Source organism: Vibrio eleionomae, from assembly GCF_009874545.1.
Taxonomy (GTDB): domain Bacteria; phylum Pseudomonadota; class Gammaproteobacteria; order Enterobacterales; family Vibrionaceae; genus Vibrio; species Vibrio nitrifigilis.
In genome coordinates, this window is the sequence record NZ_WEKT01000042.1 from 1 (window position 1) to 46,995 (window position 46,995).

Sequence of the window (46,995 nt, forward strand, 5' to 3'; positions counted from 1 at the left end):
GTGAAATAATACCAACAAAACAAAACCATTAATAAAATATCGTAAATACAATAAGATATATTGATTAATGAGGTAATTAAAAACCAAGAGTTATAAAATACCCCATTTAATGTCGGTCTTACTGGCAGATAACGTCTTAAAAAACATGACAAATAAAATATTAGTTCAAAAATTATAAATATCATTTCCTAATTTAGCAACATGAAAATAAATACATTATTAAATTACAATAAAACCAAATAAACATCTGAAATATGTTAATTCGAATTCTTTGAACATCTCATCATCTGCTCTTTTAAGGAATAGTCTCAACATAACCCCGAACTAAACAATAATTTAGTTAATAATTTCATTCATATTTGGGAACAATAATCCACAAACTGTTTTTACCAGTTACCCGTTTTTTCCCCATTCTATATGCTGTTCATCTTCAGTTGGCTAAATAAAGATAACAACCACATGAGTTTATTTTCTCGTATCAATCCATTTAAGAGCGCAATGTACAATCCGCGCGATCCCCATGTCCGTTGGTGGATGTCACTTACAGCACCACACATTTTCGATGTACCCGATTATTTTGATATTTGGTTACCCGGAATGAAACGTAAAGGCACTCCCGATACAAAAGCAGAATGGAAGCAAGACATTCAAGAAGGCCTAACCAAAGACTTTTATAATTTTTATGAGCCAGAGATTATTTATTCTTTAACCCAAAGTCAGTTTGAGGATCTTACTCCCACGCAAGGTATTGACCTGACACGTGGTGATAAAGAGCATCGCCGCTTTGTCTTACCCGCATACTATATGGCGTTACAACTTCGTTATGCAGTAGACATGGAAACCATGGATAAAAGTGCTACGGAGGCATTGTTATATTGGCAAGATAAAGATGAACATGATTGGCGCTCTCATGCTGCCCATATCTTGTTAGCCACATACCTTTATATGTTAATGAATTGGCGAAAAATACCTGAACATGAGATCTATGAAAATTACGTCGTAACCTCAATCAATACAGAGGCATTTGATTAAGAGAAACGCATCAAAGAGATCGTTGTTAAAGGGCAGGTGTCGAACCCTGCCCATTTCCTCATTTTGAGAGGTTTCTAGTCATACTAAATCTCTACGCAGATACTTTCATCAAGACCCAGCATAATATTCAAGTTCTGTACGGCTGCACCAGATGCGCCTTTACCTAGGTTATCAAACTTAGCCACTAAAAGGGCATTGTCAGCACCATCAATGGTAAACATCGAAATTTCAACCGAGTTTTTGCCTTCGACACCGTGAGGTGTGATGAAACCGAAATCGGTATCAGCATTTGCAACATTAAGATCATTCACAGTAATGAACGGCTCATTGGCGTAATGCTCACAGAATTTGTTATGGATTGCGGTAGCCTTGTCGGCAGTGACATGTCTTAACGGCACAAACACCAACATACCTTGCTGGTAGTTAGCTACAGAAGGAATAAACAGAGGAGCAGACTCTAGATTTGCCCATTTCATAATTTCAGGGATGTGTTTATGGCTCTTGTTAAAACTATAAACCCCGTAAGCAGGACCACCATTTTCATATTTAGCAATCAGTTGGTTACCACCACCACTCACACCAGAAATCGCATTGATGGTGATATCATCCAAGCTCACCAACCCTTCGAGTGGTTTCAACAGTAAAATAGCCCCTGTTGCGTAACAGCCTGGGTTGGCCACTTTACTCGATTGACGAATAAGATCGCGCTGATTAGCAGTTAGCTCAGGTAAACCATAGACCCATTCATCATTAATACGGTGAGCAGTACTAGCATCAAGAACGCGACAACCTGCTTGCTCAGCTAACGCAGCCGACTCTTTCGCTGCATCATCGGGTAGACATAATATTGTCACATCAGCTTCTTGCATTAGCTTAAGCTTGGCTTCTTTACTCTTTCTTAACTCGTGTGCCACCGTTAATATGTCGATCGAAGGATGAGAACTGAGCCGTTCCAGAATTTGTAATCCGGTTGTTCCTACTTGCCCATCAATAAATACTTTGTACTTGCTCATCTTCCTTCCTTAAATTGTTACAACAACAGCATGGGTAACTTATATCATAGACCGCTTAATATTTCTTCATTATTTTTACATAAATAGTCACTTTAAAGCAGGTGGTTTGAATATAAATCAGCATATATCCCGCTAGCATCATTCTAATATTGTCGAGATAAATGAGGTTACCGATTCAACGCCTCTCCTAGAGGTCGAAAATAATCCTGGAGTGCCTCGTGAATGATATATCGATGGCTCAATTCTGGATATATAGCGAGGTTTTCATTGCTCATCGTACCGGCCACTAAGTAGCTATTGTCAATCCCAGAGCAGGTCTCAATCACCGCCTCAAATGCTCTTGCCATCATCTCCGTCGGCCTAGAAAAATATCTAGAGTTGAGTGCCTTATCTGCGTTAACACTGCGCGAGACGTAATCGTGAACATCCTGCCCGCCTTTGCTTAACAAGGTCGCGTCAAATATCTTCATCAAACGTACATTTAAAGGATGAGTGTGCAACTTGGCGTTCGTTAACCAGCAATCACTGGCAAAGAGTATCGAGCGTTGTGGCGCAGAACGATCGCCAATATCGAACGCTTTATCGGCAATATAGTGATCAAAGGCATGCCAAAACTCATGAGCAAGCGCGCCTGCTCCAGCATTCTTTGCTAACGCCAATTCACGTAAATTAGGAGCATAATGTGCCTGCACACCCTTGCGCCCCCCGGTACCAAAGGCCAAGTTCAAATTACCTCTCAACCCAATGGCTTGTGGGGGCAATGCCAAAATAAACGCTAAATCCGCTAATGAATCAAAAATCACATTCGCTGCGAGTGCTTTCTCTTCAGCATTGACCCATTTTCCAACCCGAATGCTCCCTATGCCGAACGTTTGTTTTATATCGATAAACGACACAGACTCCCCGTGCCGGTAGTCCGGCCCCTTACGAGTTTTGTATTTAAAGCTGGTTAACCGCACAACATTTCTTCGTCTCTAGCCACATCCGCTAATTATATAGGAACCCTACCCCATGGGCGAAAATGAAATCTATCCCTCAATCACTATCGATAGCAAAAATAACAAAAGGCGGAGCAAACCATGGGTCTGTTCCGCCTTGATGTATTAACTTATTTCATCACAGGTATCACTAATGAGCGGCACCCGCCTGCACACTGGCTTTAATTTTAGGCGCAAGCCAAATAAGGAAAGCAGCCCCCACAAATACAGCAGCAATCACCATAAAGAGTTGGTTGGTCGCCACCATCACACTCTGTTTTTGCACCATATAATCGACCGAATTTCTTACCTGATCAATCGACATACCAGACTGCTGCATCATATGAGTGGCCACGCCCGATCTATCGGTCAATCCTGCAAGTTCGGAATGCACGTAACGACCTTCATCTTCCCATGAGGTATTGACGAGCGATGTAGCAAATGCCCCAGCAAGACTACGAATGAAGTTCATTAACCCAGCAGCAGAATCCATCTCAGATTCTTTAACACTCCCTAGTGCTAACGCTGTTAACGGCACAAAGAACAATGGCATTCCGATCCCTTGAAAGAACATCGGCCAGCTGATTTGCGAAAAAGTCATATCCAAATTGGCAAACGCACGAATAAAGGTCCAAGCCCCCAGCCAAACTACTCCAAGGAACACCAGAGGCCGTGGGTCCATCTTGGAGGAAAGATTAGCTACGACGGGGGCAAGGAAAACGGCAAGAATCCCCATTGTTGCCGTTGAGTACCCAGCGATGGTGGCGGTATACCCCATAAACTCTTGTAACCAAAGTGGCGTAATAACTTGAATCGCAAAGAATGCGCCAAACGCTAACGCCAAGGTGATCATACATGCGGTGTAACCGCGGTGGCGGAACACTTTCAAATCCACCACAGGATTACCATCCGTCAGTTCCCAGATTAAAAATGATAGGAAACCAATAACGGCAACACATGCAAGTACTGTTATTTTAGTGGAAGAGAACCAATCCCAGTCTTTACCTTTATCCAGCATGATTTGCAGCGCAGCAACCCATACGACTAATAAGCCTAAGCCGACTTTATCAATACGAGCTTTAATGCTTTTTGTTTCAAAGCGTTTGAGTAATTGCCAGCAAGCAATACTTGCGATAATGGCGAACGGTGCCTTGATAATAAATACGTATGGCCAACTGTATTGGTCACACAAAATACCACCCAGTATAGGGCCAGTAATTGGCGCAACCATCGTCGTCATACTCCAAATCCCGATAGCAGCGTGCGCTTTATTACTGGGGAAAATTCTTATCATCAAGGTTTGCGATAAGGGCATCAACGGACCACCAGAGAATCCCAAAAATACCCTAAAGGCCACCAACATCGTCATGCTTGTCGCAAGGCCACACAAAACAGAGAAAAAGCCATACATCAAGAAACACACAACAAAGACCCGAATGGATCCAAAACGTCGTGTTAACCAGCCAGTCAGCGGCACTGAAATCGCTTCCGCAACCGCATAAGAAGTAATGACATACGTCCCTTGACTGGTGGACGTGCCCAATGCTCCAGCAATATTGGCAACAGACACATTCGCAATCGTTGTATCCAGAATTGCAAGGAAGTTAGCCGTTGCTAAGCATAAGGCACCCAAGAACAGCGCCATACCAGTAAGCGGTTGAATGTCATTGTCATTTGTTTGACTCATGATTTCACCCTAGGCTCTAATCAGCCAACATTGCAGTGCGGTACTCAGCCAATGTTTTATCATCAACAATGGTATCGGTATCCACCGTGACTTCCATAGAAAGCCCGACGTGCAGTGGATGTGCCTTCAGATCATCTTGGTTAAGTTGAATACGTACGGGCAAGCGTTGAACCACTTTGATCCAGTTGCCCGTTGCATTTTGGGCAGGAATCATAGAAAACGCAGATCCTGTACCACCCGACAGGCCAGTAATCACACCGCGGTAGACAATATCATCACCATACAGATCGGAGGTAAGTTCAACAGGCTGACCAATCGTTACTTTTTCTAGCTGGACTTCTTTAAAGTTGGCATCCACATAGATATTTTGTGTCGGAACCACCGCCATCAACTGCTCACCTAAGTGAACACGTTGGCCGATTTGCACATGGCGTTGTGCAACCACACCATCGATAGGTGCACGAATGACAGTACGATCCAAGTTCACTTCTGCTTGTTCATAACGTGCTTTTGCCGCCAATACTTCAGGGTTATTCGCCACCGTTGTGTTGTCGATTAATGCCGCGTTCGCTTTTTGTTTACCAATGGTGGAATATTTATTGGCATGAGCTTGTGCTGCGGCCGCTTTCGCTGCATTTAAATTGGCTTCAGCTTGATCGTAACCATTTTGTGCATTAGTCAGTTCTTCACCAGACACAGAACCTGATTTAACGAGGTCTTGACGACGTTTCAAATCAATTTCTGCACGATGAAAATCGGCTTTCGCTGCTTCTAATTGCGCATCAGCTCGTTTAGCATTTTCTTCTTGAGCATGCACTAAGGCCGTTAAACCTTCATCGTTGGCCAGATAACTGCGCACATGACGTTTTGCTAATTCATAATCGGCTTTCGCACGATTAAGAGCAATCCGCGCGTCGGTATCATCAATGTTGACCAACACATCGCCTTTATGTACGGCTTGAGTATCAACCACATTGACTTTTTGTACGATCCCACCGATGGCAGGCGTTACGCCGGCGACATCCGCTTCGGCATAGGCGTTATCGGTATTCACATAGCGCGAACCATAGAAATACCAGTAAGATCCATAACCACCCGCAGCAACCACAATAGCGCACGCTAGTGCCAAAAAGCCTTTCTTACGTGAGCGTTGTGCATGTGCTGCTGTAACATCATTGATTTCTGTTTGAGAATTATCGTTACTCATTATTAAAACCTTTTAAGACTTTTTAGGTTGATATCCTGCGCCGAGTGCATGCACCAACGCGAGGTCAAGACTGAATGCGCGGGATTGGAGATTCACCAAAGCTCGCTGGTTATTAAGCAGTGCTTCTTCTGCGACTAACACATCTAGATAAGTCGATAACCCGCCTTTATAACGGTTATTGGCTATGTTGTAGGCCTGCTGAGCAGCATCGACCGCTTCTTGCGTTTTGTTGATTCGAGCATGTAAGGCGCGGCTGCTCGTGACAACATCAGCCACTTCATGCAGCGCATTGGTTAACGTTTGATTGTAGCTATTCACCGCTTGTTGGTAGTGAGCGCGAGCAGAGGTCAATTGTCCATCTAATCGTCCCCCCATAAAAAGAGGAAGATAAATGGCAGGCCCAATACTGCCGGCATCATTACCTGAACGAGTCAGGTTATCGAGACCAAACGCTTGATAGCCAATAAATGCCGAAATACTGACATCTGGGTAATATTGCGCTTTCGCGATGCCTACACGTTGAGCGGCGGCTTCGGCACGCCATCTCGCCGCTGTAATATCGGCACGATGACCAAGCAAACCTACCCCGACATTACTTGGCAACCCGTAACGAGTCCCTAACTGAATCTGTGGCTCGGTAATGAATTTGGCGCGGTCTGGACCTTGACCGACTAGCGCTGCGAGCGCGTTTTTCTGGAGGGCGATGGCTTCTTTAATCCCCAAGAGTTCGGCTTCAACACTGGCACGAATCGATTTCGCTTGATTGACCGAGCCAAGTGTTTCCAGTCCATTTTTGTAACGTTTTTCGAGCAATTCTACGGTTTGGCTACGTAGGCTAACGGCTTCAGCCACAGTGTGCTCATTTTTGTACAAACGTGCTAACTCAGCGTAAGCATTCGCAATAGACGTCGCTAACATCAAACGTGCAGAAATGGTTTCAGCTTTCGTGGCAGCCAGCTCATTAGTGGCAGCAATGACCGCAGCTTTGTTTTTGCCCCAAAAGTCGAAGTCATAATTGAAGTTGAGCGTTAACGTACCGTAATCATTCCAATCGGCTGGCGGCGCATAAGCTTGGTATTGATAACTAACCTTACTTTCAGACGCAGTGGCACTTAACCCAACTGTTGGCTTTTTGGTTGCACCAATCTGTTGAGCGATCCCTTGGGCATCACGCAACCTAGCTTGGGCAATTTTTAGATCCGGCGAGTCAGCAAATGCTTGTTCAATTAACTGATCAAGTTGCTTATCTTGATAACGAGTCCACCAATTCATGGTAGGCCAGTTAACCTGCTGGCTGTCGGCAAAACTTTGTTGATATTGAAGCTCACTCATTTGTGCCAATTTCGGCGTGGCTTCATCATTCGGTGCGACACATCCGCTGAGTATTGCAGTGCTTAGTGCTGTTAATGCAAAACAACCGCGGTGTTTAGTCACGAACCTTGAATATAAAGCATTGCTTTTCACGTTAGATTACCTTATAACTAAACCGTACCGTACAGTTATACTCTTGACAACGAGCAACCGTCAAGGGAAACTTACCCGGAATTTTTGATGGGATATCGAGAGACCTATGCGTGTAAAAAGCGAAGAAAAACGACAGGAAATATTGGATATAGCCAAGCGTTCATTCACTCAACAAGGGTTTGAACAAACGTCTATGTCTTATATCGCTAAAGAGCTGGGGGGATCGAAAGCCACGCTATATAACTACTTCAGTTCAAAAGAAGAAATTTTTTCGGCCGTGATGGAATCGTCTGCCACCGAACAAATAGCCAATGCGTTTCTTTCGCTCGATCATCATGATGATCTAATGGCAGCATTACCGGAATTCGGCTTTAACTTTTTACAATCGGTGTTAAAGCCGGACATCATGGCCATCTACCGCATGGCGATGAATGAAGCAGAGCGTTCGTCGGTTGGTCGCCATTTCTATGAAAATGGCCCGAAGAAAGGTTGGCTTCACCTAAGTGGTTACCTACAACACCAAATGGAAAAAGGCCACTTGCGCACCGCAGATCCGTGGTTAGCGGCGATGCAGCTTAAAGGATTGCTTTCTGCTGAATTTTTCGAACCTTACGCACTTCGAGCTATTGATATACCAGACGATAATCAAATTAAACTCGCGGTAGAAAGAGCCATTGGCGCCTTTATGGCATTGTATAAATTGTAATGGTGATATACCCAAATAACCTCAAGATACACTCTTGCTGAAACAGCATCTTGACGTTACTTGGGTATATAGCTCGGCAAATGATTTTGCCAGGCTATTTAATCAGCGAGATGCAAGTTTAATGAAGATTGCTCGACCTTCTCAGCAATATCAACCGACAAGGGTTCATCAGTGACCAAATGGTCAATTTGATTAAATGACAATACCTGAAACATCGCACTGCGATTGAATTTGGAATGGTCGGCGACCACAATGACCTGCTGAGCTTGTTCTGCCATTGTCTTAGTCAGTTCTGCTTCTTCTAACGTAAAATCTGCAGCACCATTACTGTCAATCGTCCCAATAGTTGAGATCAAATATTGCGCATTAAATAGTTTAATCTGACGCGTTGCCATCAGTCCTAATGATTGTGATGATTCAGGATGAAATTCCCCGCCAAGCAAATACACTTGATGATCGTATTGAGCAAACTCAGTGGCGATTTGCGTCGAGCTGGTAATCACGGTTAGGTGTTTTTTTGCTTGCGCAAGTTCTTGCGCCAACAATAGCGTGGTCGTCCCCGTGTCCATAAATAAGCTTGAACCATCTTCAATTAAGCCAACCGTATAATGGGCAATGCGCTTCTTCTCATCGATCGCTTCGCTTAAACGTGTAGTAAAACCGTTTTCTTTCTCCAAAATAGGGGGAAGCGAGGCTCCGCCATGAAATTTACGCACTAACCCCTTTTTCGCGAGCACATTCAGATCGCGCCTAATGGTCTCTCCTGATGTATCAAACATTTCCGTCAGTTCATCAACAAATACCCGTTCTTCTTTTTCTAGCTGTTTCAGTATTGCTTGCTGTCTTTGTAATGGACGCATCGTGCCCCCTGCTACGTAGTTATGATACAAAATTGGGCAATTGCACACATTTGATCCATTGCCAATGCCATTTTATGCCCCATTTCAATTACTCAACCGATTGAAGTGTCACTAATTACTTAATGTTGATTTGGTCTATTTTAAACTATAAACACCCACAATTACGACCATTTAGTCATTAATAAAACAAAAATAAACACAAAACCCACAATTTGGCATAAGACTTGCTCTCTTGTTCGTAAGCAAACGTTAATAGTGTCTCACGTTGAGTGTCATTCATTTTCATCTCAGACACCAACCATACCTAATAACACATATCTTATTGAACATCCTAAGGAAGGGAGTAACTGCATTATGCGTTCACCATGGATCAAAACCTTTACCAAATTGACGTTATCAATCGGACTCACTGCAATCGCAACACAAGCTTCTGCACTAACCATTAAAATCGGCCACTTTGGCAATCCAAACACACCTTTTGATGATGGAGTAAAAATCTTCGCGCAAAAAGTCGACCAATTATCCCATGGCGATATTAAAGTCGTTGATTTTCCAAGCGGTCAATTAGGCAACGAATCCCAAGAGATTGCCGCCCTACGCGGTGGTTTACAAGAGATGCTCATCACGTCTTCATCAAACTTGACCCGTTATTCCAAACCACTTCAAGTACTCGACCTACCTTTCCTATTCGCTAATGATGAACAAACTGACAAAGTCCTGTTAGGACCAACCGGCGATAAGTTATTAACAGGACTCAATGGTAGTGGACTCAAAGGGCTGACTTTTTGGGATAACGGCTTTCGCGATTTATCCAACTCAAAACACCCCATCACTAAGTTATCCGACTTTAAAGGGTTAAGTTTTCGTGTGATTGGTCAACCGGTCTACATCGATACGTTCAAAGCATTAGGCGCAAATCCGGTGCCAATGCCTTTCCCTGAAGTGTATTCAGCGCTTGAAACCAAAACGGTCAGCGGTCAAGACAACCCACTATTAACTGTACGAGACGTGAAATTCTACGAAGTGCAAAAATACCTGACACACTCTCGCCATGCTTATTCTGCAATGATCGTATTAGCTGGTAAGCCATTCTGGTCTCGCCTAACTGATGCTCAAAAAGAGATTGTACAAAAAGCAGCACGTGAAGCAGGGATTGAGCAACGCAAAATTATGCGTGACGCTGTAGAAAAAGCAGAAAACATGCTGAAAAAACATATGGAAGTGGCTGATGATTTTGCACCGGGTGAACGTGCAAAAATTGCCAAAGCAGTACAGCCCGTCATCAACAAGATGCTAACGGATGAAACTCGTCCCTTCTACAAAGAAATCAAAGCAGATTTGGCTAAGTAATCAGTATTGGATATCCCTTCATTATGCGATTGATACATAAACTTGAATCCATGCTGGAAGCGTTAGTGGCGATACAACTTCTCGCCACTATCCTAACGGTATTTTCCAATATCGTACTGCGCTTTTTCTTCAATAGCGGCATCCCCGTTACCGACGAAATATCGCGCATTATCATGGGATCATTGATATTTACTGGTGCGGTGCTCGCCTTATCTCAAGGCAGCCATATCAGTATGACGCTGGCAATCGATAACCTGTCGATAGGGAAGAAGAAAGCAGTTGCTGTCATTGTTGCAGCTGCGATGATTTTCTGTGACTACCTTCTCGCCTCTGGTGCTTGGTCTCAGGCAACGATCAACATGAATAATAACTACCCATTATCAGGCTTACCTGCCTGTATTCCTTATGTGGTGGCTTTGATCTGTGGTGGCGTTATGGCGGTGCAAACCTTCTTGATGCTGCTGTTCGTTTTGCTCGACAAAATGCCGGTTGATCGTTTTTTCTCCTGGCAAAACACGCAAGACACCGACCCCACGCTAAAGGATTAAATCAGGTCTTATTATGACAGTAATTTTATTTTTGGCCGTGTTGATTGTTTGCATTGTGCTTGGCATGCCTATCGCTTGGTCTTTGATGATTTCAGGTGTAGCACTCATGCTGCATTTAGACATGTTTAATGGTCAAGTGATTGCCCAAAACATGATTTACGGCACCGATAATTTCATTTTTCTCGCCATTCCAGGGTTTATCTTGGCTGGAGAATTGATGAACCGTGGCGGTTTATCACAACGTATTATCGAAGTTGCAATAGCGGCATTCGGCCACATTAAAGGCGGACTGGGCTATGTCGGGATCTTTGCTGCATTGATTATGGCCTCTCTTTCCGGATCCGCCATCGCGGACAGTGCTGCCCTCGCTGCTATCTTAATACCCATGATGCGTATCGCAGGCTACCCTGAAGGTCGTAGCGGAGGATTACTTGCAGCCGGTGGGGTTATCGCCCCCGTCATTCCTCCCTCCATTGCACTGGTCGTTTTTGGCGCAGTGGCTAACATCTCGATTAATGGGCTATTTATGGCCGCTATTGTTCCGGGACTTCTAATGGCTGCAGCGTTGGTCGCAATGTGGGCATGGTCTTCACGCAATGGCGATTACCAAACGCTAGAAAAGCAAAGTGGTAAACAAATTCTTACCGCCATCATTAAAGGCCTACCCGCCTTAGTTCTGCCTATTGTCGTCATAGGTGGTATGCGCGTTGGTATTTTTACCCCAACAGAAGCGGCGGTCATCGCTGTGGTTTATGCTACGGTTATTGGCGCATTTGTCTATCGAGAACTGAGTTTAAAAGCGTTCTACGAATCACTGGTTGATGCGGGTAAAACGTCCGCCGTGGTCATGTTCTTAGTCGGTACTTCCATGATCTCTGCTTGGCTGATTTCTATCGCTAATCTACCCGCTGATATTGTTAAGTTACTCACGCCATTATTAGACCAGCCAAAACTATTGCTCGGTGCCATTCTATTTTTAACATTGGCACTAGGCATGGTGCTCGACTTTACCCCATTAATGTTGATTTTAATGCCGATCATGATTCCACTTTGCCGCGCTGCTCATATCGACCTCACGTATTTTGGGGTGGTATTTACCATCGCAGGAGCGCTCGGCATGCTTACCCCACCCGTGGGTAATGTTCTAAACGTGGTCTCCGGTGTCGGAAACATTCGCACTCACAAAATCATCGTCGGTGTGATGCCCTTTCTGTTGGTTCAGTTTGCCGTGCTCGCTCTGCTCGTTATTGTTCCGCAAATCATCACCATTCCGCTCTCTATGCTCAGCGATTAATTAATAAGGACCGTATTGTTATGACACCTCGTATTCATTATTTACAAAACCTTGATACCGCTGGGGTTGGCAACATCACGCAGTGGGCACAAGCACACGGCTACCCACTAACCGGGACGCATCTATACGCAGGGGAACCTCTGCCTAGACTCGAAGACTTCGATATTTTGGTCATCTTAGGGGGAGTGCCACAAGAGTGTAGTGAGTGGCTAGAAAGTGAAATTCTCTTTATTCGCCAAGCTATTGATGCCAACAAAGGCGTGGTCGGCCTCTGTTTAGGTTCTCAACTTATCGGTTGTGCTATGGGGGGAGAGCTCGTTCCACACACTTGTGCTGAATCTGGTTGGCTTAATGTTGAATTGGCAGAGAAACCACACACGCACCCACTGCTAAGTGGTGTGGATTCACGAAAATTGTTTTTCTTTCATCGTAATACCATTGTTCTTCCACCTGTATTTGAACTGCATGCAAGCACAGAAGGCTGCAAAAATCAGATTTTTACCACTAGCGATAGAGTGATAGGCATTCAAAGCCATCCAGAAATGGTGGCCTCTTCCATTGAATATTTGGCCACGCATAAAGCCGACAATTTACCTAAAGGCCCATATACCACACTGGGGCTTATCGATGCTAGCCAAGACGAATTACTCACTCAAGCAGCGCAATTTTTAGCTACGGTATTAAATAATCTCGTCACTGTTTTGCAGCAAGACTATCAGGAATAACAGTAATTGAATTTGGCACTTCCAATAGGAAGTCCCATTCAGGACAAATAGTTATGGAACAGACTGAAGTAACACGTTCAATCAAACAACAAACGTTCGATGTCGCGATTATTGGCGGCGGACTCGTCGGCTGCGCAATGGCCAGACGATTTACCCTTGAGGGAGCACGAGTTCTCTTACTTGAACGAGGCTCAGATATATTATCGGGCGCAAGTAAAGGTAACAGTGCCATTTTACATACCGGTTTTGATGCACCGCCAGAAAGCATTGAACTGCAATGCGTACAGAATGGCTATCAAGAATATATGGCGATTCGTGAAAGCATGAATCTACCCGTGTTAAAGACCGGTGCGCATGTGGTCGCTTGGACTGAGAACGATCTTGCTCAATTTCCCAAGATTTTGGCTAAAGCCCATCAAAATGGCATCACGAATGCAGTGGAAATCGGTCAATCGGAATTATTATCCAGAGAACCAGGGCTTGCTAAACATGCCAAAGGGGCGATTTGGGTACCTGATGAATTTTTAATTGATCCATGGTCTGCCCCCCTCGCCTATCTTCAACAAGCTGTCGATAATGGCGCCAACCTACTCTTAAACTGCGAAGTAAAAGACGGAGAGTTTGATGGTCAAACATGGCAGCTCAATACCAGCAAGGGTCAACTAAAAGCCACTTCTGTTGTCAATTGTGCTGGCCTACGCGGCGACTGGTTGGAAAAAAATCTATTAGGTGACTCTGATTTTGAGATTCGTCCACGTAAAGGCCAATTTGTTGTTTTCGACAAAGCGGCACATCACCTGATCGACAGTATTATTCTGCCAGTGCCGAACGAAATCACCAAAGGCATTGTCTTAACTCGCACTATTTTCGGTAACCTATTGGTTGGCCCAACCGCTGAAGAACAAACAGACCGAGATCATGCTGCGCTCGATACCAAAACACTAGAAACTCTGCGTCAGGCCGCTATTGAACACATTCCGGCTCTTGCAAACATCCCTGTTACCGCAACCTATGCTGGATTAAGGCCCGGCAGCGATGAAAAAGAGTACCGAATTCATGAGCATTGGGATAAACACTACATCACGGTAGGCGGTATTCGTTCGACAGGATTAACTGCGGCTTTAGGTATTGCTCAATATATTTACCAAAAGTACCGCACGTATTTCTCTCATCAACCCATTGCCGAGCCAAGCACTCCGCACATGCCGATATTAGCCGAGCATCTTAAACGTGACTGGCAAACACCAGGCTATGAAGAGATGGTGTGCCATTGTGAACTGGTTACGAAAAGAGAGATCGAAGCAACGTTTAACACCTCAGTGCCACCCGGTGATTTCGGTGGGTTAAGACGCCGCACTCGCGCCTGCATGGGGCGTTGCCAAGGCTTCTACTGCAGCAGTCGCGTCGCAGAACTGGCTGGCGATAAACTGCGCATTCCGCTTACTGTTGAGGAGCACAATCATGACTGAGGTCATTCATACAGATGTCGCCATTATTGGCTCAGGTCCAGCCGGATTGTCCGCAGCAACCGAACTAAAAAAGCGAGGCATTACCAATGTGATGGTCTTAGAGCGTGAACAAGTCGCTGGTGGCATACCACGCCATTGTGCTCACCCACCCTATGGGGTGCTCGAATATCATCAATTGATGACAGGCCCTACGTTCGCAAAGCGCAATGTTCAAGAGGCTCAAAAAGCAGGTGTCGATCTTCGAATCGGTACGACGGTTGTTGCGCTAAATCCCGATGGTGAATTAGACGTGATGTCGTCATCCGGTCCATACAAAATAAAAGCACAACGCGTACTGTTATCGACCGGTGTTAGAGAGACACCTCGTTCAGCTAGATTTGTCGGTGGTGACCGCCCTATTGGTGTGTACAACACAGGGGCATTGCAAAACTTTGTTCATCTGAAAGGCAAAAAACCCTTTCTTCGACCGCTAATTGTTGGCACCGAGTTGGTCAGCTTATCGGCCATTGCAACTTGTCGAAAAGTGGGAATTAAACCGGTTGCGATGATAGATAGCCAAAGCTCAGCCACAACGTATTCGGCGTTGATGATGTACCCCAAATTAAGCGGTGTTCCTGTTTATTATGGTGCGAATCTAGAATCCATTCATGGTATTGGCCGAGTTGAAGGCGCAACATTACGTTTTGCTGATGGTTCAACACAAAATATTGCCTGTGACGGGATTCTATTTACTGGCAAATTCACCCCAGACTCTGCTTTGATTCGCCCGAGCCATTTACTGATCGATAACGGCACGGGCGGTCCACTGGTGGATCAAGATGGCCGTTGTAGCGATCCTAGCTACTTTGCAGCAGGCAATGTATTACGCCCAGTAGAAACAGCAGGCTGGTCATATCGCGAAGCTAAGCGCATTGGTCGTTTTATTGCTCAAGACTTAGCAAAACCACCCGCTTCCCCCGTTTCTAACATTACAGTAGAAGTCGAACATCCCATTCGCTTTTGTGTTCCACAAAAGCTGGTTCTTAACACCACCGCAGCCCTACCTCATTTGCAACTAAGAGTCGCTCAAGCGGTGCGTGGACATATTGAAGTTAGCTCTAACGGCAATGTGCTCTACAGTAAAAAGGTGAACACTCAACCGGAACGGCGCATTCTTATTCCACTGGATAAAATCGCGCTGGAGCATGTGTGCAACGGCAAACTTGAGATTCGAGTGACAGATAATGGGTGAGAATAATTCACAACGTTTTGCTGCGATTGATCAAGGGACAACCAGCACGCGTCTCGTCATCACAGAGGCAAATGGCGCGGCCAGTGTCCCCTTTTCGGTGCGTCATCATACCACTTACCCGCAGCAGGGATGGGTTGAACAAGATGCCAATGAGCTACTGCATAACGTTCAATTATGCCTTACACACGCCGGCGATATTGCGGCGATTGGTATGGCTAACCAAGGTGAAAGCTGTTTGGCTTGGGATGCCAAAACAGGCGAACCACTTTCGCCGGTGATTGTTTGGCAAGATAATCGCACCAGCAGCACCATTGAAAGGTTGCGTGCCCAAGGGTTAGAACAAATGACGCTCGATCGGGCAGGCTTACCGCTAGATCCTTATTTTTCAGCCAGTAAGCTGTATTGGCTTGTCGAAAATATTCCCGCGGTTAAACAAGCCTACCAAGAAAAACGCCTGCATATTGGCACCACCGACGCCTTTTTTCTAGAACGCCTAACGGGACGGTTTGTAACGGATGTGACCACTGCATCTCGCACCTCGTTAATGAACCTCAGTACCCAAACATGGGATGACACGTTATGCGCACGGTTTGGGGTACCACTTGAGTGTTTGCCCACTATATCGGCCAGTGTTGCCAACTTTGGCACCCTAGCAAACGGTGTTCCGATCACAGCATCATTAGTTGATCAACAAGCTTCATTGTACGGACATGGCTGTCGCAATCCTGGTGATATCAAAATGACGTTTGGCACTGGGGCATTCATGCTGATGGTAACAGGAGATCAGCGCCCGAATGCGCCAGAGGGCTTGCTCTCAACTACCGCTTGGCAAATGGATAATTCGCTCACTTACGCCTGCGAAGGGGGGATTTATCATGCTAGTGCGGCTATCGAATGGGCCAAAAAACTTGGCTTATTCCATCGCTACCAAGAGATTGAACAGTTTGCACAGCCACCAGCTATCGAAAGAGAGTTAGTGTTTATTCCTGCCCTTTCTGGGCTTGCCGCCCCTTTTTGGGATCGCTCGGCAAGCGGCTTATGGATAGGGATGGATGGCGGGACAAGCGCATCTTGTTTATGTCAGTCGATTCTCGAGGGTGTTGCTCTTAGGGCGGCCCAAGTGATTAATGCAATGCCACATTTAGAAAATAGCCACGCACGTTTATCCATTGATGGCGGGTTGACTAACAACCCCTATTTTGTTCAATTTCTCGCCGACGTTTTACAACGCGACGTCATTACCTCCAGTTTCACAGAACTGACAGGTTTTGGCTGCGCGGCACTAGCCGCATACGGAGCGAATGGATCTAATCTTGTCATCCAAAACGATGAACATATCTATACGCCCAAAATATCGGTTCAATTAGCGCAAAAATGGCTCGCCACTTTCGACCAAGCACTCACCTTCAGCCGCGGCTGGAAAAAAACACCTTAACAGTCGAATAATAACGTCGGATTCAAAGCCTAATAGCTCTCATATCTATAACGATGTGAGAGCTATTATTCGAACATTTACGTGTTTCGTTAGTGCTGTGTACCAATAAATATTACTCAAGATCTAACTTAGTTTTGGACAGAAACCATTTAGGTCAATCGCTCTAATTAGTTCCTGTCAGATTAGAAAATAGTATATTGAGGCCTTAGGCGTTTGTGAAGTTTCCGTTTGCTGAACGAACTCCTAAAATACGATTTAGGATGTCCTCGATCGTGTTTTAGGTATCGTAATATCTAGCCTTGACGAATTTTTCTATCGTCCATATTTTCTCTGTAGGTAAGTTATTATTTTTCGAAGAGTGAATTAGAAAATCATTAAATTTCATTTAATTACTTCCTGTATGTAATTAAAACTTTGAATATTATAAAACACCTAGCATAACACCAAATATTATAAAAAATACACCTATTAAGCCTGATGTTATTTTTTGTACCCTACTAGAGCTTGTTTTATTAGATAACCTAGATGCCATGACGGCATATCCAGAAAGAATAATAAGCTTCATAACAGCAGTTAAAACCACCAAAGAAATATATAAATATATATCTCCATTTCCTTCTGCTTCAAATTGAGGAAGTAACGAAGAAAAATATATAAGTGCTTTAGGATTACTTAAACCAACAAAAAATGATTGCCACCATAATTTTGAAGTTTTATCACAATGTATGTTTTTTCCATTTGATTTATTTGATACGTTTTTTTGGGAAAAACATTTTATTAGAGATTTCGCTCCTAAATAAACGAGGTATGTTGCTCCTGCAATCTTAAGCATTTTAAACATTGTAGGATTTTCAGAAAAAAAGGCAACAATTCCAAGAGAGGAAATCAACCCTAATATTAAGATAGCAAAAATATCTCCTGTTAAAATAAAAATAGCTCTGGATTTTCCATATTTTAATGAGTTACCTATGAGATATACCGTGGAGGGGCCTGGGCTACCTACTTGAAGTGATGTAATTACTAAGAAAATTAGCCATGATGATGCGGTCATATTTGTTCCCTAAATATATGAATTAATATTCTTCGAATTAAATTTTCCGATAAAATACGACCTATGGTAAAGACACAAAAACAATTGTTTTTGAAGAAACAATCAAAGCATAAACGAATCTGTATACACAGAAATATCAAAACTGTATACTTTTATCTTGGGACAATGGTCGTGAAGAGACACTGTGACACAACGGAGGATCTTGGTGATTTATCAACTTAAGATAGACCAAACATTACGACTTATCCCTTTCCTATCCCTTATAACGATGCAAGACAAAAGAGTGTTTACAGAGTAAATATCCTTTACATCATGCTGTATGCGCCTGTGTATGAGGAATACAGAACAGGAAGAGTTGCAGGGAAACAGTATGGAATGGATTATTGCTCTTGACTCGTCCAGACACTCTTTATTTCATATGTACGGAAGGGGCATACCAACAAAGAGAGATATCTTCTGAACAACTCGATCGTAAGCTGTATCTCTAATGTTTGTAACATCGAAGGAAACGGAGAAGTAATAAAAATGAGTATTTACTCTGAACTAGCCGATATAATAAGCTCCCGGATAGAAAAAGGGTACTATTCAATTGGGCAAAGACTCCCTTCACTGCGACTTTTCAGCAAAGAAAATGATGTAAGTTTAGGCACTGCCCAAAGAGCATACACACTTTTGGAAGAAAAGGGACTCATAGAACCAAAATCCAGATCTGGTTACTATGTCCGCAAGAATACCAATATCTCACATTGTTACAAAACAGTCGATTTTCCTCAGGAACCTGTCGAAGTTCCGAAATGGGATGACATTCTAGACCTGACCTTCCCTCCCCCTTCTAGCAACCTGATTCAACTTGGCAGGGGACTTCCTAATATAGAAGTCCAAACCTTAAAACCTCTTCTAACCTCATTATCACGCTCATGGGTAAAACCTGATCTTAGTGCTTTGTATTACGATGAAATCAAAGGCCTTTATAAACTGCGTGAACAAATCTCTCGTCTGTTAATTGATTCTGAAACTCAGGTTGCCCCAGAGGAAATCATTATAACTCCTGGTTGCCACGCTGCTCTGTCTATAGCCATTCGCTCTATTTGTACAACAGGCGATGTTGTTGTAACGGATTCTCCCTGTTTTCATGGCATACTCAATTCCCTACAGAACATTGGTGCAAAAGTGATTGAAGTATCCTCATCGAAAAATCAGGGTATGAGTTTAGAGGCTCTTGAGCTTGCTTTAGAGCAGTGGCCAGTTAAAGCAATTTTAGTTACCCCAAATTGCAATAATCCACTGGGATATATCATGCCTGAGGATAAAAAAAAGGACCTATATTTACTGGCGAGGAAATTTGATGTCGCTATTATTGAAGACGATATATATGGGGATTTAGCCTATAAATATCCCCGTCCACGTACAATAAAGTCTTACGACATAGATGGACGCGTCCTCTTATGCAGCTCTTTTTCCAAAACATTAGCTCCAGGCTTAAGAGTAGGATGGATTGTTCCAGGTCGATATTTGGAAAAGGCCTCATATAATAAATATTCTTCAGCTCTTTTCCTCTCTGCTGCTCCACAAAAGGCAATTGTCAATTTTATCGAAGCAGGTTTTTACTTAACGCATGTAAAAAGGATGAGAAACTTATATGCTCGTAATCTTGCAGTAGTAAAGCAATGGGTAGAATTAAGTTTCCCGGAAGATGTTGTTATTTCGGAGCCTCAGGGAGGATATATGCTCTGGATAGAACTCCCGAAAAAGGTCAGTGTGACTAAACTAAATGAAGAACTTATTAATGAAGGAATACAGATCTCAACTGGTCGTATTTTCTCTGTATCAGATAAATACAATAATTGTATACGTATAAATTTTGGAGCACGTTTATCTCCAAGGATAAAAAATGCCATATATAGAATAGGCAATTCCATAAAAAATCAATTGCTATAGAAATAAAATAGAAGAGAAGAGACCTGATAGCCTTATCAAGTCTCTGATTAACAATCATTTCAATATCAACTCTCTACTTCTATATTGGTATTTTCCCCATCAGGCTGGCCTTGTTAGGCATTTATTTTTCGCGCAAGGCCATCTCACCAGTTCTTGGATTTGTCAGTGTAACTTTTTCAAGTGCCTGAATAAGCCACAAATCATCTTGTCTAGTTAATACTGCGAGAATTAATGTATCGACTTCATGCTGGCCTGCTAGATGAGCAGAGCCCGAAGAAAAACGACTCCAGGAATGTATTACTGCGACACCATTGGCTATATGAGAAACATCGTTTAGTTCACATTTTGAGCTTGGAATCACTGTATATTGTTTTGTGAATGGGATCATGGAGAGCAACATCAAAGCCAGCTTTTGGCTCAAAGCCAACCTTAGAGTATTTACGTTAACTCGTTTCGGGGCAAAAACGTTCTACCCGAGTAGGCCGAAACAAAAATAGACAGAAACGAGCTAGTTTTTCTTTATACCTTGCCCCATTCGCTTCGAAGGACTGCCAAAACTACTGTATCCCACCACTGTCCTTTGAAAAAGCGATGCTCTTTAAAATGAGCTTCTTGACGCATACCTAAAGACTGGCACAGCTTAATAGCAGGAAGATTTTTGCTGATTGTCTCCGCATAGATGCGGTGAACGCCTAATTCCAAAAAACCAAAGTTTGCGAGAGCTAAGGCGGCTTCATGACTTAACTTATTACCCTGAGATGACCTTGCAAACGCACAGCCCATTGAAGCTTGCTGATTATCCTCTAGGCGTAAACAAACAGTTCCGATGAACTCTCCTGACGATTTACACTCAACAGCTAATTGGTACGACTTTCTTGGGGTCTCACAAGCCTGAGCAATAAATAAATTGGTTAACTCTCTATATTTATTAGGATCACAGTCACTCTCGTCATAGAAACGCTGATATTTAGCATCTTGAGACATCGCAACAAAGTCGCTTTCATCATCCGGAGTCATGTCCCGAATGATCAAACGTTCGGTCTCAATTTTAAACATCAAAAGTTCCTCTTTCTTCATGAGGTAAAACGTTTAAAGTACAGGCGTGGCTTTTTCACATCCATACCTTTACTGAGTAACTCACTGCTGACTAGGTTGAAATACGACTTAAGTCGTTTGTGTCAGATTATGGATATAAAGTTAGCCGTCTATGGAAATGATTCTATTCACAATTGATGCCATATTTTGTTCAAGAATATCTGGTTTAAGATATAAAGGGTTGTAGATAGCATTCATTCTATTTATATACGCAGCTTTCATACCTACAGACATAGCACCATGAGTATCCCAATCATGTGTAGCAACTAGTCGCAGATTGTTGACATCACAGTTCAGTTTTTCTGATGCATATTTATACGCAATCGCGCTTGGTTTAAAAGTGTTGACCTCCTCTACGGAAATTATTTCATCAAAGTATTCATTTAAATCAGCATTACGGATCTGTTTTTCAATTAGTTTTTTTGATGAGTTAGAGAACGCAACAACTTTAAACCCTTCCGATCTTAATCGTTTAAGCGCAGGTTTTATGTCCTCATGAGGAGGAAGCTCTGAAAATGTATTTAATAAGTCATCCGCTTTTTCAGATAACAATTCAACATTCACTTTCGCAGCTAATGACTCCAGTGCAATTTTAGATAATGTTCCAAAATCTGTATGAACTGATGTTAATAGAGAGACTGTTGATAAGTGAAGCAGCATAGCAAACCACGTATCAGTGTAATTCTCATCCCCAAAAAGTAATTTAAATTTTGGTCTTAAAGCACCAAGATTCAAAACCGTTTCGTTAATATCAAACAATACAACCGTTTGTTTCACGACAGATTCCTTAATGTTATGTAAGCCTATGAATATCTAGCACATAACAGACTACTCCTATTCAGAACTTTAAACACTAGTGATTACGCCAAAAAGCTGTCATAAGAAAAACTAGGACAAGTATCGCAAGCGAAATGGTTCAGCTTCATGCGGCTAAATTATTTAGGAGCATAGGTAACTCACCACAGATTGACGGAATCAAAGATGAACATAACGTTAAAAATCAATGACCAACCACCTTGTGGAATAACTAAAATTGGGCCAGCTAAAAGTATGCCGGTAGTGAACTTTCACAAACTGAATGGTTTTTTGTAGTACACATACAATCCGAGCTATTTACACTGACAAAACCAAGATTTTCGTAATACTCATGCCCAATATCACAGTGCAAGTAAATCGCTTTACAGCGTCTATTCTTGAACAATTCTGCTTTAACCAAGTTGATCAACGCCGAACCATAGCCATTGTTTCTTTGTGCGGGAGTTGTCGCTAACGAACCAATGCCAAAACACCCTTCCGTTAGGTTAAATAGCCCACTATAGACGATAAGAGAAGAAACAATTTGCTCGTCTTCGACTAACACATACCAAGTGCCAGATTGATATTTTTTACTGTTTCGACAATTAACCAGATATTCCTCATAGGACTGACAGCCATTCCAAACATCAAAACCCATTGAGTAGACAATATCTAACTCAAAGACCTTGGCTTTTCTGATGTACATTCTTGGAAACTCCTTAATTTAATACAGGCATATGCCATTATTAGGAATAAGTAGCTCAATTAATGAATCACAAACCACCAGTTACATCCAAATAATTGCCCGTTGAAAACGTAGATTTCTCAGATGCTAACCAATAGATTGCTTCAGAGACCTCTTCAGGTAAGCCACCTCTTTGAAGTGGAATTTTACTTTTAAGTCTTTCAATCCTGTTCGGCTCTCCACCGTCAGAATGCATGTCAGTGTATATTAACCCAGGGCGGACACAGTTAACTCTTATACCTTCAGCAGCAACTTCTAACGACAAACCTTTCGTTAGGGTATCTATCGCTCCCTTTGACGCAGCATAATCAATGTACTCGTTTGGAGAACCTGAACGAGCTGATCCAGAAGAAACATTAACAATAACACCACCTAATCCACCATTTTTGTTCGACATTCGTTTAACAGCTTCACGGCTGCACAAGAAGTAACTTGTAACGTTATTTACTAAAATGCTATTAATTCTCTCAGCACTCATTTCTTCTAAACGCATTTGTTTCTGCAATATACCGGCATTGTTGATAAGCACGGATATCGTACCCAACTCTTTATCAACCACATCAAACAAACGAAGCACACCAGCTTCTTGAGAGACATCAGCCTGAACTATAATGCACTGCCCCCCTTTAGCTGCAATTTCCTCAGCTAAGCTACTTGCAGCTTCAACGTTAGATTTATAGTTAATACATACTGCATAACCATTTTGAGCGAACAGTTTTGCAGTAGCGGCACCAATACCTCTGCCACCACCGGTGATAACCGCAACTTTTCGGGCTTCCATATTTACCTTGTGAATTTGAATGAACTATTGGTCTATCCTAACCAACGTTGTTACTGAATTGTAAATTATTTAAAATTCCACATCTGACTTCGGATACGTTTGGTAGGGCAAGTTCGGATTGAAAACCTCAAGCACCTGTCAGTGAAATCCCGCCATCAACCACCAGCGTGTGGCCAACAATATAACTGGCTTTCTCCGACAGCAAAAATTCTATGGCGTTGACCACTTCTTCACTGTGAGCAAAGCGCTCAATTGGCACCACATTCGAGACTTCTTGGCGAATATTAGGGTGGTTGGTTTGCTTCTCTTCCCAGCGCGGGGTCCAAGTTACTCCGGGAGCCACACCGTTAATGCGAATCCCATCTTTAATATTTTCTAGCGCCAGTGAGCGAGTTAAACCTTCCATCGCATGCTTAGCTGCACTATACATTGATGCGCCTGGAGTTGGTCTTAAGCCATTCACAGAGCTGATATTGACGATCGCCGCGCCCTTTTTCATCAGTTTAATTTCGTGTTTTAAGCACAATGCTTGAGCCCAAAAATCAATATTAAGCGTATCTTTTAATAATGAGTTTTCCACCTGATGAAAACGTCCACTAGACGCTATCTGTGGTGATGCATTATTTACTGCGGCATGAAGTTCGCCATAGGTCTCACTCACGTAGGTAAATAACTGTTCAATGTCACTATCAATAGATATATCGCTGATTTTATGATCGACATTAGCTAGATCTGGATACAGATCAAGCGCCTCGTTCCAACTGGATTTTGAGCGTGAGCAAGTCACCACCTTATAGCCTTCAGCCGCTAAACGGCGTACCGTTTCAAGCCCAATGCCACGTGAACCACCAGTAACCAATGCTATTTTCAATTTGGACTCCTTTCCTATTAATATAATGATTATTCAATCAGTTAAATCTGCTTTAGTCTTTATCCAATCTAGCACGTAAAATGGGCGATGACTGTATAAATCTGATCAGATTCTAATATCCGACTTCACATCTTAACGCGATGACCAAAATGCAACTATTTGCTTACCACTTTTATCCCGACATTAATCTATAAGCCTTTGTTATAAAAATTGTAAGTAGCCATTACCTTCACTATAGTTAGTCTGGACATAACAGATGTTCTCAGCTTGAATAACCCGACCCATTACAAGATGCACAACAAGGCTCTTAACGGTGTTTGTGGCGATTCACAGGCAGATATTGAGAGGCTGTAACTTAGGACGATCACTCGAATGAAGAAGTGGTTTTTGGTAGCAATCGTATTGATAGCTGCTGGGTTAAGTTTTTGGCCCACAACAGAGAAAAGTACCGCAAAACAGGCCATTAGCATATCTGGGCCATTTGAGTTTCATAGCCGTGAACTTTCAACCAATGGCTACGTATTCAGCCGTTTACAAATCGTTGAATCATTGGTTGCTGTCGATGAAAAGGCCAATCCTGAACCTTTGCTAGCGAAAAGCTGGATGCAAAGTAAAGATGGGTTAACTTGGTCTTTTATGTTGAGACGCAAAGTCACCTTTCATAATGGCACCGAACTGACTCCACATATCGTCGTCAATGATCTTAAGCGCGCGCAGCAACATTCTGGCGTACTTCAACAAGTCCCAATCACCAACATCACCCACGATGATGAGCAGGTGATCATTCGCTTATCACGGCTGTATCGTCCATTACTGTTTGTATTAGCGCACTATTCAACGGCAATTCTTGCACCTGAATCTTTTGATGATAATGGTAACATTACCCAGATAATTGGCACGGGTCCTTACGAGATAACAAACTTGCAGATGCCTAATATTGTTAAGGCTACCGCTTACACCACTTACTGGGGTAAACCTGCGAATATCCCGCAACTCAATTATCTCTCAGGTCATCGCCCTGAAAGTCGTGCTTTACTTGCACAAAGTGGCCAAGCTGATATCGCGTATTCCATTGACCCTGCCAGTATGGAGGCTCTAAAAAACAGTAAAAACCTCCATATGAAAGTGGCGGCTATGCCTCGTACAGTGATGTTAAAACTCAACAACGCCCATCCTTATCTCAATAATGTTAAGGTACGCCACGCACTAAGTTTAGCCATTGACCGACATGAAATAGCCAATAAAGAATTAGGTTTACCGGGCTCGGAAGCTTATCAACTTTTTTCTCCTGCATTAGGCGCATGGCATATCGATGGATTAGAGAACCGACACCGCAATTTAGCAGAGGCTCGCAAACTATTAGCCGACGCTGGATGGCAATTAAATTCGCAAGGCGTACTACAACGAGATGGAAAAACTTTCACTCTCAATTTAGTAACCTACGCAGATAGGCCGGAACTTCCGCTGATTGCCACCGCAATTCAAAACCAATTGAAACAAGTCGGTGTTGTTCTCAAAGTCCAGATTATCGATGCGCAAGTCATTCCAGCGAAACAGAATGATGGCACTCTAGACATGGCATTAATTGCTCGTAATTACGGCATGTTATCCGATCCTCTGCCGATATTACTTAACGACTTTGCCGAGCACACTAATTCTGCATGGGGACCGATGAATTGGTCTTCACCTAAATTGCTGGCTCTATTAAATACACTCACCAGTGAAACGGATAAATTTCAGTACCAGCGGAATGCTCAACTTGCTGCACACTTGTTAGTGAATGAAATGCCGCTTATACCGATTACGTATTACCACCAGATCATCGCAGTAAATAAGAGTTTGCAACACTTTAGGTTTGACCCATTCGAACTTAACTATCGTGTTGCAGAGCTCACCTTAAAATCTCATTAGCACACACATAATACGTAATTATCGATTGCTTAAATAAATGAAGTTGCTAGGATACTTGGTGATAGTCGGGGTGCCTTTAGGCTGAGATCGCAATGCGAGACCCGTTGAACCTGATTCAGTTAATACTGGCGTAGGGAACTATGACTGCGGTAACTCGTATTGGTACCCAAATGATAAGAGTTACTCTCAATCACAAAACCTCTCCTTTGCATAGTTAGTGGTTTTGTTTGTTCCTGATGTCGTGTATTAGGAGCAAACCATGAAACCTAAAACAGACATTTCTTTTATTCCAAATATCCTGACCATAGCAGGCTCAGACAGCAGCGGCGGCGCGGGAATTCAAGCCGATATAAAAAGTATTTCCGCCAATGGTGGATATGCATGCAGCATAATTACCGCTTTAACAGCGCAGAACACGCAAGGTGTGCTGGATATCCTACCTGTGCCGGAAACGCATATTGAACATCAATTAGACGCCGTCTTCCAAGACATCCACATCGATGCCGTCAAAATTGGCATGTTGCCTAACGAGGCAAGTATCGCCATCGTCGCGCAAAAGCTGCGTCAGTATCAAGTCACCAACGTTGTTCTGGACGCCGTTATGGTGGCAACAAGTGGTGACGAATTACTCGCATCTACCGCAGTAAGCACCTTAATAAGAGAACTCTTCCCTCTTGCCACGGTCATCACGCCTAACTGGCATGAAGCTGCGGTCATATCCAAGCAACCGGAACCTAAAACTGACCAGCAATTCGCGGAGTTTTGTCAGAATTTAAGAACACTAGATACCCCGATTTTACTCAAAGGAGGCCACAGTTTTTCTCAACATGATGCCTGTGATGTTCTACTAAATAAGGAGAGTCAGTTTACCTTTCACGGACAACGAATCGATACCAACAATACTCATGGTACGGGATGTACACTCTCCTCGGCGATAGCAACCCACCTAGGACATAAAGAACATTTAGTGAATGCGATTTCACTCAGTAAACACTATATTACTCAGTCATTAAATTATGCTGACCGTCTCTCTGTCGGGCATGGACACGGGCCGGTGAACCACATGTATTTGCATCCTAGCCAACGCTCTATAATGTTCCCCACCAAAAAGCAGAGTCGCGTTACCAAGCCGCGTCATGAGGTACAACTATGATGACTCATGACATTATTACGGCTCTGCACAAAGTACGACAAATACAACCATTAGTGATCAATATGACCAACGATGTGGTGACCAACTACTGTGCGAATGCATTACTCGCTGTCGGCGCCTCCCCTATCATGGCGAACTCACGACACGAAATGGCTGAGTTGATCAGCATGGCCGGCGCGTTAGTGGTCAATATCGGCACACTCAACGAAACGCGCGTCAATCAAATGCATTATGCCATCGAATGTGCCAATCATGCGGGCATCCCTGTGGTACTTGATCCCGTGGGATGCGGAGCGACGAAATATCGAACTCAGGTTAGCCAAACCTTTTGCACGCTTGCTGAAAATCTCATTATTCGCGCGAATGCCTCTGAAATTAAAGCGTTAAGTGGCATGAAAGGGAACACTAAAGGAGTCGATAGCACGGCAGAGTCCACTGACGTCATTGATGCGGGTTATCAACTTTTAAGGCCTGGGGTTTCAGGGATTGTGATTTCCGGCGCCACCGATGTCATTATTAGCCCAACTCAACAGGTTCACCTCTACAACGGCAGCACGCTCATGCCTTATGTAACAGGTACTGGCTGTAGTCTCAGTGCTATGGTGGGTGCATTTGCAGCCGTTGGTGAAACGTCAGGATTCGCTGCCACAGCAATTTGGGGAATCGCAGGGGAAATTACGTCACATAAGGCGCAAGGCCCTGGTAGTTTTGCCGCTTTAATGCTCGATAACGTGTACCAATTGGACAATAATCAGATAAGCAACACATTTAGAGGTGACGTTATAGCTAATAATAGTGCGATGAATCTAGTTTAGATCATCACCGCTGCACACAAAAAGTGAATCATGTGCAGCGGAATTCGTTCAATTTTTTTGATGATTACCAACGAGATTTGCCAATTTTGCATTTTGACAGTTGATTTAAAATAACAAACATCTCTAAAAAATTTGAATGAAGGACACTCCATGATCGAAAAAAGGGCGGCGCAAGAACGAGGGCATGTCGATTTAGGCTGGCTTAATAGTTATCACACCTTTTCCTTTGGCCAATATTACGATCCTCATCATATGGGATTTTCTGCTTTACGCGTGATTAATGATGATACTGTGCAACCTGATCAAGGTTTTCAAACCCACGGTCACCGCAACATGGAAATCATTAGTTTTGTGTTAGAAGGCACTATCGCGCACAAAGACAGTGGCGGCAATATTGAAACGTTGCCACAAGGCGAATTCCAACTGATGTCCGCAGGCCAAGGGATCTACCACAGTGAATTTAATCACTCATCGACGAATCCGTTGCATTTCTTACAAATTTGGATAGAACCCAATCAAACCGACACTCGGCCTAGTTACCAACAAAAACCATTTAATGTTATTCAAGGCTTAACGCCGATTGCCACACCTGATGGACAATACGATTCGTTTACCATCAAACAAGATGCTTCACTGTTCCAATTAGTGCTTGCAGGACAAACGCAGCAGCGCTACGCAATCGCAGAGTCTCGCCGCGTATATGTGCACCTCATCTCTGGATCATTACAAATTAACGACCTGTCTCTCTTACCTGGTGATGGTGCGAAAATTTCTGATATTGACCAAATCGATCTAATTAACGAAGGTAGTGAACAAGTTATCGCTTTAATGTTCGATCTGCCCTAGCCCTCCTCCATAGTAAGTGTCAAACTCTTACTATTTTCAGCTTTGTAACCGGTTACAGAAACCGGTTACAATTTTCTTTTGATTGATCTAGAATAGTCACTATTGATCCTGAGTGAATCGTCATGTTGGTCAGGATCCGTTTATTCATTTCCAATCGAGGAATATTATGTCTACGTTAAGTTTCCCAAGTGATTTTTTATGGGGCGGAGCTGTCGCAGCGCACCAAGTTGAAGGTGGCTGGAATAAAGATGGTAAGGGTCCAAGTATCGTTGATGTTCTAACCAAAGGTGCCCACGGCGTTCCTCGCGTGATTACCGATACCGTTGAAGCCGATCAATTCTATCCAAACCACGAAGCTGTCGACTTTTACGGCCGTTATAAACAAGATATCGCCCTATTTGCGGAAATGGGATTTAAATGTTTTCGTACATCGATTGCGTGGACACGTATTTTCCCCAAAGGTGATGAAGAGACACCAAATGAAGCAGGACTGCAGTTCTATGATGATATGTTCGATGAACTGCTCAAATATGGTATCGAACCTGTTATCACATTTTCTCACTTCGAAATGCCGCATCACTTAGTCAAAGAATACGGCGGTTGGACAAACCGTAAGGTCGTTGATTTCTTTGTGAAATTTGCTGAAGTGGTACTCAAACGCTACCAAAACAAAGTGAAGTATTGGATTACCTTTAACGAAATCAATAACCAAGCCAACTGGAAAGCACCGCTATTTGGTTACTGTAATTCAGGGGTGATTTATCTTGATCACGACAACCCAGAACAGACACTTTACCAAGTCGCTCACCACCAATTTGTTGCCCATGCGAAAGTCGTAAAACTTGGTCACGACATTAATCCAAGCATGCAAATCGGTAGCATGATTCACATGATGCCGCTTTACCCTGCGTCATGTCACCCTGAAGATATGCTTAAAGCACAAGATATGATGCGCAGTAAGTATTTGTTCAGCGATGTTCAGGTACGTGGCTATTACCCAAGCTATCTACTGAAAGATTGGGAACGCAAAGGCATTCATGTACAAATGGAAGAAGGCGATGATGAAATTCTGCGCCAGGGCTGTTCCGATTATCTCGCTATCAGCTACTACATGACCAATATTGTGTCTGCCGAGCCAGTTGAAGGTGATTCGGACAGCTTGTTTGGAGAAAGTCGTCTCAATCCTCACCTTCCAGCTTCCGACTGGGGCTGGCAGGTCGATCCTCAAGGGCTGCGCTTTGCCCTCTCTGAACTTTATGAGCGTTATCAGAAACCAATTTTCATCGTCGAAAATGGTTTAGGTGCTCTAGATAAGGTTGAACAAGACGGCTCAATCAACGACGACTATCGCATCGAGTACCTCGGTGCTCATATTCGTGAAGTAAAAAATGCTATCGCTCTCGACGGGGTTCCTGTGATGGGCTTTACCCCTTGGGGTTGCATCGATTGTGTGTCATTCACAACGGGTGAATATCGCAAACGTTACGGTTTTATCTATGTCGACAAACACGATGATGGCAGCGGCACAATGGAACGTTCGAAGAAGAAAAGTTTCTTCTGGTATCAAAATGTGATTAGTACCAATGGAAATGAGATCTAATTGATTGATGATCCCAGGCAGATTTTAGTGCTATCACCTCGTCGTGATTCTCAATACACATGAATCGCAATGAAAGAGTAAATATCTACTCTTAGTCTCATTGAAAATTGTGGTACTCTCGCCGCCCTTAGACATTTGGGCGGCGTGATCTTAGAGGACATTTCATGGCAACAATCAATGATGTATGCAAAACAACAGGCTTATCTAAAGCGACGGTTTCCCGAGTCATCAATGGAAGCGGACAAGTGAAAGCCGCAACTCGAGAACGAGTGGTTGCCGCAATGAAACAGCTCAACTACCACCCAAGCAGTGTCGCCCAAGCGCTAGCAACCAATATTTCCAATTCTATTGGCTTGATACTCCCCCAATTTCAAAGCAACTATTTCGGCAGCATTTTGTATCATGCTGAGCAAAGTGCCCAAACAGCAAATAAAAAACTATTAGTCGTTAACAGCAAAAACAGTGCTCAAGGGGAAACAGAAGCCGTTGAAACACTTATCTTTCAACGCTGTGATGCAATTTTGCTGTATAGCCGCCATTTAAATGAAGAAGCGTTAGTGAAACTGCAACAGCAAGCTAACGTGCCCTTAATCGTACTCAATCGCCAATTAAATTCGGCAACAGTTTCTAGTTTTGGCTTTGAACAGGTTCAATTAGCCACCATCGCTGTCGATCATTTGATTCAGTTAGGACATAGAAATATTGCCTGCATTACCTCACCATTAGACAGTGAAACAGGACGATTACGTTACCAAGCTTATCAAGATGCACTTACAAAGCACGATATTACAGTAAATAAACACTTGGTCACACAAGGGGAAAATACATTAGAAACAGGTTATCGAGCCACTCAGCAGTTACTCCAAAATCTCGGCCATCAAACAGCACACTCTTGCCCATTTAGTGCTCTGTTTGCCTGTAATGATGATATGGCAATTGGCGCGATTCGCGCTCTACACGATGCGGGCTTAAAGGTACCTCATGATGTTTCCGTCATTGGCATAGATAACGAACCAGCAGCCGCTTATGCGCTGCCCAGTTTATCCAGTGTCTCTTTGCCTATTCATTCACTAACCATTGACGCAATGAATCTAGCTATTAAGCAAATTCCAACAATGAATAACACAGTAGCAACACACAAAAATTATCAAGGAAGCCTTGTCAGCCGGGAATCTTGCACAAAATTCCACTCAGTTAACACTTCTTTCGCAACGCGAATGTAACATTACGCACTCAATATCATATGATGTTTACTTTTTAATATTATGCATTAAAGATAATATAATTATATAAATGATAATCGTTGCTATCCATAAAAATTAACTGTAACCTAAATCCCGCTATTGGAATGTGATTCCTGCCTCCCCAAAATTGGGATCGCCTTTTAATAGCAAAAAAAAGCGCCACAGGACGTGGCGCTTTCCCCCTTATTTTCTAAAGGAAATTATCTTAGCTGTGGATAGCGTCGTAACAAGAAGACGATAAAGCCTAAACCAACGACCCCAAATGCCACTCCAGCAACACCAATCCAAGTCACACTCGACATTTGAATCACTTTAGCACCAATCAAAGCACCTGAGCCGATGCCGAGGTTAATAATGCCAGAGTACATAGATTGAATCATATCCGACGCTTCTGCATTGATATTCAATACTTTTACCTGCATACATAGCGATATCACCATCAGCGCAGCGCCCCAAACAATCACATCAACAATGATTGACCAATGGAAGGTAACCGATGCCACTAGAGCCGCCATACATACGATCATCAGTACCACATTGCCATAGAGCAGAGAGGTGTTATGTTTTTCACCTAAGTAACTGAAAATGATACTACCAAGAATACCAGCGCCACCAAACGCAAGAAGAATCAATGTCGTGAATCCAGGACTAATATGAGCCACATCATGCATGAATGGTTCAATATAGCTGTAAGCAGTGTAGTGAGCAGTAAACAACAAGAAAATGAACAAGTACAAGCCCATCAACATTGGATTACGTAGCAATGTTGGCAATGTTTTCATTGAGCCAGTAAATAAGCTTGGTAATTTTGGCAATAAACGAGCCAATACCAATAATATGATGAATGCGACCACACCAATCACAGCAAAAGTAATACGCCAACCAAATGCCTGCCCGATCATACGGCCAAGTGGAACCCCAAGCACCATCGCAAGTGATGTCCCTGTCGCGAGCACACTTAATGCCAACGTCTTTTTACCTGGAGGGGCAACACGAATCGCGATAGAGGCGGTGATCGACCAGAAAACAGCGTGAGCAAAAGCGATACCAATCCGGCTTATCACTAATGATGGAAAATTCCACGCAAATACGGAGCCGACGTGGCTGATGATAAATAAGCCAAATACCCCCATTAACAAACCTTTGCGCTCTAACTTACTCGTCACCATCATCATAGGCAGTGACATTGATGCCACAATCCAAGCATAGATAGTCAACATCCAGCCAGCACTGGCAGCGGTGATATCAAAATCTCTTGCAATATCAGTCAGTAACCCTACTGGAACAAATTCAGTAGTGTTAAAAATAAAAGCACTGAAGCCTAGCGCGAAAACGCGCATGTACTGAGAATGGCGCGTCACCGTAGGCGCCGTTGCGGTGGTTTGGCTCATAACGACTCTATAAAATTAAAAACATTGATTTCAAGGACGCGGCGATTGTCGCGCGTTTTATACAGAAAAGATAGATGGATCACAAAATTTTTCAAGTAAACCATTTCTGTTTCTTAAAAGCTGAGAAATTGAACAAAAAAATCCGAAGCCAACAGCCTGACTTCGGATGATAATTTTTACAGCGCCGGGGGAGATTATTTAGCTAATGCTTCATCCAATGCTTTAGTTAAAATTGGGTGATCAGGCGTCATATCTGGTGCAAAGTGACCAATCACTTCACCGTCTTTGCTCACTAGGAATTTTTCAAAGTTCCACAGTACATTGCCGTCTTTCACTTCAAAACCATAACCTTTCAGCTTTTCAACAAAACCGCTATCTGGAGCTGTAGTACGTTCTGGAATCGCAGAGAAAAGTGCTTGGTATAAAGGATGACGACCTTCACCATTCACTTCTACTTTACTGAACATTGGGAATGTCACACCAAAACGAGCAGTACAGAACGATTGAATTTCTGCTTCTTCACCTGGTTCTTGCGCACCAAACTGGTTACAAGGGAAACCTAGAATTTCCAAGCCTTCTTCTTTGCGAGCTTTATAAAGATTTTCTAACGCTTCGTATTGTGGTGTTAGGCCACATTCAGACGCGGTATTCACAATCAATAGTGCTTTGCCTTTGTAATCAGACAATTTTTGATGTTTACCTTCGATAGTGACAACGTCGATATCGTAAATGCTACTCATTAGATGTTCCTTATTATTCGTTATGGGATTCCGTGTTGACCAATTTGGCCAACGCAATGACAATACAATAGCGCACAATTATATTGTGTACAATCAATTAGTTTCAGTTTTGTGTAAAAACTATCCGTACAGCACAAGTATCACCGCTGTACGAATAAACGACATCATTGATTAATGAGAAAGATTAGGCGTAACGGAAGGTTCTGACAAAAGGAATACCATCAAGGTCATAGGAGACCTGAGCGGGCACACCATACACCTGCTCTATCAACTCAGCAGAGAGCACGTCGGTAGGCTTCCCTTGTGCCACGACCTTACCCTCTTTCAAGACAATCAAATTATCCGCATATTGAGCGGCTAAATTGAGATCATGTAATACCATTAAAGCCGTCCAGCGATGTTGTTCAGTCTGTTCGATCAAATGGCCAAGCATCACTTGTTGAAAATGAAGATCCAAGGCACTGACAGGTTCATCTAACATCAAAACTTGCGGACTACGCAGTATCGCTTGTGCAAACAACACCATTTGGCACTGTCCACCACTTAACGTGCGAATATCTCGGTCAGAGAGATGAGCAAGGCCGATTTGATCCAGTACCTCAATCGCTTCGCGCAGCATCTCTTCATCAACACGCCAACTCAATTTGTCTAGCTTACCCAGCAACACCACTTCGATAACAGTCAGGTTCGCATCAAGGCGAATATCTTGTGGCATGTAACCAATACGTTCGCGCCATTGAGTTAACTGTTTATAGTCAAGCGGCTCACCATCAAATGAAATCTTGCCCTCTTTCGGTTTGATGTCGCCAAACAACGTTTTGAGTAGCGTACTTTTCCCTGTTCCATTCGGGCCAATAATCACGTTCACTTCGCCCTGCTTGAGGGACAAGTTCATTTGATCGGCCAGTAATAGTTGATCAAGTTGTACGGTTAAATTATCAATAGTTAACATTAGCGCCTCCGAGCGATGATCAACCAGAAGAAAAACGGAACGCCGATAATAGCGGTTACAATACCGATAGGAAATAGCGCGCCCGGCACAATGACTTTTGATAAGACTGACGCACTTGATAATAAGAACGCACCAACAACAAAAGACAAAGGTAAGAAAAAGCGTTGATCTTCACCGACAATCATCCGAGCAATATTCGGCGCCACAATGCCGATAAAGCCAATGATACCGACAAAGCTCGTTACCGTTGCGGTCATCAACGCGACGATAAACAAGATTTTTAAGCGCAATTTCGATACATCAACCCCCAGACTTTTAGCTCGTTCTTCCCCCAAGCGTAATGCAGTTAATTTCCACGCATCTTTCATCATTGCAACAAAGCTCCCCCCTACCACCACTGTGATAATGGTCAGGTTCTGCCACGTTGCTTTAGACAAACTACCAAACAACCAAAATAGAATTTGCTGGCTCAATTCTGGAGATGAAATGAACTGCACCAAAGAGAGTAACGACTGAAACAAAAACAGCAGAGCAATCCCCGCTAATATCAACTGCCCTGAAGTGATATGGCGCATCATCGCTAACATAAACAAGAACGTTGCCGAAAGCATACAACAAACAAAGGCACCTATCGGTACAGCGTAGTCTGCACTCATCCCCAACGCACCTATATATAAGGTAAGCGCGGCACCGAAACCAGCAGCGGCAGCCATACCTAATGTATAAGGGCTTGCCATGGGGTTATTCAGTAATGTCTGCATTTCAGCGCCGCCTATACCTAAACTGCCTCCCACCACAATCGCCATAACAGCGATAGGAAGGCGTAAATTAGCCACAATAACTTGGGTTGTCGGGTCAACGCTGAGAGGAAAACCTACAAAGTTTAATAACGCATACGTGACACTAGTGACATCGAGCATCGAAGGGCCAGTCGCAATATCAAACAAAAATGAGCTAAGCAGTAACATGCCCAGCAGCATAATGATTCGCCACCGACGCTGTTCACTTTTTCTTTGTTGCACAATGGCGTTTTCTATAGCTGACGCTGTCATGATAGTCCTTAATTAAATCACTCTTCGCTACACTTCACAGCGTTTAACCACACTCTTCTACATCAGAAGACTCTGAATTATATAGAAACACTATGAATGATAATTTCATAAATTATAAGTTGCGCGATTATACAGTAATAAATATGATAATCATTATTATTAGCTACATAACATTAACTTAAATGAAAAATTTACTGATTTTCTGCACACTACTTTTTGCTATTCCGAGCTGGGCAGCCCCAGCGCAATCAAGCAATACCCAAACCATTACTGACGTTTTAGGGCGTTCAATTACTTTAGAATTACCTGCCAAACGCGTTGTTATTGGATTTTATGGTGAAGATTACATGGCGATCGGGGGTGAACAATCGTTCGACCATGTCATTGGTATGTCGAAAGAGATTTGGCAAAAATGGCGACCAAAAAACTGGGCACTGTATGTGAAACACCGCCCATCATTAGCGACACTGCCAGAAGTGGGTAAAGTGGACACACAAACCTTTTCTGTTGAAAAGGTCATCAGTTTAAAACCTGACGTGCTGCTATTAGCTGACTGGCAATATCAAGCACTAAAAAGTGAAATGCCTCGTTTTGAAGCGGCGGGAGTTCATGTTGTCGTCGTTGATTACAATGCACAAACACTCGAACGCCATATTAAAAGTACCCAAGTCATTGGAGAACTAACAGGCCAAGTTCATCGTGCAGAGGTCATCGCCGAACAGTATAAAGTAGATACACAATTAGTGTTTGATCGTTTAGCAAAAGCCAATCTACCCCAACCTAAAGTGTATGTAGAATACGGTTTCACTGGCCCACAAGAATACGGTTACACCTTCGGGGCAAACATGTGGGGACGTATGGCGATGTTAGCTGGCGGAGACAATATTGCTGCACCATTTATCAAATGGTGGGGACATCTAAATCCGGAGCAAGTTATCGCAGCCCGACCAGATGTTATTTTCTTGACCGGTACCGAATTTGGTAAAAACGAGCAATCAACGTTAATGGGTGAAGGCGTATCGAAGTCTGTTGCACAACAGCGTTTAGCCGGATTTGAACAACGCATGGGCTGGGCAAGCCTGCCAGCGGTTCAAAACCATCGTATTTACGGCATGTATCACTACGGCTCTCGCTCAATTATGGATGCGAGTATGCTGCAATTTATGGCTAAAGCGATGTATCCAAAACTGTTTGCAGATATTCATCCTGAACAGAAATATCGCGATTTTTACGCCAAATATTTACCAGTTACGCCAACCGGTACATTTATGGTGTCATTACAAGATAAGTAACGCCTTGATTAAGAAAGAATAAAATAAGCCAAGACGAGAGTCTTGGCTTCATTATTCTTAACTTGACGCGATATCAGCATTACATACCGATAGACCACAAATCGTAAAATGCGATGCGTCCCGCTAATTCAGCCACAATAAATACGACCCCACTACTTAAAGCCACAGGTACGATACGCTTCTTGTAACTGTAAACCGCCAAGACTAACGCCACAGCATAGAGTGCCAATTTTGCATCGAAGAATCCCATTCCTTGCATGAGCATCTCTGGTGATGAAGCACTTAAATGCGCCATATAACTCGGAATGATCAAAAATCCCAAAACAGCAGCGAATACGGTGATAACCATATTCAATCGGGTTGGTTGCCAAATCAGAGCCAATGCACCGCCAGAGGTAAATGCGGCCAAGATCATTTGGTAACTGGTGAAATGAGTGTCCCATTGAGGAATCGTTAATAGCGTGTACACGCGCGGTATTAGTACAATAAGTACTACTGCTGAGACTGCCGTAATCACACGTAATAGTAGCAGTAACCCTTTTAATTTCGGGCGTAAATACATCACGGCCAAACTGATAAACAGCAAACCACCATAAACGGCACAACTCACAATTTCGTTACTCATTGGTGAACGCCCAGTACCAAACAGGGCATTCATTGCTCTGAAGGGACGCCCTAAGTGTAATATCGCACTACCACCCGCCAACGCGACCAGAATCAGACAAGCGACACCCATTTTGAACAAAGCCTGATCAGTGGTTGCTTTACGATTAATAAGTTGATTAATCACACTTAAAATCAATAGCCCCGCAGATGCTTGAGCTAAAACGGTAAAGAAAACTAACGGTAACTCATGCATGTTTCACTTCCTTAGGGTTTGCAGTTCCCCCATTTGATGTTCATGGTTAGACACCGCTTTAGGGTGTGGTTTTATCACTAAGTTAGGGTGAGTGAATTCTGATGAAGGTAACGGTGCAATATCCGCCTCATGCCCATATTTAGCGCGCAATTCATCAATATCACCAAATTCAATTGCACGTTGTGGACAAGAATCAACACACACGGGGTTAAGCCCTTGTTCCAATCGGTCTAAGCAAAAATCGCACTTAGATATAACACCTTTTTCTTCATCAAACTGCGGCGCACCATAAGGACAGCGCATTTCACAATAACGGCAGCCAATACACACATCTTGGTTAACCAATACCACCCCGTTGTCGTCGCGTTTATGCATCGCACCTGTTGGACACCCTTCTACACAAGTAGGGTTGCTACAGTGGTTACAAGAGATCGAAGCGTAATAAGCAAAGGTATTGTTTTGCCATGCATTGCCCTGTTTTTCCCATGTGCCCCCACCGTATTCATAGACACGGCGATATTTACGCCCAACATCAATATTGTTTTTGTCTTTACAACTCACTTGGCACGTTTTACAGCCAGAGCAGCGAGAGGTATCAATATAAAAGCCTAATTGTTTCATCGTCTACGCCCTCTTTATCTCAACCAAGTTAGTGTGTTGTGGATTGCCTTTTGCTAATGGTGTGATGCGATGGCTGGTAATCGAGTTGATACAACCGCCAATATCAATGCCATTTTTCACTACCGACCATGCGCCTTCTGGCATAGCGGCAACGCCTGGCAATATACGATGAGTCACTTTAGCTTCGATCATTACAGTGCCGCGGTCATTAAACACTTTCACCATATCGTTATTGGCGATGCCACGTTCGCGAGCATCAATCGGGTTAATCCACACTTGGTTTGGTACGGCTTCTTTAAGTACACCAACACTGGCGTAGGTGGAGTGAGCATGGCCTTTCGTGTGGAAACCAGATAACTGCAAAGGATATTTCTTATTCAGTTTCTTATCCCAAGGCGTATCAGGCACAGTTAAAAACTCTGGAATAGCAGAAATACGGTCGCCTTTAGGTAGCGTCCAAGTATCTTGTAAGGTTTGTAGTGCGGCGGAATAAATTTCTACTTTGCCCGATGGCGTTGTCAGAGGATGCGCTTTGGGATCATCATAGAACTCTGCCATCACAGGCACTTCAGCCATAGGTGACAAGAATTGTTCGACCACGCCCGTACCTTTAACTTCACTAAAATCAGGTAAATGAGGGCGTTCTTTACGAACTTGCTCATAGTTGAGTTCCACCCATTGAGCTTGTGTTCGTCCTTCAGTGAAGGCTTTTTCTAGCCCTAGATGGCGAGCAATATCGACACAAACATCATAGGTGCTACGGCATTCCCATAACGGCGTAATGGTATTTTCCATCGAAATCATATACTGATGAGAACCCGTCGCGTAGGAATTACCTACCAAATCACTAGCTTCAAGATACGTGGTTTCTGGCAATAAAATATCCGCAAATTTCGCGGTCGCTGTCATGTGGTTATCGATAACAACAATGGTTTCACATAAGGTATCGTCTTCAAGAATTTTACGGGTACGATTCAGCTCCCCATGCTGGTTAGCCAATACGTTCCCCGCCTGATTAAATATCATTTTAATCCCAGAAGAGAGCTTTTCAGCACCTTGTAAGTGGTGTGTTTGCGGGGTAATGATCTCTGGATGGGCTATCGCGTCAGTCCAAGTATAAACCGGGATTTTGACTTGCACGGGATTAGTCCCAGTTGGTAAATATGGTACTTTGTAATTCACCCCTTCTGGCCAGTTACCGTTATTGGTGCCAAGACGCCCAAACTGGTTAGCAATGATGGGCAAAATTTGAATAGCCCGCGCCGTTTGCTCACCATTACCATGACGTTGCGGTCCCCAACCTTGACAGATATACGCTGCTTTAGCGGTCGCAATTTCTCGGGCAAGTTGCGTAATTCGAGTGGCCGGAATCCCAGTAATATCCGCTGCCCAATCCGCTGTTTTTTCGATGCCATCATCGCCAGTTCCCATCACATAATCTTTGTAGCTGGCATTTTGTTTAGCGGAACTAGGCAGTGAAGCGCGGCTAAACCCTACCGCATATTGATCAATTTGCTTTTCATCCAACAACTCTTCTTTGATCATGGTATGGACTAAACCTGCCACCAGAGCAGCATCTGAGGTTGGTCGAATTGGTAACCACTCAGCATGTTCAACCACAGCAGAATCGGTAAAGCGAGGATCAATAACAATCACTCGGGCGTGAGATTTTTCTAATGCCCGGCGCAGCTCTTCGACTTCACCACCACCCGACATTCGCGTTTCAGAAACATTTAAACCAAATAACACCACGAGGTCAGAATGGGCGACTTGAGAAAACATCGAACCTTCATATAAACCGTAAGTGTATGGTGTCGCAGTGGTAATTTGCGCAGTCGAGTAACTATTAAAGTATTGTAGGTATCCACCAGCGAGGTTAAGCAAACGCTGCCACGCAGGCCGGCCTTGCGTATGATAATAAGCACCTGTTGCGTATTGGTAAAAAATAGATTCGTTACCGTATTTTTCGCGGATACGCACGATTTCATCCGCAATATACTTAGTCGCTTCATCCCAAGAAATACGTTTAAATTTGCCTTCACCGCGCTTACCAACGCGTTTCATTGGGTATTTCAACCGGTCAGGGTTATAAACGCGAAATTTATTGGATCGTCCACGTAAACATGGACGAATCTGATGTTGACCAAACACATCTTCATTAGCGGGAATTTCCGGTTCTACTTGGGTAATGCGATCGTTCTCAACTCGCACACGCAAAGCACAGCGGCTACCACAGTTAACCAAACAGGCACTGTGCTTAAAGATGGATTCTTGATCCGCAGCCACTTCTTTCGCTAAAACGGATTTAGAAAAAGGCAGTGTCGTTAACGAAGATAACAGCGCAGCACCTGCGCCGACCTTGCCGCTGTACTCCAACAATTGACGTCGAGTGGTTTCGACATTTAGAAATGACAACTTACTCATGGAATGCTCCAGTTTATAATCCTGAATGCCGATCCATCGAAAAAATCAGGTATGGATGGCACTACCATCACACGCCTTATTAGTTATACCCTTGTATACCTAAGTACCCTTTCAAAAAACTAATAAAGCCATGCCTTTTATTCTTCATTAGTTGTTATATTTATTTGCGATGAATATTTTTCGAAGAATAAAAATCATCAATTAAGAAATTGATTTAATATAAGATTAAATCAATCATCACACTGACAAAATGATATGGATCATCGAATATAAAAACTGTTGAATAATACTATCCATAATAAAAACAAATGATTTAACCAGTAACTTATTGACAATAATATGAAACGATAAATCAAATAAAATTATAAAGTTATTATGATAAGTTGAATATTTCCGTGCTCTTTCATCTTAGTATCTTGTAACGCTATAAAAACAAAGATAATAAACTTTTAATTAATAACACTTATTGTTGGTATATATAAATTATATATCTAAATAATAACGGTTATTATTTACCAACCATGACGTGAATAAAAAAATAGCGACTGAATAAATCAAGTCGCTATTTCATTTAATGACTATTTAGTGAAGTGAAAGCGCATTAAAGTCGCAAGCAGGTATACATGCGCCACAACCATTGCATTGCTCGGAGTTAATCTCCGGCCTGTGACCAGATTCAATCGCAATGGCATCTTGTGAACACTGCTCTTTACAGCTTTGACAATAAGCCGCGAGTGACGCTGAACACGCAGAAGAAACCCGGACTTGCATTTGTGAGGTATCTAACGCATTAGATTTACAGGCCATAGAACATGCCAGACAAGAATCACAGTGTGCGGAAGAGGTTAAAACCGGAAAACCTTCAACCATAGCGATGGCATTGGTTGGGCAAGCTTGAATACAATCACCACATTGGTTGCAATCATGCAAAAAATGAACTTCTTCTTTGGCATGCGGCGGACGTCGATAAGAGATTTCCGGCACAGGTTGAGCCGGAACCTGAGTTAAACGACGGAATAATGCGCGGCGATTAGGATCAAACTTAGTCATAACCTATTCCTCTATTATTTGTAGAGTTGCACCTGTTTGGGAGTGAGCTCCATATGGTGTTCTAGGTGTTGCAGAAACAGCGTATTCAACTGAGCAAGGGTCGCATAAAACTCACTGGTTTGGTTACCGGCAAGCAGTTCAAGATAACGATATGCCCAAGTCAACAAGTGTTGTTCAAGCAAAATCACCACTGCCTCTTCTTGGCCGTCTTCTAATAACGCCGCCATCGCCCAAAGCATCAAACCGTATTGATCATTAGGCTCTACTTTACTCGTTAATTCAATCCCATAACGCGTAAGAAACAGATCAAAATCGCCAGTAGAGTCACCCATTACGATGTTTTCTTTGTCTTGATAGACTGAGCCCCATGGTGGCGCGACCATTTCTCCCTGACCTTCAAACAATACCGAATAAGCATACTCATCTAAATCAGCTTTCGTTGCTTCTAACTTTGCAATAAGTTGGGCAACATCATCGGTTGATTCCCAAGGGAAACAATCTTGAATAGCACTCAACTGCGACAAAATTGCTTGATTGGTTTCATGTTCAACAGGTAAATACATCAAGCTACCTAAAAGACGGGGTAATATCGCAATTTGATTCATAATACTTCCTTAAAAAGGCGAGCGTGGCTCGCCTTTTTCTTTGTTACATACCGATTGACCACAAATCGTAAAAGGCAATACGACCTGCAAGTTCAGCAAGGATAAACACGATACCGCTGCACGCAGCCATAGGCAGAACTTTTTTCTTGTAGCTCACCACTGCCATAACCAGAGCTAAACAGTACAATGCCATTTTAGCATCAAAGAATCCCATGCCCTTTTGTAGCATCGCCGGGGCTGTTGCACTGAGGTGCGCCATGTAACTTGGTGTCATTAAGAAGCTACCTATTGTAGCGATCACCATGATCAAAAAGTTAGTGCGCGTTGGTTGCCAAATCAGTGCTAATGCACCACCAGCAGTGAAAGCAGCCAATACCATTTGCAATGGCGTGAATACCGTATGCCATTGTGGAATAGTTTCAATGGTATACACTTTTGGAATCAAAATCAGTAACACAACAGCAGCAACGGCGGTCAGTAGACGCGCTGCAAGCTGTAATCCTTTCAATTGCGGACGTAAATACGTCACGGCAAGGCTGACAAACAGTAACCCACCATAAATCGCACATGAAATGATCTCATTACTCATTGGTGAGCGACCGGCACCAAACAAGGCATTCATTGCTCTGAAAGGTCGACCCAAGTGCAATATGGCGCTGCACCCAGCAATGCCAACAATCACTAGCGCGGCGATTCCCATTTTAAACAGTGTGGATTGGCTAGCATTTTTGCCACTAATCACTTGATGGATAACACTCAGAATTAATAGCCCTGCCGATGCCTGTGCTAAAACGGTAAAGAAGACTAACGGTAACTCATGCATGTTTTACTTCCTTAGGGTTTTGTAGCTCCCCTAACTGATGTTCTTTATTAGATACGGCTTTTGGATGCGGCTTAATAATCAAGTTCGGATGAGTCAAACTTGAAGATGGCAGAGGAGCAATATCACACTCATTACCATATTTGGCACGTAGCTCATCGATTGGGCCGAACTCAATCGCACGTTGCGGACAAGATTCCATACACACAGGATTCAAACCTTGTTGCAGACGATCTAAACAACCATCACATTTCGACATCACTTTTTTCTCTTCGTCGAATTGTGGCGCACCATATGGGCAGCGCATTTCACAGTAACGACAACCGATACAAACGTCTTGGTTGACCAATACAATGCCGTTATCTTCACGTTTGTGCATAGCACCCGTTGGGCAACCTTTTATACAAGCTGGCTCATCACAATGGTTACATGAGATGGATGCATAATAAGCAAAGGTATTGTTTTGCCATGCATTGCCCTGTTTTTCCCAAGTACCACCACCATATTCATAGACGCGGCGGAACTTACGACCAACATCAATATTATTTTTATCTTTACAACTCACCTGGCAGGTTTTACAGCCTGAACAGCGTGAAGTGTCTATGTAAAATCCTAATTGTTTCATTTACTTAAGCCTTCTCAATTTCTACCAGGTTAGTGTGTTGTGGGTTACCTTTTGCCAATGGAGTCAAACGATGGCTGGTGATTGCGTTAATACAAGAGCCAATATCGATACCATTTTTGTAAACCGACCAAGCGCCTTCAGGCATTGCAGTTACACCAGGTAAAATACGGTGAGTTACCTTCGCTTCGATTAACACCGTGCCGCGATCATTGAATACTTTGACCATGTCGTTATTAGCAATACCACGTTCACCCGCATCAATCGGGTTCATCCAAATTTGGTTCGGCACAGCCTCTTTCAACACACCCACACTGGCATAAGTTGAGTGGGCATGACCTTTGGTGTGGAAACCGGATAACTGCAAAGGATATTTTTTGTTCAGTTTCTTATCCCAAGGGGTATCTGGCACAGATAGGAATTCAGGGATTGGCGGAATACGGTCACCCTCTGGAAGAATCCAGTTATCCTGTAGCTCTTGCAACGCTTCAGAGTAAATCTCAATTTTGCCCGATGGCGTACCAAGTGGATTCACTTGTGGATTTGCATAAAACTCAGCATGCGCCGGACGTTTAGATAACGGTGATAAGTGTTGATCCAATACACCCGTGCCACGCACTTTGGCAAACGGTGGTAAGTGAGGACGTTCTTTGCGTACCTGTTCGTAATGATGTTCTACCCATTGCGCTTGAGTACGGCCTTGAGTAAATTCTTGTTCGATATCCAGTTTACGTGCAATGTCAGCACACACATCATAGGTGCTGCGACATTCCCACATTGGTGTGATGGTGTTTTCCATCGAAATCATATATTGGTGCGCACCCGCGTGAGAGTTACCCACCAAATCACTGGCTTCTAAGTAAGACGTTTCAGGAAGTAAGATGTCCGCAAATTTCGCAGTCGCCGTCATGTGGTTATCAATCACAATGATGGTTTCACACAGTGAATCGTCTTCCAATATTTTACGAGTACGGCTTAGTTGGCCATGTTGGTTAGCGAGCACGTTACCGGCTTGGTTAACGATCATTTTGATGCCAACGTTAAGCTTATCTGCGCCCTGCAAATCATGCGTTTTTGCTGTGATCGTTTCAGGGTGAGCAATCGCATCAGTCCAAGCGTAAACAGGAATCTTAATACCAACTTTATTTTCTTCTTTTGGTAAATAAGGCACTTTGTATTTTGGACCGTGTGGCCAGTTACCATTGTTGGTACCTAGGCGACCAAACTGGTTTGCGATAATGGTTAGGCTTTGAATCGCACGTACGGTTTGTTCACCATTACCATGACGTTGAGGGCCCCACCCTTGACAGATATACGCGGCTTTCGCGGTGGCGATTTCACGTGCTAACTGTTTGATTCTTGGAGCAGGAATCCCTGAAATATCCGATGCCCAATCCGCTGTTTTTTCGATGCCATCATCGCCATTACCCAACACATAATCTTTGTAGCTTGCGTTTGCTTTGGCAGAAGTTGGTAATGTGTCTTTAGTAAAACCAACCGCGTATTTATTGATGTGCTCTTCATCGATCAAATCTTCTTTGATCATGGTATGCACTAAACCGGCAACTAACGCAGCATCGGCAGTCGGACGAATAGGTAACCATTCTGCGTGGCCAACTACTGTCGAGTCTGTGTATCTAGGGTCGATCACAATGACACGAGCTTGAGATTTTTCTAATGCGCGGCGTAATTCTTCAACTTGGCCACCACCCGACATGCGAGTTTCAGACAGGTTCAATCCAAACAGGACAACAAGGTCAGAATCTTCAACTTGAGTGAAGTTTGCCCCTTCGTATTTACCAAACGTATAAGAGGTCGCTTTCGCAATTTGTGCAGTTGAATAGGTGTTGAAGTAATCTAAATAACCACCTGTGCATGTAAGAAGGCGCTGCCAAGCTGGGCGACCTTGGGTGTGGTAATACGCCCCAGTGCCGTATTGGTAAAAAATAGCATCGCTACCATATTTGCTGCGAATACGTGCAATTTCATCGGCAATAGTTTGCGTCGCTTCTTCCCAAGAGATGCGTTTAAATTTCCCCTCACCGCGTTTACCTACCCGTTTCATTGGGTATTTCAAACGGTCTGGGTTATACACACGGAATTTGTTTGAACGACCACGAAGGCAAGGGCGAATAGTATGTTCACCGAACACACTTTCATCTGTTGGCAGTTCTGGTTGCACCTGCACAATACGGTCGTTATCAACCGTAACACGCAACGCACAACGGCTACCGCAGTTTACAAGACATGCACTGTGTTTAAACGTTAGGTTACTTTGCGACTCAACCGATTTAGCGAGCGCTTTTTTCGAAAAAGGCAAAGTCGTTAGCGTAGAAAGCAATGCGGAACCCAATCCGATCTTTCCTGAATATTCAAGTAGCGAACGTCGTGTGGTTTCGACGTTTAAGAAGGACAACTTGCTCATGGAATGCTCCAGTAATTAACTCCAAAAACATAGTGAAATCAAAGAATCAACACTATGTATGAACAGATTGTGTTTTCTAACGACAAGTTATGACATTTTGTCTTATTTTGTTTTTGTTATGAAGAAATATGAACAATCCGTATACAGATAGACTACCGATGAATAATGATAGAAATTATGATTTAGATCATTCGCGTACGAATTAAGGGGTTATTTTTTATATTTAATTGAGTTGTTGATAATTAAAATCATTTCATTATAGATTTCATATAAATATTGATGCACATAAAATTTAACGT

Annotated in this window: 41 protein-coding genes, 1 pseudogene and 1 riboswitch; of the genes and pseudogenes, 17 read left to right on the forward strand and 25 right to left on the reverse strand. The window is 43.2% G+C overall.

The window, feature by feature from the left end; all coding sequences use genetic code 11:
- The first annotated feature begins 459 nt into the window (after positions 1-459).
- Positions 460-1,032, forward strand: coding sequence for a hypothetical protein (locus tag F9817_RS17495; protein WP_161157453.1), 573 nt, complete (start codon positions 460-462; stop codon positions 1,030-1,032).
- An 83-nt stretch (positions 1,033-1,115) separates the two neighbouring features.
- On the opposite strand, the gene argC is transcribed toward F9817_RS17495, so the two are convergent.
- From argC to F9817_RS17520, 5 genes are all read right to left on the reverse strand, one after another.
- Positions 1,116-2,045, reverse strand: coding sequence for an N-acetyl-gamma-glutamyl-phosphate reductase (gene argC, locus F9817_RS17500; protein ID WP_161157454.1), 930 nt, complete (start codon positions 2,043-2,045; stop codon positions 1,116-1,118).
- Between the two features lie 167 nt (positions 2,046-2,212).
- Positions 2,213-3,004 carry a CLCA_X family protein gene (locus F9817_RS17505; RefSeq protein ID WP_161157455.1) on the reverse strand — a complete coding sequence of 264 codons (792 nt, stop codon included), beginning with the start codon at positions 3,002-3,004 and terminating at the stop codon, positions 2,213-2,215.
- Between the two features lie 169 nt (positions 3,005-3,173).
- Positions 3,174-4,709: a DHA2 family efflux MFS transporter permease subunit gene (locus tag F9817_RS17510; protein WP_161157456.1), complete on the reverse strand. Its 1,536-nt coding sequence runs from the start codon at positions 4,707-4,709 to the stop codon at positions 3,174-3,176.
- Positions 4,710-4,725: 16 nt separating this feature from the next.
- Complete coding sequence (locus tag F9817_RS17515) at positions 4,726-5,916, reverse strand: HlyD family secretion protein (protein ID WP_161157457.1); 1,191 nt, start codon at positions 5,914-5,916, stop codon at positions 4,726-4,728.
- Between the two features lie 12 nt (positions 5,917-5,928).
- Positions 5,929-7,380: an efflux transporter outer membrane subunit gene (locus F9817_RS17520; RefSeq protein ID WP_161157458.1), complete on the reverse strand. Its 1,452-nt coding sequence runs from the start codon at positions 7,378-7,380 to the stop codon at positions 5,929-5,931.
- Positions 7,381-7,486: 106 nt separating this feature from the next.
- On the opposite strand from F9817_RS17520, the gene F9817_RS17525 reads away from it, so the two are divergent.
- Entirely contained in the window at positions 7,487-8,086 is a 600-nt protein-coding gene (locus F9817_RS17525; RefSeq protein ID WP_161157459.1) for a TetR/AcrR family transcriptional regulator, read from the forward strand.
- Positions 8,087-8,184: 98 nt separating this feature from the next.
- Here the strand turns inward: F9817_RS17525 and F9817_RS17530 are convergent, their stop codons facing one another.
- Complete coding sequence (locus F9817_RS17530) at positions 8,185-8,946, reverse strand: DeoR/GlpR family DNA-binding transcription regulator (protein WP_161157460.1); 762 nt, start codon at positions 8,944-8,946, stop codon at positions 8,185-8,187.
- 354 nt (positions 8,947-9,300) lie between these two features.
- On the opposite strand from F9817_RS17530, the gene F9817_RS17535 reads away from it, so the two are divergent.
- The 7 genes from F9817_RS17535 to F9817_RS17565 are packed head-to-tail and all read left to right on the forward strand — an operon-like array spanning position 9,301 to position 16,998.
- Positions 9,301-10,296, forward strand: a complete 996-nt coding sequence (locus tag F9817_RS17535) for a DctP family TRAP transporter solute-binding subunit (protein ID WP_161157461.1) — start codon at positions 9,301-9,303, stop codon at positions 10,294-10,296.
- A gap of 23 nt (positions 10,297-10,319) precedes the next feature.
- Positions 10,320-10,844 carry a TRAP transporter small permease gene (locus F9817_RS17540; protein ID WP_161157462.1) on the forward strand — a complete coding sequence of 175 codons (525 nt, stop codon included), beginning with the start codon at positions 10,320-10,322 and terminating at the stop codon, positions 10,842-10,844.
- A gap of 13 nt (positions 10,845-10,857) precedes the next feature.
- Positions 10,858-12,138: a TRAP transporter large permease gene (locus tag F9817_RS17545; protein WP_161157463.1), complete on the forward strand. Its 1,281-nt coding sequence runs from the start codon at positions 10,858-10,860 to the stop codon at positions 12,136-12,138.
- Positions 12,139-12,158: 20 nt separating this feature from the next.
- On the forward strand, positions 12,159-12,863 hold the full coding sequence (locus tag F9817_RS17550) for a type 1 glutamine amidotransferase (RefSeq protein WP_161157464.1): 705 nt from the start codon (positions 12,159-12,161) through the stop codon (positions 12,861-12,863).
- Between the two features lie 53 nt (positions 12,864-12,916).
- Positions 12,917-14,332 carry an NAD(P)/FAD-dependent oxidoreductase gene (locus tag F9817_RS17555; RefSeq protein WP_161157465.1) on the forward strand — a complete coding sequence of 472 codons (1,416 nt, stop codon included), beginning with the start codon at positions 12,917-12,919 and terminating at the stop codon, positions 14,330-14,332.
- Positions 14,325-15,563 (forward strand): NAD(P)/FAD-dependent oxidoreductase, encoded by a 1,239-nt coding sequence (locus F9817_RS17560; RefSeq protein ID WP_161157466.1) that lies wholly within the window; start codon positions 14,325-14,327, stop codon positions 15,561-15,563. Before F9817_RS17555 ends, F9817_RS17560 begins: the two co-directional genes overlap by 8 nt.
- Entirely contained in the window at positions 15,556-16,998 is a 1,443-nt protein-coding gene (locus F9817_RS17565; RefSeq protein WP_161157467.1) for an FGGY family carbohydrate kinase, read from the forward strand. The genes F9817_RS17560 and F9817_RS17565 overlap by 8 nt, the downstream gene beginning before the upstream one ends.
- 421 nt (positions 16,999-17,419) lie before the next feature.
- Here F9817_RS17565 and F9817_RS17570 read toward each other — a convergent pair whose 3' ends face one another.
- Positions 17,420-18,049 (reverse strand): LysE family translocator, encoded by a 630-nt coding sequence (locus tag F9817_RS17570; protein WP_161157468.1) that lies wholly within the window; start codon positions 18,047-18,049, stop codon positions 17,420-17,422.
- 525 nt (positions 18,050-18,574) lie between these two features.
- On the opposite strand from F9817_RS17570, the gene F9817_RS17575 reads away from it, so the two are divergent.
- Entirely contained in the window at positions 18,575-19,987 is a 1,413-nt protein-coding gene (locus F9817_RS17575) for an aminotransferase-like domain-containing protein (protein ID WP_161157469.1), read from the forward strand.
- A gap of 121 nt (positions 19,988-20,108) precedes the next feature.
- Here the strand turns inward: F9817_RS17575 and F9817_RS17580 are convergent, their stop codons facing one another.
- The 6 genes from F9817_RS17580 to F9817_RS17605 all read right to left on the reverse strand — a co-directional run bounded on the left by F9817_RS17580 (position 20,109) and on the right by F9817_RS17605 (position 24,274).
- The gene (locus F9817_RS17580; protein ID WP_202436506.1) at positions 20,109-20,408 is read right to left on the reverse strand and encodes a hypothetical protein; all 300 of its coding nucleotides are present in this window, start codon (positions 20,406-20,408) and stop codon (positions 20,109-20,111) included.
- Between the two features lie 98 nt (positions 20,409-20,506).
- Positions 20,507-21,043: a GNAT family N-acetyltransferase gene (locus tag F9817_RS17585; protein ID WP_161157470.1), complete on the reverse strand. Its 537-nt coding sequence runs from the start codon at positions 21,041-21,043 to the stop codon at positions 20,507-20,509.
- Between the two features lie 141 nt (positions 21,044-21,184).
- Entirely contained in the window at positions 21,185-21,859 is a 675-nt protein-coding gene (locus F9817_RS17590) for a haloacid dehalogenase type II (protein ID WP_161157471.1), read from the reverse strand.
- Between the two features lie 265 nt (positions 21,860-22,124).
- Positions 22,125-22,583: a GNAT family N-acetyltransferase gene (locus tag F9817_RS17595; protein ID WP_161157472.1), complete on the reverse strand. Its 459-nt coding sequence runs from the start codon at positions 22,581-22,583 to the stop codon at positions 22,125-22,127.
- Between the two features lie 67 nt (positions 22,584-22,650).
- Positions 22,651-23,403 carry an SDR family oxidoreductase gene (locus F9817_RS17600; RefSeq protein WP_161157473.1) on the reverse strand — a complete coding sequence of 251 codons (753 nt, stop codon included), beginning with the start codon at positions 23,401-23,403 and terminating at the stop codon, positions 22,651-22,653.
- Between the two features lie 127 nt (positions 23,404-23,530).
- Positions 23,531-24,274 carry an SDR family NAD(P)-dependent oxidoreductase gene (locus F9817_RS17605; protein ID WP_161157474.1) on the reverse strand — a complete coding sequence of 248 codons (744 nt, stop codon included), beginning with the start codon at positions 24,272-24,274 and terminating at the stop codon, positions 23,531-23,533.
- A gap of 372 nt (positions 24,275-24,646) precedes the next feature.
- On the opposite strand from F9817_RS17605, the gene F9817_RS17610 reads away from it, so the two are divergent.
- The 6 genes from F9817_RS17610 (at position 24,647) to F9817_RS17635 (ending at position 31,822) form a co-directional block, all read left to right on the forward strand.
- Entirely contained in the window at positions 24,647-26,185 is a 1,539-nt protein-coding gene (locus tag F9817_RS17610; RefSeq protein ID WP_161157475.1) for an ABC transporter substrate-binding protein, read from the forward strand.
- Positions 26,186-26,241: 56 nt separating this feature from the next.
- Positions 26,242-26,339, forward strand: a riboswitch (TPP riboswitch).
- A 105-nt stretch (positions 26,340-26,444) separates the two neighbouring features.
- Complete coding sequence (gene thiD, locus F9817_RS17615; protein ID WP_161157476.1) at positions 26,445-27,338, forward strand: bifunctional hydroxymethylpyrimidine kinase/phosphomethylpyrimidine kinase; 894 nt, start codon at positions 26,445-26,447, stop codon at positions 27,336-27,338.
- Positions 27,335-28,153, forward strand: a complete 819-nt coding sequence (gene thiM, locus F9817_RS17620) for a hydroxyethylthiazole kinase (RefSeq protein ID WP_161157477.1) — start codon at positions 27,335-27,337, stop codon at positions 28,151-28,153. Before thiD ends, thiM begins: the two co-directional genes overlap by 4 nt.
- A 150-nt stretch (positions 28,154-28,303) precedes the next feature.
- Positions 28,304-28,999, forward strand: a complete 696-nt coding sequence (locus F9817_RS17625) for a pirin family protein (protein ID WP_161157478.1) — start codon at positions 28,304-28,306, stop codon at positions 28,997-28,999.
- A gap of 166 nt (positions 29,000-29,165) precedes the next feature.
- Positions 29,166-30,599 carry a 6-phospho-beta-glucosidase gene (locus F9817_RS17630; RefSeq protein ID WP_161157479.1) on the forward strand — a complete coding sequence of 478 codons (1,434 nt, stop codon included), beginning with the start codon at positions 29,166-29,168 and terminating at the stop codon, positions 30,597-30,599.
- Between the two features lie 164 nt (positions 30,600-30,763).
- Complete coding sequence (locus F9817_RS17635; RefSeq protein WP_161157480.1) at positions 30,764-31,822, forward strand: LacI family DNA-binding transcriptional regulator; 1,059 nt, start codon at positions 30,764-30,766, stop codon at positions 31,820-31,822.
- A 221-nt stretch (positions 31,823-32,043) separates the two neighbouring features.
- On the opposite strand, the gene F9817_RS17640 is transcribed toward F9817_RS17635, so the two are convergent.
- The 4 genes from F9817_RS17640 to F9817_RS17655 form a co-directional block, all read right to left on the reverse strand.
- Positions 32,044-33,234 carry a sugar transporter gene (locus tag F9817_RS17640; protein ID WP_161157481.1) on the reverse strand — a complete coding sequence of 397 codons (1,191 nt, stop codon included), beginning with the start codon at positions 33,232-33,234 and terminating at the stop codon, positions 32,044-32,046.
- Between the two features lie 194 nt (positions 33,235-33,428).
- Complete coding sequence (locus tag F9817_RS17645; protein ID WP_161157482.1) at positions 33,429-33,974, reverse strand: glutathione peroxidase; 546 nt, start codon at positions 33,972-33,974, stop codon at positions 33,429-33,431.
- Between the two features lie 184 nt (positions 33,975-34,158).
- The gene (locus F9817_RS17650) at positions 34,159-34,926 is read right to left on the reverse strand and encodes an ABC transporter ATP-binding protein (RefSeq protein ID WP_161157483.1); all 768 of its coding nucleotides are present in this window, start codon (positions 34,924-34,926) and stop codon (positions 34,159-34,161) included.
- Positions 34,926-35,978: a FecCD family ABC transporter permease gene (locus F9817_RS17655; RefSeq protein WP_161157484.1), complete on the reverse strand. Its 1,053-nt coding sequence runs from the start codon at positions 35,976-35,978 to the stop codon at positions 34,926-34,928. The genes F9817_RS17650 and F9817_RS17655 overlap by 1 nt, the downstream gene beginning before the upstream one ends.
- Positions 35,979-36,160: 182 nt before the next feature.
- On the opposite strand from F9817_RS17655, the gene F9817_RS17660 reads away from it, so the two are divergent.
- Positions 36,161-37,270, forward strand: coding sequence for an ABC transporter substrate-binding protein (locus tag F9817_RS17660; RefSeq protein ID WP_161157485.1), 1,110 nt, complete (start codon positions 36,161-36,163; stop codon positions 37,268-37,270).
- Between the two features lie 79 nt (positions 37,271-37,349).
- Here F9817_RS17660 and F9817_RS17665 read toward each other — a convergent pair whose 3' ends face one another.
- The 8 genes and pseudogenes from F9817_RS17665 to F9817_RS17700 all read right to left on the reverse strand — a co-directional run bounded on the left by F9817_RS17665 (position 37,350) and on the right by F9817_RS17700 (position 46,696).
- The gene (locus tag F9817_RS17665; RefSeq protein ID WP_161157486.1) at positions 37,350-38,129 is read right to left on the reverse strand and encodes a dimethyl sulfoxide reductase anchor subunit family protein; all 780 of its coding nucleotides are present in this window, start codon (positions 38,127-38,129) and stop codon (positions 37,350-37,352) included.
- Positions 38,122-38,750: pseudogene (locus tag F9817_RS17670) on the reverse strand (DMSO/selenate family reductase complex B subunit). The gene F9817_RS17665 and the pseudogene F9817_RS17670 overlap by 8 nt, the downstream one beginning before the upstream one ends.
- Positions 38,751-38,753: 3 nt before the next feature.
- Complete coding sequence (locus F9817_RS17675; protein ID WP_161157488.1) at positions 38,754-41,174, reverse strand: DMSO/selenate family reductase complex A subunit; 2,421 nt, start codon at positions 41,172-41,174, stop codon at positions 38,754-38,756.
- Positions 41,175-41,756: 582 nt separating this feature from the next.
- Positions 41,757-42,224, reverse strand: coding sequence for a 4Fe-4S binding protein (locus F9817_RS17680; protein ID WP_161157493.1), 468 nt, complete (start codon positions 42,222-42,224; stop codon positions 41,757-41,759).
- A gap of 14 nt (positions 42,225-42,238) precedes the next feature.
- On the reverse strand, positions 42,239-42,829 hold the full coding sequence (locus F9817_RS17685) for a molecular chaperone TorD family protein (protein ID WP_161157489.1): 591 nt from the start codon (positions 42,827-42,829) through the stop codon (positions 42,239-42,241).
- 43 nt (positions 42,830-42,872) lie between these two features.
- Complete coding sequence (locus F9817_RS17690; RefSeq protein WP_161157490.1) at positions 42,873-43,652, reverse strand: dimethyl sulfoxide reductase anchor subunit family protein; 780 nt, start codon at positions 43,650-43,652, stop codon at positions 42,873-42,875.
- The gene (locus F9817_RS17695; protein WP_161157491.1) at positions 43,645-44,274 is read right to left on the reverse strand and encodes a DMSO/selenate family reductase complex B subunit; all 630 of its coding nucleotides are present in this window, start codon (positions 44,272-44,274) and stop codon (positions 43,645-43,647) included. Before F9817_RS17695 ends, F9817_RS17690 begins: the two co-directional genes overlap by 8 nt.
- Before the next feature lie 4 nt (positions 44,275-44,278).
- Positions 44,279-46,696, reverse strand: a complete 2,418-nt coding sequence (locus F9817_RS17700) for a DMSO/selenate family reductase complex A subunit (RefSeq protein WP_161157492.1) — start codon at positions 46,694-46,696, stop codon at positions 44,279-44,281.
- Between the last annotated feature and the right edge of the window lie 299 nt (positions 46,697-46,995).

Coding starts and splice junctions, on each gene's coding strand:
- F9817_RS17550 (WP_161157464.1), top strand. CDS start 12,159: ATGACACCTCGTATTCATTATTTACAAAACCTTGATACCGCTGGGGTT.
- F9817_RS17545 (WP_161157463.1), top strand. CDS start 10,858: ATGACAGTAATTTTATTTTTGGCCGTGTTGATTGTTTGCATTGTGCTT.
- F9817_RS17665 (WP_161157486.1), bottom strand. CDS start 38,129: ATGCATGAGTTACCGTTAGTTTTCTTTACCGTTTTAGCTCAAGCATCT.
- F9817_RS17585 (WP_161157470.1), bottom strand. CDS start 21,043: ATGTTTAAAATTGAGACCGAACGTTTGATCATTCGGGACATGACTCCG.
- F9817_RS17625 (WP_161157478.1), top strand. CDS start 28,304: ATGATCGAAAAAAGGGCGGCGCAAGAACGAGGGCATGTCGATTTAGGC.
- F9817_RS17680 (WP_161157493.1), bottom strand. CDS start 42,224: ATGACTAAGTTTGATCCTAATCGCCGCGCATTATTCCGTCGTTTAACT.
- F9817_RS17645 (WP_161157482.1), bottom strand. CDS start 33,974: ATGAGTAGCATTTACGATATCGACGTTGTCACTATCGAAGGTAAACAT.
- F9817_RS17640 (WP_161157481.1), bottom strand. CDS start 33,234: ATGAGCCAAACCACCGCAACGGCGCCTACGGTGACGCGCCATTCTCAG.
- argC (WP_161157454.1), bottom strand. CDS start 2,045: ATGAGCAAGTACAAAGTATTTATTGATGGGCAAGTAGGAACAACCGGA.
- F9817_RS17540 (WP_161157462.1), top strand. CDS start 10,320: ATGCGATTGATACATAAACTTGAATCCATGCTGGAAGCGTTAGTGGCG.
- F9817_RS17630 (WP_161157479.1), top strand. CDS start 29,166: ATGTCTACGTTAAGTTTCCCAAGTGATTTTTTATGGGGCGGAGCTGTC.
- F9817_RS17515 (WP_161157457.1), bottom strand. CDS start 5,916: ATGAGTAACGATAATTCTCAAACAGAAATCAATGATGTTACAGCAGCA.
- thiM (WP_161157477.1), top strand. CDS start 27,335: ATGATGACTCATGACATTATTACGGCTCTGCACAAAGTACGACAAATA.
- F9817_RS17495 (WP_161157453.1), top strand. CDS start 460: ATGAGTTTATTTTCTCGTATCAATCCATTTAAGAGCGCAATGTACAAT.
- F9817_RS17675 (WP_161157488.1), bottom strand. CDS start 41,174: ATGAGTAAGTTGTCATTTCTAAATGTCGAAACCACTCGACGTCAATTG.
- F9817_RS17595 (WP_161157472.1), bottom strand. CDS start 22,583: ATGTACATCAGAAAAGCCAAGGTCTTTGAGTTAGATATTGTCTACTCA.
- F9817_RS17560 (WP_161157466.1), top strand. CDS start 14,325: ATGACTGAGGTCATTCATACAGATGTCGCCATTATTGGCTCAGGTCCA.
- F9817_RS17510 (WP_161157456.1), bottom strand. CDS start 4,709: ATGAGTCAAACAAATGACAATGACATTCAACCGCTTACTGGTATGGCG.
- F9817_RS17695 (WP_161157491.1), bottom strand. CDS start 44,274: ATGAAACAATTAGGATTTTACATAGACACTTCACGCTGTTCAGGCTGT.
- F9817_RS17530 (WP_161157460.1), bottom strand. CDS start 8,946: ATGCGTCCATTACAAAGACAGCAAGCAATACTGAAACAGCTAGAAAAA.
- F9817_RS17650 (WP_161157483.1), bottom strand. CDS start 34,926: ATGTTAACTATTGATAATTTAACCGTACAACTTGATCAACTATTACTG.
- F9817_RS17565 (WP_161157467.1), top strand. CDS start 15,556: ATGGGTGAGAATAATTCACAACGTTTTGCTGCGATTGATCAAGGGACA.
- F9817_RS17700 (WP_161157492.1), bottom strand. CDS start 46,696: ATGAGCAAGTTGTCCTTCTTAAACGTCGAAACCACACGACGTTCGCTA.
- F9817_RS17660 (WP_161157485.1), top strand. CDS start 36,161: ATGAAAAATTTACTGATTTTCTGCACACTACTTTTTGCTATTCCGAGC.
- F9817_RS17610 (WP_161157475.1), top strand. CDS start 24,647: ATGAAGAAGTGGTTTTTGGTAGCAATCGTATTGATAGCTGCTGGGTTA.
- F9817_RS17685 (WP_161157489.1), bottom strand. CDS start 42,829: ATGAATCAAATTGCGATATTACCCCGTCTTTTAGGTAGCTTGATGTAT.
- F9817_RS17555 (WP_161157465.1), top strand. CDS start 12,917: ATGGAACAGACTGAAGTAACACGTTCAATCAAACAACAAACGTTCGAT.
- F9817_RS17690 (WP_161157490.1), bottom strand. CDS start 43,652: ATGCATGAGTTACCGTTAGTCTTCTTTACCGTTTTAGCACAGGCATCG.
- thiD (WP_161157476.1), top strand. CDS start 26,445: ATGAAACCTAAAACAGACATTTCTTTTATTCCAAATATCCTGACCATA.
- F9817_RS17575 (WP_161157469.1), top strand. CDS start 18,575: ATGAGTATTTACTCTGAACTAGCCGATATAATAAGCTCCCGGATAGAA.
- F9817_RS17655 (WP_161157484.1), bottom strand. CDS start 35,978: ATGACAGCGTCAGCTATAGAAAACGCCATTGTGCAACAAAGAAAAAGT.
- F9817_RS17635 (WP_161157480.1), top strand. CDS start 30,764: ATGGCAACAATCAATGATGTATGCAAAACAACAGGCTTATCTAAAGCG.
- F9817_RS17600 (WP_161157473.1), bottom strand. CDS start 23,403: ATGGAAGCCCGAAAAGTTGCGGTTATCACCGGTGGTGGCAGAGGTATT.
- F9817_RS17535 (WP_161157461.1), top strand. CDS start 9,301: ATGCGTTCACCATGGATCAAAACCTTTACCAAATTGACGTTATCAATC.
- F9817_RS17525 (WP_161157459.1), top strand. CDS start 7,487: ATGCGTGTAAAAAGCGAAGAAAAACGACAGGAAATATTGGATATAGCC.
- F9817_RS17570 (WP_161157468.1), bottom strand. CDS start 18,049: ATGACCGCATCATCATGGCTAATTTTCTTAGTAATTACATCACTTCAA.